The 57671-nt window shown below is 42.1% G+C and carries 59 protein-coding genes and 4 pseudogenes (2 of these 63 running past the window's edge); 48 read left to right on the plus strand and 15 right to left on the minus strand.

Going from position 1 to position 57671, the window contains the following annotated elements:
• Positions 1-198: the 5' portion of a hypothetical protein gene (locus tag O3620_RS08760; RefSeq protein WP_023916995.1), read on the minus strand. The gene continues 648 nt to the left of window position 1, outside the view; only the first 198 of its 846 coding nucleotides appear in the window; its start codon is at positions 196-198; its stop codon lies off the left edge, out of view.
• A gap of 167 nt (positions 199-365) precedes the next feature.
• Positions 366-2162 (minus strand): oligoendopeptidase F, encoded by a 1797-nt coding sequence (pepF, locus tag O3620_RS08765; protein ID WP_371601651.1) that lies wholly within the window; start codon positions 2160-2162, stop codon positions 366-368.
• A gap of 331 nt (positions 2163-2493) precedes the next feature.
• On the opposite strand from pepF, the gene O3620_RS08770 reads away from it, so the two are divergent.
• Positions 2494-2940, plus strand: coding sequence for a hypothetical protein (locus O3620_RS08770; protein WP_002920237.1), 447 nt, complete (start codon positions 2494-2496; stop codon positions 2938-2940).
• Positions 2941-3314: 374 nt separating this feature from the next.
• Here the strand turns inward: O3620_RS08770 and O3620_RS08775 are convergent, their stop codons facing one another.
• The 6 genes from O3620_RS08775 to O3620_RS08800 all read right to left on the minus strand — a co-directional run bounded on the left by O3620_RS08775 (position 3315) and on the right by O3620_RS08800 (position 7972).
• Positions 3315-3683, minus strand: coding sequence for a hypothetical protein (locus tag O3620_RS08775; protein WP_002920236.1), 369 nt, complete (start codon positions 3681-3683; stop codon positions 3315-3317).
• A gap of 34 nt (positions 3684-3717) precedes the next feature.
• A complete protein-coding gene (locus O3620_RS08780; protein ID WP_002920235.1) occupies positions 3718-3891 on the minus strand; it encodes a hypothetical protein in 174 nt (57 codons plus the stop codon).
• Complete coding sequence (locus O3620_RS08785) at positions 3852-3974, minus strand: helix-turn-helix domain-containing protein (protein WP_235787846.1); 123 nt, start codon at positions 3972-3974, stop codon at positions 3852-3854. Before O3620_RS08785 ends, O3620_RS08780 begins: the two co-directional genes overlap by 40 nt.
• Positions 3975-4108: 134 nt before the next feature.
• Positions 4109-5965, minus strand: a complete 1857-nt coding sequence (locus O3620_RS08790; protein WP_002920234.1) for an AAA family ATPase — start codon at positions 5963-5965, stop codon at positions 4109-4111.
• A 9-nt stretch (positions 5966-5974) separates the two neighbouring features.
• Positions 5975-6193 carry a helix-turn-helix domain-containing protein gene (locus O3620_RS08795; RefSeq protein WP_002920232.1) on the minus strand — a complete coding sequence of 73 codons (219 nt, stop codon included), beginning with the start codon at positions 6191-6193 and terminating at the stop codon, positions 5975-5977.
• A 417-nt stretch (positions 6194-6610) separates the two neighbouring features.
• On the minus strand, positions 6611-7972 hold the full coding sequence (locus O3620_RS08800) for an MFS transporter (protein WP_371601652.1): 1362 nt from the start codon (positions 7970-7972) through the stop codon (positions 6611-6613).
• A 426-nt stretch (positions 7973-8398) separates the two neighbouring features.
• Between O3620_RS08800 and pnp the strand changes: the two genes are divergently transcribed.
• The 9 genes from pnp (at position 8399) to O3620_RS08845 (ending at position 15779) form a co-directional block, all read left to right on the plus strand.
• Positions 8399-10600: a polyribonucleotide nucleotidyltransferase gene (gene pnp / locus O3620_RS08805; protein WP_371601653.1), complete on the plus strand. Its 2202-nt coding sequence runs from the start codon at positions 8399-8401 to the stop codon at positions 10598-10600.
• A 91-nt stretch (positions 10601-10691) separates the two neighbouring features.
• Positions 10692-11309, plus strand: a complete 618-nt coding sequence (gene cysE / locus O3620_RS08810) for a serine O-acetyltransferase (RefSeq protein ID WP_002899011.1) — start codon at positions 10692-10694, stop codon at positions 11307-11309.
• A gap of 30 nt (positions 11310-11339) precedes the next feature.
• A complete protein-coding gene (locus tag O3620_RS08815) occupies positions 11340-11558 on the plus strand; it encodes a YdeI/OmpD-associated family protein (RefSeq protein ID WP_002922398.1) in 219 nt (72 codons plus the stop codon).
• Positions 11559-11571: 13 nt separating this feature from the next.
• Positions 11572-12336: a nucleoside phosphorylase gene (locus O3620_RS08820; protein ID WP_371601654.1), complete on the plus strand. Its 765-nt coding sequence runs from the start codon at positions 11572-11574 to the stop codon at positions 12334-12336.
• Between the two features lie 8 nt (positions 12337-12344).
• Positions 12345-12866 carry a dihydrofolate reductase family protein gene (locus O3620_RS08825; protein ID WP_000301974.1) on the plus strand — a complete coding sequence of 174 codons (522 nt, stop codon included), beginning with the start codon at positions 12345-12347 and terminating at the stop codon, positions 12864-12866.
• A 17-nt stretch (positions 12867-12883) separates the two neighbouring features.
• Complete coding sequence (gene cysS, locus O3620_RS08830; protein WP_371601655.1) at positions 12884-14227, plus strand: cysteine--tRNA ligase; 1344 nt, start codon at positions 12884-12886, stop codon at positions 14225-14227.
• Positions 14220-14612, plus strand: a complete 393-nt coding sequence (locus O3620_RS08835; protein WP_002905373.1) for a Mini-ribonuclease 3 — start codon at positions 14220-14222, stop codon at positions 14610-14612. The genes cysS and O3620_RS08835 overlap by 8 nt, the downstream gene beginning before the upstream one ends.
• 19 nt (positions 14613-14631) lie before the next feature.
• Positions 14632-15063 (plus strand): hypothetical protein, encoded by a 432-nt coding sequence (locus O3620_RS08840; RefSeq protein WP_002920222.1) that lies wholly within the window; start codon positions 14632-14634, stop codon positions 15061-15063.
• 293 nt (positions 15064-15356) lie between these two features.
• Positions 15357-15779 (plus strand): hypothetical protein, encoded by a 423-nt coding sequence (locus O3620_RS08845; RefSeq protein WP_002907990.1) that lies wholly within the window; start codon positions 15357-15359, stop codon positions 15777-15779.
• A gap of 124 nt (positions 15780-15903) precedes the next feature.
• Here O3620_RS08845 and O3620_RS08850 read toward each other — a convergent pair whose 3' ends face one another.
• On the minus strand, positions 15904-16860 hold the full coding sequence (locus tag O3620_RS08850) for an aromatic acid exporter family protein (protein ID WP_002920221.1): 957 nt from the start codon (positions 16858-16860) through the stop codon (positions 15904-15906).
• Positions 16861-17012: 152 nt separating this feature from the next.
• On the opposite strand from O3620_RS08850, the gene rlmB reads away from it, so the two are divergent.
• The 5 genes from rlmB to rpsI all read left to right on the plus strand — a co-directional run bounded on the left by rlmB (position 17013) and on the right by rpsI (position 20150).
• Positions 17013-17741: a 23S rRNA (guanosine(2251)-2'-O)-methyltransferase RlmB gene (rlmB, locus tag O3620_RS08855; protein ID WP_002914047.1), complete on the plus strand. Its 729-nt coding sequence runs from the start codon at positions 17013-17015 to the stop codon at positions 17739-17741.
• Positions 17738-18259, plus strand: a complete 522-nt coding sequence (locus O3620_RS08860) for an NYN domain-containing protein (protein WP_125347298.1) — start codon at positions 17738-17740, stop codon at positions 18257-18259. The genes rlmB and O3620_RS08860 overlap by 4 nt, the downstream gene beginning before the upstream one ends.
• Complete coding sequence (locus O3620_RS08865) at positions 18249-19112, plus strand: DegV family protein (protein WP_268681408.1); 864 nt, start codon at positions 18249-18251, stop codon at positions 19110-19112. The genes O3620_RS08860 and O3620_RS08865 overlap by 11 nt, the downstream gene beginning before the upstream one ends.
• Before the next feature lie 180 nt (positions 19113-19292).
• On the plus strand, positions 19293-19739 hold the full coding sequence (gene rplM / locus O3620_RS08870; protein ID WP_002893769.1) for a 50S ribosomal protein L13: 447 nt from the start codon (positions 19293-19295) through the stop codon (positions 19737-19739).
• An 18-nt stretch (positions 19740-19757) separates the two neighbouring features.
• Positions 19758-20150, plus strand: a complete 393-nt coding sequence (rpsI, locus tag O3620_RS08875; RefSeq protein ID WP_002893764.1) for a 30S ribosomal protein S9 — start codon at positions 19758-19760, stop codon at positions 20148-20150.
• Between the two features lie 109 nt (positions 20151-20259).
• Here the strand turns inward: rpsI and O3620_RS08880 are convergent, their stop codons facing one another.
• The 3 genes from O3620_RS08880 to O3620_RS08890 form a co-directional block, all read right to left on the minus strand.
• A complete protein-coding gene (locus tag O3620_RS08880) occupies positions 20260-20481 on the minus strand; it encodes a tyrosine-type recombinase/integrase (protein WP_002893762.1) in 222 nt (73 codons plus the stop codon).
• A 243-nt stretch (positions 20482-20724) separates the two neighbouring features.
• A complete protein-coding gene (locus O3620_RS08885; RefSeq protein ID WP_002893760.1) occupies positions 20725-21333 on the minus strand; it encodes a DUF1269 domain-containing protein in 609 nt (202 codons plus the stop codon).
• Positions 21334-21399: 66 nt separating this feature from the next.
• Positions 21400-21690 (minus strand): hypothetical protein, encoded by a 291-nt coding sequence (locus O3620_RS08890; RefSeq protein WP_037614148.1) that lies wholly within the window; start codon positions 21688-21690, stop codon positions 21400-21402.
• On the opposite strand from O3620_RS08890, the pseudogene O3620_RS08895 reads away from it, so the two are divergent.
• From O3620_RS08895 to O3620_RS08955, 13 genes and pseudogenes are all read left to right on the plus strand, one after another.
• Positions 21684-21827, plus strand: a pseudogene (locus O3620_RS08895) (IS982 family transposase); the annotation flags it as partial. The gene O3620_RS08890 and the pseudogene O3620_RS08895 overlap by 7 nt on opposite strands.
• 3 nt (positions 21828-21830) lie before the next feature.
• Positions 21831-22164 (plus strand): annotated as a pseudogene (locus O3620_RS08900) (diacylglycerol kinase family lipid kinase); the annotation flags it as partial.
• A 148-nt stretch (positions 22165-22312) separates the two neighbouring features.
• Positions 22313-22903 (plus strand): annotated as a pseudogene (locus O3620_RS08905) (transposase); the annotation flags it as partial.
• Between the two features lie 180 nt (positions 22904-23083).
• Positions 23084-23362 carry a DUF6110 family protein gene (locus tag O3620_RS08910; protein WP_002893755.1) on the plus strand — a complete coding sequence of 93 codons (279 nt, stop codon included), beginning with the start codon at positions 23084-23086 and terminating at the stop codon, positions 23360-23362.
• A gap of 1 nt (position 23363) precedes the next feature.
• The gene (locus tag O3620_RS08915; protein ID WP_002893754.1) at positions 23364-25427 is read left to right on the plus strand and encodes a heavy metal translocating P-type ATPase; all 2064 of its coding nucleotides are present in this window, start codon (positions 23364-23366) and stop codon (positions 25425-25427) included.
• Between the two features lie 299 nt (positions 25428-25726).
• Positions 25727-26341, plus strand: a complete 615-nt coding sequence (locus O3620_RS08920; protein WP_371601656.1) for a CadD family cadmium resistance transporter — start codon at positions 25727-25729, stop codon at positions 26339-26341.
• A gap of 11 nt (positions 26342-26352) precedes the next feature.
• Positions 26353-26691 carry a Cd(II)/Zn(II)-sensing metalloregulatory transcriptional regulator CadX gene (cadX, locus tag O3620_RS08925; RefSeq protein ID WP_371601657.1) on the plus strand — a complete coding sequence of 113 codons (339 nt, stop codon included), beginning with the start codon at positions 26353-26355 and terminating at the stop codon, positions 26689-26691.
• A gap of 449 nt (positions 26692-27140) precedes the next feature.
• Positions 27141-27392 (plus strand): TMEM175 family protein, encoded by a 252-nt coding sequence (locus O3620_RS08930; protein ID WP_232191477.1) that lies wholly within the window; start codon positions 27141-27143, stop codon positions 27390-27392.
• On the plus strand, positions 27317-27676 hold the full coding sequence (locus O3620_RS08935; protein WP_000397555.1) for a hypothetical protein: 360 nt from the start codon (positions 27317-27319) through the stop codon (positions 27674-27676). The genes O3620_RS08930 and O3620_RS08935 overlap by 76 nt, the downstream gene beginning before the upstream one ends.
• Positions 27673-27996: a potassium channel family protein gene (locus O3620_RS08940; RefSeq protein ID WP_000825751.1), complete on the plus strand. Its 324-nt coding sequence runs from the start codon at positions 27673-27675 to the stop codon at positions 27994-27996. Before O3620_RS08935 ends, O3620_RS08940 begins: the two co-directional genes overlap by 4 nt.
• Entirely contained in the window at positions 27993-29042 is a 1050-nt protein-coding gene (locus O3620_RS08945; protein ID WP_000126416.1) for a DUF389 domain-containing protein, read from the plus strand. Before O3620_RS08940 ends, O3620_RS08945 begins: the two co-directional genes overlap by 4 nt.
• Before the next feature lie 622 nt (positions 29043-29664).
• The gene (locus O3620_RS08950; protein ID WP_004192340.1) at positions 29665-30177 is read left to right on the plus strand and encodes a GNAT family N-acetyltransferase; all 513 of its coding nucleotides are present in this window, start codon (positions 29665-29667) and stop codon (positions 30175-30177) included.
• A gap of 25 nt (positions 30178-30202) precedes the next feature.
• A pseudogene (locus O3620_RS08955) lies at positions 30203-30391 on the plus strand (IS3 family transposase); the annotation flags it as partial.
• A gap of 43 nt (positions 30392-30434) precedes the next feature.
• On the opposite strand, the gene O3620_RS08960 reads toward O3620_RS08955, so the two are convergent.
• Entirely contained in the window at positions 30435-30902 is a 468-nt protein-coding gene (locus tag O3620_RS08960; RefSeq protein WP_004192334.1) for a DUF1643 domain-containing protein, read from the minus strand.
• 419 nt (positions 30903-31321) lie between these two features.
• Between O3620_RS08960 and O3620_RS08965 the strand changes: the two genes are divergently transcribed.
• From O3620_RS08965 to O3620_RS08975, 3 genes are all read left to right on the plus strand, one after another.
• Positions 31322-32572 (plus strand): dicarboxylate/amino acid:cation symporter, encoded by a 1251-nt coding sequence (locus tag O3620_RS08965; RefSeq protein WP_004192332.1) that lies wholly within the window; start codon positions 31322-31324, stop codon positions 32570-32572.
• Between the two features lie 14 nt (positions 32573-32586).
• Positions 32587-33525 carry a RimK family alpha-L-glutamate ligase gene (locus O3620_RS08970; RefSeq protein ID WP_032912379.1) on the plus strand — a complete coding sequence of 313 codons (939 nt, stop codon included), beginning with the start codon at positions 32587-32589 and terminating at the stop codon, positions 33523-33525.
• Between the two features lie 281 nt (positions 33526-33806).
• Positions 33807-38033, plus strand: coding sequence for a GH32 C-terminal domain-containing protein (locus O3620_RS08975; RefSeq protein ID WP_371601658.1), 4227 nt, complete (start codon positions 33807-33809; stop codon positions 38031-38033).
• Between the two features lie 147 nt (positions 38034-38180).
• Here O3620_RS08975 and O3620_RS08980 read toward each other — a convergent pair whose 3' ends face one another.
• Positions 38181-39017, minus strand: a complete 837-nt coding sequence (locus tag O3620_RS08980; RefSeq protein WP_111675316.1) for a helix-turn-helix domain-containing protein — start codon at positions 39015-39017, stop codon at positions 38181-38183.
• Between the two features lie 86 nt (positions 39018-39103).
• Between O3620_RS08980 and O3620_RS08985 the strand changes: the two genes are divergently transcribed.
• Positions 39104-40138, plus strand: a complete 1035-nt coding sequence (locus O3620_RS08985; RefSeq protein WP_032915527.1) for a dihydrodipicolinate reductase — start codon at positions 39104-39106, stop codon at positions 40136-40138.
• A gap of 58 nt (positions 40139-40196) precedes the next feature.
• Here O3620_RS08985 and O3620_RS08990 read toward each other — a convergent pair whose 3' ends face one another.
• Positions 40197-43295, minus strand: a complete 3099-nt coding sequence (locus O3620_RS08990; protein WP_371601659.1) for an LPXTG-anchored zinc carboxypeptidase — start codon at positions 43293-43295, stop codon at positions 40197-40199.
• A 254-nt stretch (positions 43296-43549) separates the two neighbouring features.
• Here O3620_RS08990 and O3620_RS08995 point away from each other — a divergent pair, with 254 nt between their 5' ends.
• From O3620_RS08995 to O3620_RS09070, 16 genes are all read left to right on the plus strand, one after another.
• On the plus strand, positions 43550-43816 hold the full coding sequence (locus tag O3620_RS08995; protein WP_002893729.1) for an ACT domain-containing protein: 267 nt from the start codon (positions 43550-43552) through the stop codon (positions 43814-43816).
• A 10-nt stretch (positions 43817-43826) separates the two neighbouring features.
• Positions 43827-45164, plus strand: coding sequence for a PFL family protein (locus tag O3620_RS09000; protein WP_002925995.1), 1338 nt, complete (start codon positions 43827-43829; stop codon positions 45162-45164).
• A gap of 132 nt (positions 45165-45296) precedes the next feature.
• Positions 45297-46193: a hypothetical protein gene (locus O3620_RS09005; RefSeq protein WP_371601660.1), complete on the plus strand. Its 897-nt coding sequence runs from the start codon at positions 45297-45299 to the stop codon at positions 46191-46193.
• 141 nt (positions 46194-46334) lie between these two features.
• Positions 46335-47036: a histidine phosphatase family protein gene (locus tag O3620_RS09010; protein WP_371601661.1), complete on the plus strand. Its 702-nt coding sequence runs from the start codon at positions 46335-46337 to the stop codon at positions 47034-47036.
• A gap of 99 nt (positions 47037-47135) precedes the next feature.
• Positions 47136-47834, plus strand: a complete 699-nt coding sequence (locus O3620_RS09015; RefSeq protein WP_002914008.1) for a histidine phosphatase family protein — start codon at positions 47136-47138, stop codon at positions 47832-47834.
• A complete protein-coding gene (locus O3620_RS09020) occupies positions 47821-48609 on the plus strand; it encodes a D-alanyl-D-alanine carboxypeptidase family protein (protein WP_002902349.1) in 789 nt (262 codons plus the stop codon). Before O3620_RS09015 ends, O3620_RS09020 begins: the two co-directional genes overlap by 14 nt.
• Positions 48610-48828: 219 nt before the next feature.
• Positions 48829-49152 carry a PadR family transcriptional regulator gene (locus O3620_RS09025; RefSeq protein ID WP_002914007.1) on the plus strand — a complete coding sequence of 108 codons (324 nt, stop codon included), beginning with the start codon at positions 48829-48831 and terminating at the stop codon, positions 49150-49152.
• Positions 49152-49724: a DUF2812 domain-containing protein gene (locus O3620_RS09030; RefSeq protein ID WP_371601662.1), complete on the plus strand. Its 573-nt coding sequence runs from the start codon at positions 49152-49154 to the stop codon at positions 49722-49724. Before O3620_RS09025 ends, O3620_RS09030 begins: the two co-directional genes overlap by 1 nt.
• Before the next feature lie 41 nt (positions 49725-49765).
• Positions 49766-50605, plus strand: coding sequence for an ABC transporter ATP-binding protein (locus O3620_RS09035; RefSeq protein WP_032909071.1), 840 nt, complete (start codon positions 49766-49768; stop codon positions 50603-50605).
• Positions 50598-51326: an ABC transporter permease gene (locus O3620_RS09040; RefSeq protein WP_002902356.1), complete on the plus strand. Its 729-nt coding sequence runs from the start codon at positions 50598-50600 to the stop codon at positions 51324-51326. Before O3620_RS09035 ends, O3620_RS09040 begins: the two co-directional genes overlap by 8 nt.
• Before the next feature lie 163 nt (positions 51327-51489).
• Positions 51490-52524 (plus strand): heat-inducible transcriptional repressor HrcA, encoded by a 1035-nt coding sequence (gene hrcA, locus O3620_RS09045; RefSeq protein ID WP_032909614.1) that lies wholly within the window; start codon positions 51490-51492, stop codon positions 52522-52524.
• Positions 52525-52559: 35 nt separating this feature from the next.
• Positions 52560-53096, plus strand: coding sequence for a nucleotide exchange factor GrpE (gene grpE, locus O3620_RS09050; RefSeq protein WP_002905347.1), 537 nt, complete (start codon positions 52560-52562; stop codon positions 53094-53096).
• A 136-nt stretch (positions 53097-53232) separates the two neighbouring features.
• Positions 53233-55062 carry a molecular chaperone DnaK gene (dnaK, locus tag O3620_RS09055; RefSeq protein ID WP_004184222.1) on the plus strand — a complete coding sequence of 610 codons (1830 nt, stop codon included), beginning with the start codon at positions 53233-53235 and terminating at the stop codon, positions 55060-55062.
• Between the two features lie 227 nt (positions 55063-55289).
• Positions 55290-55922, plus strand: a complete 633-nt coding sequence (locus O3620_RS09060; protein ID WP_125379911.1) for a DJ-1/PfpI family protein — start codon at positions 55290-55292, stop codon at positions 55920-55922.
• Between the two features lie 198 nt (positions 55923-56120).
• Positions 56121-57254, plus strand: coding sequence for a molecular chaperone DnaJ (gene dnaJ, locus O3620_RS09065; protein WP_002905343.1), 1134 nt, complete (start codon positions 56121-56123; stop codon positions 57252-57254).
• Positions 57255-57574: 320 nt separating this feature from the next.
• Positions 57575-57671, plus strand: partial view of a ZmpA/ZmpB/ZmpC family metallo-endopeptidase gene (locus O3620_RS09070; RefSeq protein ID WP_371601663.1) — the beginning only. The gene runs 5636 nt beyond the window's last position; the window shows 97 of its 5733 coding nt (coding positions 1-97); its start codon is at positions 57575-57577; the stop codon falls past the right edge of the window.

A 57671-nucleotide genomic window follows, 5' to 3' on the forward strand; every position in this document is an offset into this window, starting at 1 on the left:
TAATATCCCGACAATAGTGACGGCAATGGCAATATTGCGTTTTTGAATATTCGGTTTTCGTTTAGTGAAGCGCCAGATACCAAAGCATCCTCCTATGAACATCAATGGCATGGTGATTGGTGCAAGAATGATGATGAAGAGAACTGCCAGAACAAGCAGTATTTTCTTCAAGGTCGGCTTTTCAAAAATTTTTTTCATATTAAAACTCCCTTCGGATATTTATCCAAGGACATCATATCACAAAAAGGAAACGTTTTCAACAAATGTTTTGTAGTAATTGAAAATATAGATTTGATTTTGTTCTTTAAAAGAACAAAAAATCAGACTCAGATGATTCATCTGAGTCTGATTCTAAAGATATGGGCTTACTCCCCCAACTCCTCGCTGTAGGAAATAATCTGTTCAACTGTATCTGACAAGAATTGGATGGTGTCGCGGAGCGGTTTGTCTGTCGAAATATCTGCTCCTATAATCATAGCTGACTCAAGCGGCGTTTTGCTGCCGCCAGATTTGAGCAGTTCAAGCCAGTCACGGGCACCATTTTCGTCATTTTTCAGGTGTAGATAGCCGGCAGTAGAGATGACCAGACCAGCAGAGTAAGTATAGCTGTAAAGCCCCATGTAGTAGTGGGCTTGGCGCATCCAAGTTAAGGCAGCATCGTCGTCGATTTCAACGGCATCGCCCCAGAATTCTGTCAAAACTTCTTTCATGATAGCGTTGAGTTTGCTTGCACCGAAGGTTCCGCCTTCTTCAATCAAAGTATAGACCTTGCGTTGGAAGGCAGCTTCCAGCAAGTGAGTAATGAAGTTATGGAAGTAGGTATCCGTCAGACGGTGAGCCAGGGCAAAGCGTTTCTGGCGTGGGTTATCAAACTGGCGTTCCAGATAATCACTGAGCAGGAGTTCATTAAAGGTAGACGGTGCTTCCACGTAGTAGGTGGACATGTGGGCGTTAAAGTAGCTTTGGTGATTGTCGGAGAAGATGAATTGACCAGAGTGGCCAATCTCGTGAATCAGAGTATAGACATCACTCATACGGCCAGTCCAGCTCATGAGGACATAAGGGTGAACTCGATAAGGATCCGCAGCATAGCCGCCAGAGTCCTTTCCGGCATTGGCCGCAAAGTCGACCCAACGTTCTTCCTTATAGCGGGCAACTTCTTGGCAGTATTCGTGTCCGAGTGGCTCGACTGACTTCATAACCAGGTCGTAGGCATCATCAATACTAACTTCGGGATTGAGCTCGCTGTCCAAGTCCAGCTTCCAGTCAGCAAAGGTCATTTTTTCAAGTCCGTTTACCTTAGCGACATGCTTGAGGTATTTCTGAGCTACTGGGGCAAATTCGCTCATAATCAAGTCAATCTGCCGATCAAACATAGAGCGATCAACTTCTTGCTCAGCTAGCAAATAGTCAAAGACAGAGTCATAGCCTTTCATGTCAGCCAGCAATTTTTCAGACTTGACCTGAGCCAGATAGGCAGCTGCAGCAGTATTTTGATGCTGACGAAGGCCTTCAGAAAAAGAGCGGAAAGCTTTTTCGCGGATTTCTGCATTTTCATGGTTTTGGTAGAAATTCTCATAGGTGACAAAGCTGTTTTTGTAAACTTTGCCGTCTACTTCAAAGTCAGCCATAGCAAAGTCGCCGGCCCGCATCTTGGTGTAAATATCCTGTGGACTGTAAAAGACTTCACCTAGATTGGTCAAGGCTTTTTCGACATCCGCTCCCAGATAGTGGGCTTTTTTGATTTTAGCCTGGCGGATAGCTGAAGTCAGATGGGGTTCTTGACCTAGTCTCTCCAAGACAGCCTCGTCTGCACCGACCAGGGCGTCGTCAAAGAAGCTGAGTGCGACATTGGCCTCGGTCTCAAACTCCATGGCTGCTTGGGCAATCTGCGCAAAGCTCTCGTCACCAAAGTCAGTGGTCTGTGGCATAAAACCGTAGTTACCGATGTGGCTGATTTGGATATAAATCTGCTCTAGTTCAGCAAAAGCCTGCTCAAAATCTTCGAAAGTGCTGAGCTTGCCTTGGTAGTCAAGGGCGAATTTTTGGATGTCTTCTCTGGCCTTTTCAATGGCCCGCAGGAAGTCCTCTTGGTCTTGGTAGAGGGCCGTTAGGTCCCAGAGTTCATTTTCCGGAAATTCAGAACGATGTTTTTGTTCCATAGTCTACTCCTTTTGTCGTATATAGAAATAGTATAGCAAAAAATCCCCCAAAATGTCTTTCCGAGAATACATTTGAAATAAAAAAGAATGCTGATAAATCAACATTCTTTATATATAGTTTTTGAGAGAAGTGATACATTTTGTCTGTTTAGCTACCATAAATCTATCAAAAATGCCTAGTCTTTATTTTTCCTAGCTTGTCAGCAATCGCTCAGAAACATTTTTTTAAAATCTATTGACAGAAGCGCAAAAACATGGTAGACTAATTGCAACTAGATTTCTTCTGAATATTAAGTAATTGGAACTAGAATAAACTATAGGAGCTTCTATCATGTTAAATATAGAACAATATGAAAATGGATTGGGACTTGTCTACAAATTTGGTGAGAGATTTGATGGGGAACTTAGCGCTAGAGAAGGAATAAATATTTATGCTCTTCACGCCAAGGAACACGATGGGAAAGTCCTTTTAACCATGGAAAGAGGACCAAGAAAAGAATATAGACACATGATTAAAAAAATCATTCTTACTGTAAAAGACGGTAGTTATGCAATAATTGCAGATGTAGAAGATACAAGCAAAGGAACAAAAAAACCAATCCCCAATGGCTATACCGTGCCGTCAATCTGGGAAAAAGAGCCGGAAAACATGCACTGGTTCGCACTCTGTAATGTAGAGCGCATTAAAATAGAGCCGGACACATATACTTCCGTGAATGGCAAAGATTTATTGCAAAGTATCGCTGGTAAAGCTTATATGGTATATGTTACACTCTAAGAATGAATAACACAGTTATTTCTAAGATAAGCTCATAATATTTTTGAAATTTTTAAAAGTTCTTCAATATTTCCGAACCACACCATCTATACTTATTAAAATTATCTGTCTAAACTAAATCATTGTTTTTTAATTATACCGATTTCATACGAACTGATGAATTTCTTTAATTCCTCTTTTGTATTTTTCATTTGGGCAAGAGATTTTTCTAGATCTTTTTTATCATTCTTGTCCATATCTAATTCAGCATCATAACCAAGATTTTTTAAATTTGAAATTGAATTACTGAATTCATTATAAATAGTTTTCGCTACTCCAATATCATTATTTTTATTTAATACAAAAACTTTTACTACTGTTAGTAACTTTGAACACTAGACCATATTTTGAGTGGGATTAACTAACACTTTTTTCAACAGTACAAAAGAGCTACTACTCATCATTCCAATATTTAATCCCAACAAGGCACCACCACCAGCTATTACCATTGTCCCGCCTGCAACTCCTAAACCACCAGCTGCAATAGCACCTCCTCCCAGATATGCTAAAACTGCATTTGTTAATGCAGCTCCAGAAAATCCTGCAAATTGACTTCCAAGTAATGCCACTGCAATTTGTGGTGCAAATACTGCTCCTATCCCAAGAAATACTAATGCCAAAGATACACTTCCCAAGACTATTTTGATAAAAGTGTTTTTCTTATTAGTTATTTTTCCAAAAGATTTTTTATAAGTTTTCTTCATTTTCGAATATACCCCTTTTTCATCAAAAATTGTTTTAAGATAACAATAATTTATTTTTTTCTTCTTCTGTCAGTTCATATTCCCTCAATAAATTAACAATTTCTTCTAATCCATCATCACGTCCTTTTAAAACGTCAAAAGAAGTACCAAAAATTTCAGCTAGTTTTTCTACTGTTTCATCTTTTGGTTTTTTTCTCCATTCTCCCATCTAGCATATTGAGCTTGATCCATTCCAAGTTTTTCAGCAACTTCTAATTGAGTATGTCTTGCATCTAGACGGGCTTTTTTAATATATTCCCACTATTTCTAATTCTGAGAATTGTTTTGAAATGAAAAAGAATGCTGGTAAATCAACATTCTTTTTTAGTATTGTTTTAAAGAAACTAGATATTTTGTCTGTTTAGCTACCAAAAAGCTACCAAATTTTATTGACCCCACTGGTTTATATAATCAATTATATCCTGTTCTATTTCGCTTTTCTGTTCTTTACTAAGTCCCTCTAACCTCTTTTTATAAATTAAATCTATCTTGCTATAGTCTAGTTCTGATGCTTCTCCCTCAAAGTATTGTGGTGGTACTTGATAAAATTTGGCCAATTTATTTAACCATTTTGTATTATTAATTTTACCCGAATTTTCTATTTCAATATATTTCCCACATGGTATACCTGTGGCTCTTGAAACATCTTCAATATCAAATGAATGTACTTCTCTGATTGCACGTATTCTCTTAGCAATTCGTTGTGTATCTCGAAATGCTTTCCAAGTTAATATCTCCTGTATTGTCTTGAATAACGCTTTATTTTTTATAACAACTAGTAGTAATTGTTTTTTTACTCTTGTAATCGCTTGAAACAATCCATTTTCAGCAAGATACCTGTATCCCCATTCAACAGATACGGCAATTTGACCGTCTGCATTATGAGTTATTCTATCAGTCAGAGGCAGTAAAACCTTATCATACTCTCTTCCTATAACTGTAAAACCATCTAAAGATTCTCTATAAAATTTGGGTAATTTTGTTTCCCCATTTACCAACCACGCTCTGTTTTCAGGCATCTCTATAGAAATATAGCCCTCATTATCTATACAAGACTGAATAAAATTCTTGGCAGCGTATTCATTTTCAAAATAAACTGCATTAACCATTGGAAAATCTAAAACACGCAGATTCTTTTCTTGCGTATTGAAAAATTTTCTAATAAAAGTAGAGAGTTCTATATCGGTTCTTACACGCTCTATAAGACAGTCAACATACTCAACTGCATCTTTATAATTTTCATTGCTCAAAATACCCTGAATGTCTAAATTTCTTTCCTCTGGACGTAGTGTTTGCGCATTGTCAACCGATAAAATCAATTTATTTATTTCTCCAGGATTGGCGATACTTGCTAATTTATTCCATTGGTACAGTTTTAGTCTTTGACTTTCATCAATAAAAACAATATCATAATTATTTAACAAAACACTATCGAATTGTCTAATGTCAATAAATTGAAAACTAGATTGCTCATTAATTTTCTGGATAATATCTGAATCATAAATTGCAGAGCAAAAAACAAACAAAACTTTTTTCCCACTATTAGAAAGTTCCTTAGCAACATCAAATAGTATTAACGACTTCCCTGTACCTGCAGCACCTTTAAGACCAACATATCTTTTTGATGATTCGATTAACTTTTTCTTTGCTTGTTCTTGTTCATTATTTAAAAAATATTGGTTTCTGAAAAATCTATCTGGTTCTGAATAAGGTGAGATAATGAATGAAGTGTCAACTAAGCTTTCTAAGTAATTATATTCAATGAAATCAAACGGTATATCGCTAAACAATTGCTCAAAAGAAATTGGAATAAGTTGCTCGGTAATTTCATCAAATTTATATAATATTTCTGTTTCTGATACAAATGTATAAAGTGATACTTCCATATCTGAAGAAATTGAACTTAATAAGTAAGAATGCCTTTTTAGTTGTCTAAGAATTCTATCTTCGGGAATCTGTGTACTCTTTAACTCAATATTGATGATCTTTTGATTAGAAAATCTCAAAATATCAAACTCTTCAGATACAACTCCTGTGTACTTAGTACCTAAAAAATATCCAGAAAATGGTCCATCCATACAACTAGGTTCTAGTTCTTTGAATTTTGTAAATATTTTATTTATCGCTTCGATTTCAGTATCATTAACTTCTTCAATATGATTTATTTGCTTGTAATACTGAAATATCTCATCGTCTATTTGGCTTTCCATAAAAGATACTAAATTTATAACACCTGATTCCATATAAGTACCTCACAGTTTTAAATACTTCTTTATCAAGAAATATATTTCTAACTTTTGTTTATCAGTTAATTCTACTTTTCTAAGTAAATCTACAATATCATCTAATCCATCATCCCTACCTTGAAGTTTATCAAAAGTAACTCCAAATATTTCAGCTAGTTTCTCTACTGTTTCATCTTTTGGGTTCCTCCCTCCGTTCTCCCACCTAGCATATTGAGCTTGAGCCACACCTAACTTTTCAGCAACTTCTATTTGAGTAAGTCCTGCATCTAGTCGGGCTTTTTTATATTGTCTTTTAACATTTTAAAATTCCTTTCACTTTTTTATTGACTTATAACCAAAATAGTTATATAAAAACAAAGCATACAAAATAGGTAATACTAGTTAACTTATGAATATGCAAAGACACCCCAGAAAGCTCTACAAAGCGTTCTGAGGCTTTCGTTTAAAACCAACACAATTATACCAAAATGGTAATGCAAAGTCTATAAGAGGCTAAATATGGCTAGATTGAGAATACTATGACAACTACACATTACACAATAAAAGACAATAATATTAGCAACACTCATTCATTCTATTCACCTAATTGGGGGAGAAGGATAAGTCAGTATTTTTTAGATGTCTATCACTTAAGGATAAAAGTCAAAGTTTCTTTGCGGCAATCTTTTTAAAAAGCAGTAGATAAGACAAGAATACGAAGATAACCAAGCCTAATAAAAGAGTGAAGACGTTTTGAGTTCCTTTTGTCATATTGGGAGCTTGATTGGCGATGACAGCCGTTACTGCGGTACCTATTGCGCCCGCAAAGGTCTGGGCCAGCTGAAAGAGCGCAGTCGTATCTGCAGTCTTTCCTTTATCAACTTGAGTCGTGGCTAGAGCTAGTGTGTTATTGAAGGCCATGTTTCTCCCCAAGGTAAAGCAAATATAAATCGCAATAACAGCTGTTAAGGTGAGTTCTTTTGTGAAGATAAGGAGCAAGAATACAGCAAGGAAAAGAAGTGAATTTCCTGTAAAAAGGGTTGGTTTCGGACCATTTCTATCATAGAGTTTGCCAAAGACAGGAGAGAGGAAGGCTCCAAGCATGGTTCCTGGAAGTAATGCAAAGCCTGCCTGAGCGGTTGAAATGTCTTTTTCTATGACCAGGAAGTTGGGAATCAGAAAATTAGCCGATAGGTTGATAAACTGAAAAATGAAGAAGGGTAAAATAGCCAATAAGACCGTCGGTTGCTTTAAAATCCGAATATCTAGGAATGGATGATCAATCTTTAAGCTCCGATAGATGAAGCAAGCTAGTGGTAGTAGACAGAGAATAAGATAGAGCCAATCGATATGTCCTTCTTCTAAGCTGGAGATGGCTACAATGGCAAAGACGAGTGAGCTTGCTAAGAGGAGAAATGAGAGAAGATCAAAGGCGCGTTTCCTCGACTGTTCGGAATTTCTTAAAAAGAAAAAACCAAGAATAAAGGAAATGATTGGGACAGGAAGAATAAAGGTATAAATCATATGCCAGTCAAAACGACTAATCATAAAACCACCGTAAGTCGGCCCAATTGCTGGTGCTAGGCTGACCACCATCCCAGATAAGCCCATGTAGGTTCCGATTTTTTGCTTAGGAACACGCTCAACAATCAAGTTAAAGAGCAAAGGAATGGCTAATCCAGTAGCTCCTCCTTGTAGGATTCTCCCTACCATCAAGATGGTAAAGCTTGGAGCCAACATGGCAATCAGAGTTCCCAAGCAAAAGTTAGCCAAAGCAGTAAAGAGGATGGTTCGCTCTTTCCAATTGTGGGCCAAGGTCGCTCCTAAAGTAATCGTAATGGCCACTGCTAATAGATACCCTGTCGTAATCCATTGCAGTGTTCCCAATCCTAACCCAAAGACCTTACTTAGATGAGGGAAGGTCACATTCATACTGGTTTCAGATAATATGCCTGCAAAGCAGACTAAGGCTGTCGCAAGGAGCGAGAAAAAATCTTTCTTTTCAACTGTTTGATGATTTGGCACGATTGTCTCCTTTACATGTTTGAAATGAGTCACTGTATTTATTATAAAGCAAGAAGTTCTCTTTGAAAAGTGAATAGTGGCTATACCGACATCTTATTTGATGAATCGAAAGGGAAAAAACGAACTCTGACAGCCAACTATAATCAGCTATAGAAAAGAAAAATAGATTTTCAGTGCTTTTATAGAAAAAAAGCCATTTTCAGTCTTTTTCTTTTGCCTGAAATTGTGGTAAAATAAGGTCTGTACGTGCTTGATACAAAGATGAGGATATAATAAGTTGCTAAGACCATGATATCAAAGCTAAAATTCTGAGAAGGTTAGTTGTCAGCTGTGATTATGCTATGAGCTTTTGACGGGCTTAATATCTTGATCTTTGTAGCCAAGGCGTATGAAAAAATTTGAGCATATGCTCGGCAAGGAGTCTTTATGACAAAACAAGTTTTTAAAACCGTTTTTGCAGGTCGTGAGCTGGTAGTTGAAACCGGTCAGGTTGCAAAGCAGGCAAATGGCAGCGCCGTTGTTCGATATGGAGAAAGTACCGTTTTAACCGCGGCAACCATGTCCAAAAAGATGGCTACGGGGGACTTTTTCCCATTGCAGGTCAACTATGAGGAAAAAATGTATGCAGCTGGGAAATATCCTGGTGGCTTTAACAAGCGCGAAGGCCGTCCGTCAACAGATGCGACTTTGACCGCCCGCTTGATTGACCGTCCGATTCGCCCTATGTTTGCGGAAGGTTTCCGCAATGAAGTTCAGGTTATCAATACCGTTCTTTCTTATGACGAAGATGCTTCACCTCAAATGGCTGCTATGTTCGGTAGCTCTCTGGCTCTTTCTATCTCAGATATTCCTTTTAATGGCCCTATCGCAGGAGTTCAGGTCGGCTATGTAGATGGTGAATTCATCATCAATCCTAGCAAGGAACAAAAGGAAGTTTCGCTTTTGGAACTGACAGTGGCTGGTACCAAAGAGGCTATCAACATGGTAGAGTCTGGAGCCAAGGAGCTGTCTGAAGATATCATGCTGGAAGCTCTTCTCAAAGGGCACGAAGCGGTCAAAGAATTGATTGCCTTCCAAGAAGAAATCGTAGCAGCAGTCGGCAAGGAAAAGGCTGAAGTGGAATTGCTGCATGTTGACGAAGAGCTGCAGGCAGAGATTGTCGCAGCCTACAACAGTGACTTGCAAAAGGCTGTTCAGGTAGAAGAAAAGCTGGCGCGTGAAGCCGCAACTCAGGCTGTCAAAGACCAAGTCACAGCAGTTTATGAAGAGAAATACGCGGACCATGAAGAATTCGACCGTATCATGCGTGATGTGGCTGAAATCTTGGAACAAATGGAGCATGCAGAAGTGCGTCGTTTGATTACCGAAGATAAGGTCCGTCCTGACGGTCGTAAGGTTGATGAAATCCGTCCGCTGGATGCGGAAGTGGATTATCTGCCGCGCGTTCATGGTTCTGGTCTCTTTACTCGCGGGCAAACTCAAGCCTTGTCGGTCCTGACCTTAGCACCAATGGGCGAAACGCAAATCGTTGACGGCTTGGATCCGGAATACAAAAAACGCTTCATGCACCACTATAATTTCCCGCAATATTCTGTCGGTGAGACAGGTCGTTATGGGGCTCCTGGCCGTCGTGAAATCGGACATGGTGCTCTTGGGGAACGTGCCTTGGAGCAAGTCTTGCCTAGCTTGGAAGAGTTTCCTTACGCTATCCGTCTGGTAGCAGAAGTCTTGGAGTCAAACGGTTCTTCCTCACAGGCCTCTATTTGTGCGGGCACTTTGGCTCTGATGGCTGGTGGTGTACCAATCAAGGCACCGGTTGCCGGAATTGCCATGGGATTGATTTCAGATGGCAGCAACTACACGGTTCTGACGGACATTCAAGGTTTGGAAGACCACTTTGGCGACATGGACTTTAAGGTAGCTGGTACTCGTGAAGGGATTACCGCTCTGCAGATGGATATCAAGATTGAAGGAATTACAGCAGAAATCTTAACAGAAGCTCTTGCTCAGGCTAAGAAAGCCCGCTTTGAAATTCTGGACTTGATTGAAGCGACGATTCCAGCTCCGCGTCCTGAGTTGGCTCCAACTGCTCCGAAAATCGACACCATCAAAATTGATGTGGACAAGATTAAGATTGTCATCGGAAAAGGCGGGGAAACCATCGACAAGATTATCGCTGAGACCGGCGTTAAGATTGACATTGATGAAGAGGGCAATGTATCCATCTACTCAAGCGACCAAGACGCGATCAATCGTGCTAAGGAAATCATTGCTGGCTTGGTCCGCGAAGCAAAAGTGGATGAAGTCTACCATGCAAGGGTTGTTCGGATTGAGAAATTCGGTGCCTTTGTCAATCTCTTTGACAAGACAGATGCCCTGGTTCACATCTCAGAGTTAGCTTGGACTCGGACTAACAATGTTGAGGATGTTGTACAAATCGGTGATGAAGTGGATGTCAAGGTTATCAAGATTGATGCCAAAGGCCGAGTAGATGCTTCCATGAAAGTATTGCTGCCGCGTCCACCAAAGTCTGATAAGCCAAAACATCATCATGACAAGGGACATCATCCGCATAAGGAGCACAAAGGTCATAAGGATCATCAAGAAAGCCCTAAAACAGAAGAATAAGAGGTCGCTCATCCCTGTGGACCTCATCAGAAATCGGCAGAGGCGAGCCTAGTTCTCGTCTCTCCTTGTTTAGAGAAGGAAGGAGGCCAGCATGGGTTGGTGGAAGGAATCCATTGATATTGTAAAAGAAAATGATCCGGCGGCACGAACGTCGTTAGAAGTCTTGCTAACCTATCCAGGCATCAAAGCTTTGGCGGCCCACCGCCTCTCGCATTTTTTGTGGCGGCACGGCTTCAAGCTGCTGGCGCGCATGCACAGTCAATTCTGGCGTTTCTGGACCCAGATTGAGATTCATCCCGGCGCTCAGATTGAGTCGGGTGTCTTCATCGACCATGGCAGTGGCCTAGTGATTGGTGAGACAGCCATTGTTGAGAAGGGGGCCATGCTTTACCACGGCGTGACCCTAGGCGGTACGGGCAAGGATACAGGCAAACGCCATCCGACCGTCCGTCGGGGTGCCCTGGTCTCTGCCCATGCCCAAGTTATCGGACCAATTGAGATTGGCGAGAAGGCCAAGGTCGGAGCTGGTGCAGTTGTTGTAGCTGATGTTCCAAGTGATGTGACGGTGGTTGGCGTACCAGCCAAGATTGTCCGTGTTCACGGTGAGAAAGACGAGCCAACCATTCACGAGGTAGAGGAAAAACGGGAATACTATCTAGACAAGCTAGAGCATGCCCGTGAAGCCAGCCATCATTCATCAAGTCTATAGAAAAGATTAGCAAAGTTATCTAAGTAAAATATGACGGGAGGAACCGACATGTCAGATTTATCAGATGCTATTTTAAAGCAGGTAGTCCTTGAACTGAAAGAAGGTTTGGACGGTCTTGCCAAGGAGCGCTTTACCAAACTACCGCCTAGCCACCAGCGCGAATGGGCTCGCTATATCAGTGAAGCCAAGAAAGATGAGACCAAGCTGCGCCGCATAGAAAAGATGAAGGCGGATTTGCTGAAGCCTTAAAGAAAGAGAACTTATGCTATTAGAGGAATTTGAAGATGTAGCTGCAGTCATTGAGCCAACTGAAAAGCCAGTCCATGACAAGGGTGAGGTGTGCGAAACCATCATCCTGTCCTTTAATGGAGAAATTCTGAAACGTTTGATTGAGTCAGAGGAAGTCTATCCAGGAGGCTATTTGAAAAGCATAAACGGCCAGCATCCATGGTATATTTATGGCCAAGGACCTAGCAAGCTGGCAGTTATGTTGGCTCCGATTGGGGCTCCCATGATAGTCGGCCAGCTGGAGGAGTTGGTGGCCAGAGGCTTCACGAATTTCATTATTCTAGGTTCCTGTGGCGTTTTGGATCGCTCAATTGAGGCGGACAAGATTATCCTGCCTGCAGCTGCATTGCGAGATGAAGGAACTAGCTATCACTATGCCCCACCGGGTGACGAAGTAGCCTATGACGAGTCTCTGCTGATCGAGCTGGAAGCCATCTTTGACAAGCACGATATTGAGCATATCCGCACCAAGTCTTGGACGACTGATGCCTTTTATCGAGAAACACCTGATAAGGTCAAGCGTCGCTTGGCTGCCGGTGCCCAAGTGGTGGACATGGAAGCTTCGGCTATCATGGCTTGGAGTCAATTTCGCAAGACCAAGGTCTATCAGTTCTTCTACACTGCTGACTATGTGGATCATCATAACCGAATCTGGGATGCCCGCCATGAAGAGCGGACAGCTGATGCCATGACTTTTTTCACTATCGCTTTGACAATAGCAAAGGAACTAGAAAGGTAACTACAAGAATGGCAGTATATTTTTACGGCTGTATCACCATGGATGGCTACTTGGCAGACAGCCAGCACAGGATAGACTGGCTGCATCAGCTTGGTTCTGTAGAGGATACAGGCTATGATGACTTTTACAGGCAAATGGATATCACCATCATGGGCAAGCGGACCTTTGAGGAAATCCAAGATTTGCAAGATGTAGAAAGTTTTTATCAAGCTACGGAAAACTATGTCTTTACGCATGATAGGCACCTGCCTGTCAGCAATTACCAGCCAGTAGCTGGGGATGTGGTGGACTTTGTTCACCAGATTGACAAAGGCAAAAATGTCTTTGTGATTGGTGGTAATTCCTTGGTAGGACCGCTCTTGGATGCGGATCTTTTCGACCACCTCATTATTCAGATAGCGCCCCTTATCCTAGGAAAGGGGGTTCCCCTCTTTACCCAAGAGGAAGGGCAGCGCTTTTACCAACTGGATAGCCTCAGACAATTTGGCCCTTTTGCAGAGCTGGTTTTCAGCCGAAAAAGTCAGAAATAGAGAAGGGAGTGGACCGCATGATTAAAATTTACGACACCATGACCCGCAGCCTACGTGAATTTGTGCCCATTGAAGAGGGCAAGGTTCGCATGTATGTCTGCGGTCCGACGGTTTATAACTATATCCATGTCGGCAATGCCCGCTCAACAGTAGCTTTTGACACGGTTTGTCGCTATTTTGAGTATCGGGGATTTGAGGTCAACTATATTTCCAATTTTACAGATGTAGATGATAAGATTATCCATCGCGCCAAGGAAGAAGTCATCACACCAAAAGAAGTGGCGGACAAGTATATCGCGGCTTTTCGTGAGGATGTATCAGCTTTGGGTGTTAAGCCGGCTACTCAGCATCCGCGCGTGATTGACTTTATGGAGGCAATCATTGACTTTGTGCGGACTTTGGTGGACAAGGGCTACGCCTATGAGTCAGAAGGCGATGTCTATTTCCGAGTGGAAAAATCTCACAATTATGCCAAACTAGCCAACAAAACCTTGGCAGACTTGGAGTTGGGTGCTTCTGGTCGGACAGATGAGGAGACTGCTCGTAAGGAAAATCCGGTGGATTTTGCTCTCTGGAAGGCAGCTAAGCCGGGCGAGATTTCTTGGGACAGCCCTTGGGGAGCAGGTCGTCCGGGCTGGCACATCGAGTGTTCGGTCATGTCGACGGAGATTTTGGGTGATACTATTGATATCCACGGTGGTGGGGCAGACCTAGAGTTTCCTCACCATACCAATGAAATCGCCCAGTCAGAGGCCAAGACTGGTCAGACTTTTGCCAATTACTGGATGCACAATGGCTTTGTCAACATCGACGACGTCAAGATGTCCAAATCTCTAGGCAATTTTATCACTGTTCACGATGCCCTCAAGACCATTGATGGCCAGGTGCTGCGTTTTTTCTTTGCTACCCAGCATTATCGCAAGCCGATTAATTTCACAGAAAAAGCTGTTCATGATGCAGCGACTAATCTCAAGTATTTGAAGAATACCTATGAGCAGCCTTTCACTGGTCAGGCTGACTCTGATCAGCTTCAGGCCTTTTTGGACAAGTTCACCGCTGCTATGGACGAAGATTTCAATGCGGCTAACGGTATCACGGTTGTCTTCGAGCTAGCCAAGTGGATCAACTCTGGCAATTACACCGCTGAAGTTAAGGTAGCCTTTGCCAAACTCTTAGAAGTTTTTGGTATCGTCTTCGTAGAAGAAGTTTTGGATGCGGACATTGAGCGCTTGATTGATGAACGCCAAGAAGCGCGTGCTAATCGAGACTTTGCGACTGCGGACCGTATTCGGGATGAATTGGCCGCTCAGGGCATCAAGCTTTTGGATACTAAGGACGGAGTGAGGTGGACACGTGACTGATGTCAACCTGATTAACGGTATTGCCCTCGCCTTTGAGGGAGATGCTGTCTACTCCATGTATATCCGGCGTCACCTGATTTTTCAGGGGCTCACTAAGCCCAATCAGCTGCACAGGGAAGCGACCAAGTATGTCTCTGCCAAGGCTCAGGCTAATCTCATCTCTCTCATGCTAGAAGAAGGGATTCTGACGGAAAAGGAAGAAGATATCTACAAGCGCGGCCGCAATGCCAACAGCCACACCAAGGCTAAGAATACGGACATCGTCACCTACCGGATGTCGACCGGCTTTGAGGCAGTCATGGGCTACCTGCATATGACTGAATCTATTGAGCGACTGGAAGAGCTGATTGACTGGTGTATTCGGAAGATAGAGGCTTCGTTCTGATTCTGAAAGGAACTAATTTATGAGTGATTTCTTACAATTTGATAATTTTAATTTCAAGTTGGCTATTATTCAGGAGTTAATGTATGAACAAAACGTGCTTAAGCCACGATTTGACGTTTACAGTTTTTGTGAATCTGAGAAATTATCTGTAGATCCAGAAGATTTCAATGAGACACCAATTCCTGAAGTAGAGGCTTATTTCGAACGGTTGGAAATACCTAAAGAGTATGCTCAGAATGTGGAAAGCCTCTTCTTTGATGGTGGTAATGATATCTATGCGCAATTAATCCCTTTATGGGATGGTGAAGATGATCAATTTGATTTGGAAAATGTGAGTGAAAAGGAACTATCGCAGTTTTCGAATTTAAAAATCATCGACGGAACAATCTTTCCATTTTCTAAAGAAGTACGTGATTTATTTGAATCCAAAGGAATTGATATTGAAGAGTAATATTTAATATTATTGAATAAAGGAATTTTATGAAAAAATTTATATTGTTTGCAGTCTGCTTGTTTAGTCTGATGACACTTAGCGCCTGCATGTTTGTCCCTCTTTTCAGACGAAGTGGTAATACTTCTTCCTCGTCTAGCTCTAGCTACTCTAGAAAACAGAGGTCATCTTCGAAAAAAGAATACTCTGATGATGACTATGACTATAGCTCATCTAGTTCGTCTTCTGCAATTGAAGATGATCCATACACTCTCTTTAATGACTTTGGTCAATCTTTGGATGCCCTTACTGATATGCAAGATATTGATAAATGGGAAGAATTTAAATCAATCAATCTCATTTATTTTGAAGAGGAGTCTGATCGGGTTGCTACTAAAAAGGATGAAGTACGTGCTAAGCTGGGTCAGCCAACTTCAGAGCTAAGTAGTGGAGGTGACCTGTGGAAGTCGGATAATTATACTATCCTTATTGCTTATGATGAAAATTCTGTTGTCATGAATAAGCTGATTACATTCACTTCTTCCAAGCAGGTGGAAAGTTTAAGCGGTATTTCCAAAGGGATGTCAGCCCAAGACGTTGTCAAAAAACTAGGTAAACCACGTGGACTGGATGTGACAGGTATGTTTACTCGCTTCGTTTGGGCAGACGAGGATGATAAGGACTATTACGTCTATTTTAAGGGCAACAAGGTTTATGACACTAAAGAACCTAATTAAAAAGACATCAGCTTTATAGCCGATGTCATGAAATGAAAACAAATTATTTTAATTCAGAGATAAAGATGATTAAAAGCCTTTATCTCTTTTTTAGTATTAGTACTTTATTTGCCAAACAAAACCTCTAATCTTCTTTATAATTCTCGTAAAATTCCACCTTAATTCTAATAAAGGTCTCCAAGTCTCGCAGGAGCTGCAGGAGTATGGCACGGGTTTCAAATTCCTGGCGGGTTTTAGGGAGTGGCCTCTCACGAAATACGGTCAAATAGTTGTCAATCTCGTCCAAAAGGTCTCGGGCGGGATTTTCTTGGCTCAGCTGCTTAGCGGTCTGGGAGAAGAGGCGGGCTAAAATCAAGCTTTCACTGGCTGCTAGATGGCAGTTATTGATATTGCTGGCCATGTCTTGCAGGATACGATTTTGGGCCTGGCGCATTTCAAAATAGTGGATATGGTAGTTGGTCTGGTAAAAGAGGTGGTTGGAGTGATCCAGATAGACTAGCTGCAAGGCTTGCTGCAAAATCTTGTCCAGCTCCTTGATCAGAGCTGCATCATTTCGGCCGTCTCCAGATTTTAAGAAATATTCAAAGCGTAGCAAAATCTTTTTCAGCTGTTCTTCCACTTGCTCGTGGTAGTTGTCAATCTCTTGCTGGCGAGAGGGCATATAGAGATTGGCTAGGAGTGCAAAGTCAGTTCCAATAAGAAATAGAGCTAGCTCATTGCCAAGGAGTGACCAGGAGGTAGATTTTTCTAAGAGCAGATGGGTGACTAGGACAGTGCTGGGTGTGATGCCGATTTCCCAGCCAAGCCGAAAGGCCAGTGGTACATAGACTGCGATATAGAGGGCCAATGCTCCGAGGTGAAAACCTAGAAAGTGAAAAGTCAGGCTTCCGATAGCCAGAGCCAGTAGGGTAGATAAAAAGCGATTGCCAGCCAGCTTTGCTGTGCTGCGGCGGGTATCGGTCACGCTGAGGATGGCAATAATTCCAGCTGAAGTTGAGTAGGCCAGACCTAAAAAGTCAGCCAGCCAAGCAGCTAAACAGGTAGCCAGTACCAGCTTAATGGTGCGTTGGAGGAGAGACATGAGTAAGAGTTTCCTTTTTTAGACTTCTTTTTATTATAGCACGACTAGTGGGGAATCTTGGGGACTGCTGATTGCTTTTTATCAGAGCAGAATTCTGTCTCGCCCGAGTAAATCCTGCCGCCATTTTTTCGCCTTTGTGTTATACTAGTCCTATGGAAAAAAACGATATTGTCTACGGTGTGCATGCGGTGACAGAGGCTCTCGCAGCTAACACTGGAAATAAACTCTACATTCAAGACGACCTGCGTGGTAAAAAGGTCGACAAAATCAAAGATTTAGCAGCGGAAAAGAAGGTTTCTATCTCATGGACGCCTAAGAAAACCTTGCAGGAAATGACTGACGGAGCTGTTCATCAGGGCTTTGTCCTGCGGGTGGCGGAGTTCGCCTATACTGACTTCGAGGTGCTGTTGAAAAAAGCAGAGCAGGAAGACAATCCTCTCTTGCTGATTTTGGACGGGCTGACTGACCCGCACAATCTGGGCTCTATCTTGCGGACGGCTGACGCGACCAATGTGGCTGGAGTCATCATTCCCAAGCACCGGGCCGTCGGTGTGACACCAGTCGTGGCCAAGACCTCAACGGGTGCCATTGAGCATATACCCATTGCCCGTGTGACCAATCTCAGCCAGACCTTGGATAAGCTCAAGGAAGCTGGTTTCTGGATTTTCGGTACAGATATGCAGGGGACGCCTTCTCATAAGTGGAATACAGCAGGCAAGCTGGCCCTCATCATTGGTAACGAAGGTAAGGGGATCTCCAGCAATATCAAAAAGCAGGTGGACGAGATGATTTCCATTCCCATGAATGGCCATGTCCAGAGCCTCAATGCCAGTGTCGCAGCGGCTATTCTCATGTATGAAGTATTTCGCAATCGCCTATGAAAAGAAAAATCTTACTGGTGGACGGCTACAATATGACGGCCTTTTGGCGGGAGACTCGTCCTTACTTTAACCGCGGAGAGTTAGATGCTGCACGAACGATTCTGCTCCAGAAGCTCAGCAATTATGCCAGCTTTGAAGGACTGGAAATTATCTGCGTCTTTGATGCCCAGTATATGCCGGGAGTTCGGCAGACATATGAGGAGTTTAATGTAACAGTCGTTTTCACCAAGGAGGAGGAAACGGCAGATGACTATATCGAGAGTTTGGCAGCTGAGCTCAATACACCCAAAAATCAGGTGTCGGTTGCAACCAGCGATCTCAATGAGCAGTGGACTGTCTTTGCCCAAGGGGCTTTGAGAGTGTCTGCTAGAGAGCTAGAGAAGCGAGTGGCTGTTACCAAATCAGACCTTAATAAACTGAGCGGACAAATCAACCTGCAAAGACCGCCCTTGCGACCGATGGATAGTCAATCTTTGCGCGATTTACAAAAAATGATGGAGAAAAAAGATGACCTTTAAAATTTTAACCGATTCAACAGCAGACCTGCTAGACAATTGGACTCAGGAAAATGATGTGCAGGTCCTAGGCCTGACCATTCAGCTGGATGGTCAAACTTATGAGACGGTTGGTGCAGGCAAGCTGACTAGCCAAGAACTTCTGGACAAGATGGAGTCCGGCAGTAAGCCGACTACCAGCCAAATCAATGTCGGCCAGTTTGAAGATGTCTTTCGCGGCTATGCTAAGGAAGGAATGCCAGTTCTCTATGTAGCCTTTGCTTCGGCCCTATCGGGTACTTATCAGAGTGCAGTTATGGCGCGAGAAATCGTCATGGAAGATTTTCCAGATGCACTGATTCGCATCATTGATACCAAGGCTGCTTCCATGGGTGAAGGACTTTTAGTCATGAAAGCGGCAGAAGCTAGAGCGGCAGGCCAAACCTTGGAGCAGACAGCAGACTTGATTGAGAGCCTGGTGCCTAAGGTCAAGACTTATTTTCTGGTTGATGACCTCAATCACCTCATGCGGGGCGGTCGGATTTCCAAAACTGCTGCGCTTATGGGGAGCTTGGTCAATATCAAGCCGATCATCGCTGTTAAGGGAGACGGGACTCTGGACTCGGTCGCTAAGGTTCGCGGCAAGAAGAAGGCGCAGGCCGAAGTAGTCCGCATGACTCTGGAGGGAGTTGCTGATCCGCGGGTGGTCATCGCCTATGCAGGTGCCAAAGAAGTTGCTGAGAGTTTAAAAGCCCAGCTGCTGGAAAGCGACCAAGTGGAGGAAATTCTCCTCATGCCTCTGGGACCTGTCATTTCTACCCATACCGGTCCTGGAACTTTGGGACTCTTCAGTATTGCCCAAGACATTCAAGACTAAGAAAACATGAAATCGCTATTTCATAAATAATTGCTTCAAATCTATTGCTTTTGCCTACTATTTTTGATATGATAGTAGGCGGTATTGTTTACCCCATTTGTAAGGCCCCGGAACCTTTCAAATAACTCGCGGACCGGAACATCCGCCCTGTAAACAAAAACGATATTCATAGGAGAAATCATGAACAAAACAACATACATGGCTAAGCCAGGTGAAGTTGAACGCAAATGGTATGTAGTGGATGCTACTGATGTCCCTCTTGGACGCCTTTCTGCTGTTGTAGCAAGCGTACTTCGCGGAAAAAACAAACCAACCTTTACACCACACACTGATACAGGTGACTTCGTAATCGTTATCAACGCTGAAAAAGTAAAATTGACTGGTAAAAAAGCGACTGATAAGATCTACTACACTCACTCTATGTACCCAGGTGGATTGAAACAAATCTCAGCAGGTGAGCTTCGCTCTAAGAATGCTGTTCGTTTGATCGAAAAATCTGTTAAAGGTATGCTTCCGCACAATACTCTTGGCCGCGCTCAAGGTATGAAGCTGAAAGTATTTGTAGGCGCTGAGCACACTCACGCTGCACAACAACCAGAAGTTCTTGATATTTCAGGACTTATCTAAGGAAAGGAACAATAAAGTATGTCACAAGCACAATATGCAGGTACTGGACGTCGTAAAAACGCTGTTGCACGCGTTCGCCTTGTTCCAGGAACTGGTAAAATCACTGTTAACAAAAAAGATGTTGAAGAGTACATCCCACACGCTGACCTTCGTTTGGTCATCAACCAACCATTCGCAGTTACTTCAACTGCAGGTTCATACGACGTTTTCGTTAACGTTGTAGGTGGTGGTTACGCTGGTCAAGCAGGAGCTATCCGTCACGGTATCGCTCGTGCTCTTCTTCAAGTAGACCCAGACTTCCGCGATTCATTGAAACGCGCAGGACTTCTTACACGTGACTCACGTAAAGTTGAGCGTAAGAAACCAGGTCTTAAGAAAGCTCGTAAAGCATCACAATTCTCAAAACGTTAATCAATACGATTATATCAACGTTTACAGACATTCAAGAATTATTTCTTGGATGTCTTTTTTGTTTCAAAAAATCAAAGTTCACCCCAAAATTCACCCCATATTCACCCCATCAATTTTTTAAACTACGAAAAGCAATATCACCTACAGTCTGATTGACTTTATCTTTGATATTAACGTAAGTTTTTGTAATCTCTTTATCACTATGAGTAAGAGCTTCTGAGAAGGCTTCAAGAGAAACACCTGCTTGTTTAGCAAGAGTAGCACCAGTATGTCTTAGTTTGTGTGGTGATGCTGGTGCTAATTCGGGATGTCTTCGTCTGACTGATTTCATCTTGATAAAACTTAAAATTTTTCTAATTATAACGAAGCATAGTCAAAAAGCTATGACCTCTATATTCACAAAAAAATCCAGACCAATACTAGTCCAGATTTCTTGTCTATTAAACATTCTTTTCAAAGAATGGAAGAACGGCTGTAACGGCTTTGTCAACGCAATTATCTAACTGTGAGAATCCGACGCACATAAATTTTAAATGGCGTCTCAGTCACATTTAAATTATGAGACGCTTAGACGTTAGGCTTTCAATTTGTCAAATTTTGCTTTGACATTTGCCTTGAATTCTTCAAGTTTAGCCTTGCGTTCGGCTTTACGTTCAGCCTTCATTTGTGCACGTGCCTGGTTGTAGAGGTCTTCTTGGACTTGCAGAGCTGCTTCGATTTCGGCTACGACGGTTGCTACATCCCAACGCACGATTTGGGTGTCGTACTTGGTGAAGTAAGCATCGATGACTGCTTCGTTGTTTTCTTGCACCAAGGCGACAACGGCTGTTTCGCCGTCGATCAATTTTTGAGACACAACGTCAATCAAGCCAGCTTCTGCCGTATCAACGGTATCACCAGCAGCCAAACCATAGAGGCTGCCAATACCATAACCAAACAAGACGCCGATAGGACCACCCAAAAGCCCGATAACTGCACCGAGCAAGCCACCTTCTAGGGTTGCATCCGTCGTTGAATCTTCAAAGTCATAGCGTTCTTTTTCAACGATGTGACCGTTTTCATTTTTGACCAAGGCGATTTGAGCAACCTTGGTCGTCTGAGTTTGGCGGAAAGCCTTCAAATCCGCAAAGGACTGATAAGCTTCGCTTTCAGTGTTAAAGACTGAAACTACTAGGTTTTCCATAGTTAGTACCTCTTTTCTAAATATACACCTTCATTATAATACAGTTTCAATCACTTTTCAATCATTTTAGTGCGACATTTTAATTGATATGTCGCGTTTATCAGCGTCAAAGAACAGTTTCAGGCAGCGGTATATCTTTGCCATATCCCAGCCCAGACACTCTGGCGACTCTGAGTGATTATCAAGAAAGGCGTCCAGCAACATCTTAAAGCCTCCCGTGCAAAAAGTAAATAAATAGTGTTTTTCCTGTATGCCTGTCACACGGCTAAAAGACCGCTTGACCAAATCTTCCAGAAAATTATAGCAGATATTATGTACCAGCTCTGTGTAGCGAGTCTGATGAGCGTGCCGAATCACATCGACACTTTTATAGAATCTGCCAACTGTTTCCTTATGGTCGAATCCTTGAAAGAAGTCGCTTTATTCGTCGGTCAAGACAATTAATTTGGCTGGTGCAACTGATTCGCCAAGCTATGAACAAGCAATTATTACCTTTTGAAAGCGAAAATGGCAATTATGAAGGTGAAGCTACTCAGGTCTTAGTTCTTCTATCCAATTACTATGCAGACAAAAAACTATTTGATGAAAATACAGATGAATATGGAAATATCTTGATTTTAAAGGATTCATCCATCATTTCTAAATTATCGGCTATCCCAGATTTATTAAAAAGGGGATCTAGTAGGTAACAATAATATCGAATATATCAAAGTACGCAATATTAGGATTTCTTCAGAGGTTGAGTTAGAGTCAGATGTTGATGGGGATAAGTCGGATAATCTGCCAATAGATATAAAAATACTAGAAAACAGGCTTGAAAAAGGCTCGTAAAGCTAGCCAGTTCTCTAAACGTTAATTCGTTGCTGGACAGCAGAATACAAACGAAAACACTTTGCATCTTGCAAGGTGTTTTTTTCTATGAGAACTGGCGGTGCGCAATTAGGATAGCTCTAGCGACTTTAGTCGCATAGAGATATGCTATGCACAGTTGCCTCAAGAAAACAATGCTTCTTGGTCCACCCTGTTAGACAAGCTTCAAAACCAAGGAATCCAACAGATTTCTCTTGTAGTTACAGATGGCTTTAAGGGGCTTGAGCAGATTATCAGTCAGGCTCACCCATTAGCTAAACAACAATGTTGCTTAATTCATATTAGTCGAAATCTAGCTAGTAAAGTGAAACGAGCAGATAGAGCGGTTATTCTGGGGCAATTTATAATGATTTATCGTGCTGAAAATTTAGAAATGGCAGGACAAGCTTTAGAGGACTTTCTCGCCGAATGGAAACCAAAGTATAGGAAAGTCATGGAAAGTCTGGAGAAGACGGATAATCTTTTAACTTTTTATCAGTTTCCCTACCAGATTTGGCACAGCATGTATTCGACAAACCTCATTGAGTCTCTTAACAAAGAAATCAAACATCAAACGAAAAAGAAGGTTCTTTTTCCTAATGAGGAGGCTCTGGAACGTTACTTAGTTACGTTGTTTGAAGATTATAATTTCAAGCAAAGTCAACGAATCCATAAAGGGTTTGGTCAATGTTCTGATACACTTGAAAGCTTATTTAATTAACACTCCGTAACTCTACTTAAGTGTTTACACATAATTATTTACAGTATCAAAAAATAAAGTATATTGTTTTCATCATAATATAATTAAATATCAGTATAGAGAATTTTATCTATATATCAGATATCAGCAATTGCTTTTGCTGTCATTTTTCGCTACAATAGTTACAAGGAGGAAATAAACATGTTAAAAGAAGTATTAAACGTCGCAAAAGTTGCGAAAAAATCATCTCTCTTCTTAGGAGGGGTAGCATTTGGGACGCTTGGCTTGAAAGTCTTAGCAAGTAAAGAAGCTAAGAAAGGCTATTCTAAGGCCTTGGCTAAAGCTTACAAATTGAAAGATGGACTGGATGCATCTGTTTCTGTTGTAAAACAACACGGTGATGATGTTTTACAAGACGCTAAATATTTATACGAACAGGAAAAGAAAGAAGAACAATTAGATAGCCTGACAGGTGAATAATATGTCTTTTAAAGTGCTACACAGAGGATATCAACATATCCGATTATCGTCCTCGTTTTCACTGACCTTGGATATTCAAGATTATCTTCGTTCCTTGGCTAAAGATGAAAAAGGGATCGACTCTATTCAGTTTTATATGGATCAGCAGCACTTTACTCTACGTATGAAAGAAGGCTTCTCTGTATTAGAAAATGCAGAGGCCTTTTTAAAAAAAATTGACAAGGGGAAAGTTTCGGACTTGATGACTCTTCCCATTCGTAGAGAAGAGAGTGCTTATTCAATTGTATCGGGTGCAGCGATTAAGCGTTTGCTGTTTCGAAGTTTTGTACCCTACCCTATTCGTTATATTTGGACTTGTTATCAGGCTTTGGGTTATGTCAAAGAAGCCTATCAAACTTTAGCGCGCAAGGAACTAACCATGGAGGTCTTGGACTGTTCGGCCATTTTGTTGTCCTTGTTTATGAACCAATCCAAGACAGCTAGCAACATCATGTTTATGCTTGATTTGGGTAATCATCTGGATCAGTGGTCTTTAAAAAAAACAGCAACAGATTTGGAACAAAGCCTTCTTGCTAAAGAAAGTGATGTTTTCTTAGTGCGGGGAGACATGGTCATCAGCATCAAGAGTTCTGATGTTCAAGTAGGTGATGTATTAGTTGTCTCCCAAGGTAATGAAATCTTGTTTGACGGCCAAGTGGTTTCAGGATTAGGCATGGTCAATGAGAGTTCCTTGACTGGAGAGAGCTTCCCTGTTGAAAAGAAAGAGGGAGATTCTGTATGTGCGAATACTGTTTTGGAAACAGGAGAGTTAAGAATTCGTGTGACTGATAATCAGATAAACAGTCGTATTTTGCAACTCATCAATCTGATGAAAAAATCTGAAGAGAGTAAGAAGACAAAACAACGTCATTTTATTAGGATGGCAGACAAGGTTGTAAAATATAACTTCTTAGGTGCTGGTTTGACTTATCTGTTAACAGGTTCGTTTTCAAAAGCCATTTCCTTTTTATTGGTGGATTTTTCATGTGCTCTAAAAATATCCACACCTGTAGCCTACCTTACGGCCATAAAGGAAGGTCTAAATCGAGAAATGGTTATTAAAGATGGTGATGTATTAGAAAAATATCTGGAAGTGGATACTTTCTTGTTTGATAAAACGGGTACCATCACGACGAGTTATCCTTTGGTTGAAAAGGTTCTTCCTTTCGGAGATTATACTGAGAAAGATATTTTAAGAATAAGTGCATGTTTGGAGGAACATATCTATCATCCTATTGCCAATGCAATTGTTAAACAAGCTGAAATTGAAGGCATTGAACACGAAGAAATGCATGGCAAGCTTCAGTATGTTGCAAGCAAAGGGATTAAATCGCAAATTGATGGTCAATCGGTTGTCATTGGAAATTATGTACTAATGCAAGACGAACAGGTAAGAATTAGTTCTGAGCAGCTGGCCTTGATTGAGCAATATAAGACTCATTACAATTTATTGTTTTTGGCTTATAAGAAAGAATTAATTGGGATGTTTTGTATCCACACTCCCTTGAGAAGCGAGGCGAAAGTTGCATTGAAAAAGCTAAAGCGCCAAGGGAAAAAACTGATTCTGGCAACTGGTGATACGTTGGCTAGAACAGAAGAGTTGGTTAAAGATCTGCCATTTGACAACGTTTATACTGATTTAAAACCAGATGGTAAGTTTCAGTTGGTTCAGGAATTACAGAAAGCTGGCCGAACTATTTTGATGGTTGGAGACGGGTTAAACGACTCTGCTGCCTTGACGCTTGCAGATATTGGGGTTGTGATGAATGAAAGTGCTGATATTTCTAAGCAGATGAGTGATATTTTATTATTAGATAATCGTTTAGATTTCTTCGAGGAATTGAATTCTTTATCTGAATCGTTGCAGAAATTAATTCAAAGAAATATTCAAGAAACAGTTGTAATAAATGGAAGTTTAATTGGATTTGGGTTGTTAAATTGGTTAAGCCCATCTAATCTTTCGATATTGCACAATCTGACTACTTTAAGAATCGTCCTTCGTAGTCTTTCTATTAAAAGTAGGTAAGAGACCGAGAAGCTGAGGTTATAAAAACTAAAAGGAGTTGTCTCATTTGAGAATAACGGCTCTTTGTCAACTGTAGTGGGTTGGTGGAAAATTATACCCTGGAGAGGACCAAATTGGTTCTCTCCTTTTAAATATTGAAAAAACCATTGGCAGTGGACATACTTTAAGACTATATATTTCTGAAACTAGTTTCACAATACAAATATTGACATGCAATTATTAATTGGTGGATTTTAAGTTGACATCTACAAAGGTTAATGTTAAAATACATTCAAAAATATATTTGAATGAGGTGCTTTATGGTTCAAAATGTTGTTACTTCAATAATCCTGTATTCTGGGACAGCCGTAGACTTACTTATTATCCTAATGTTATTTTTTGCCAAAAGAAAAAGCAGAAAAGACATCATTAACATCTATTTAGGACAATTTCTAGGCTCTGTTAGTCTAATATTGCTAAGTTTACTTTTTGCATTTGTCTTAAATTATATTCCTAGTAAAGAGATTTTAGGTTTGCTCGGTTTGATTCCAATTTTCCTAGGACTCAAAGTTTTGCTTTTAGGAGATTCTGATGGAGAAGCTATTGCAAAAGATGGTTTGCGAAAAGACAATAAAAACCTGATTTTTCTAGTCGCTATGATTACTTTTGCAAGTTGTGGCGCTGACAATATTGGTGTCTTTGTCCCATATTTTACCACCTTAAATTTAGCGAATATGATAGTGACTTTACTTACTTTTCTAGTCATGATTTATCTCTTGGTTTTTTCTGCCCAAAAATTAGCACAAGTCCCTTCTGTTGGAGAAACTTTGGAAAAATATAGCAGATGGTTTATTGCCGTTGTCTATTTAGGATTGGGGATGTATATCCTGATTGAAAACAACAGCTTTGACATGCTATGGGCTGTGTTAGGCTAGGAGAAAAAATTATGAAAAAAGATAGTATCTGTCAAGTGGATGTTATTAATCAACAAAATGTTACAACCGCAACGAACTACCTTGGAAAGGAAAAAGTCCAAAAATCACTTCGCATTTTATCAAAATTTACCGATAATAAACAGATAAATATCATCTTTTATCTCCTTGCTGTTGAAGAACTCTGTGTCTGTGATATAGCCTGTTTACTAAATCTCAGTATGGCATCTGCCTCCCACCATCTTCGTAAACTAGCCAATCAAAACATCTTGGACACTAGAAGAGAGGGGAAAATTATATATTATTTTATAAAAGATGAGGAAATCAAAGACTTTTTTAATCAACTAGGATAACAACTATTTTTACTACTTTATCATGATTATATATAGGACTTATCTATGAAATTTTTTGATGAAAATTACTCACAAAAAAGACTACTCGTAGCAAATGTTTAAGAAAAAAGTATAATTTAAAGCAAAGCGACCTAGGTAATGCAGGTCAAGTTAGCCAAGTTGAAAAGGGAGAAATCTGAAAGAAAATGTATCTTTGATAGTAGTCATTTATTGTGAAATATGATATATTTATTGATTAGATGGATGAATATTTCTAAAGTTAAATAAAATATGACAGATACATGCTTTTTAGTGTATCTTGTTTGTACTCAAAATATGAAGTGACTATCCAATATTTAAGATTAATAAATATTATACGATGAGATAGAATACTACAAAATGAAAGGCAATGTAATCCGATGAAGAAAGACAGATTAATTGTATTGACAGATGCTGTTCTAGCAATTATTATGACCATCTTGGTTTTAGAGTTAGAAAAACCAACAACACCAAGTCTTGAAGCTTTTTGGGATTTACGGCAAAATTTCTTTGCTTGTTTTCTTTCCTTTTTCTGGTTGGGATCGTTATGGATGGCACTAAACACATTATGGGAAAAGGTTGAGAAAATTTCCTCAGAAATTATTTGGTGGAATTTGTTTCTACTCTTGGAGCGGCAGGAGTTCTCTTTGGAGAATTTCATGCCATCCAAGATACCAGTCTGAATGATGTGGTGGACCGGATCTATATAAATGTCAAGGATTTACCGTTTCAGTCCTTGGGAGCTTTAGCTAATATCCTGTCTGATATTAAGAAGGGACTGATTCAAGACAGTCATATCTGGTCTTTCTTCCAGTCATTTTTCAAACAATATCAGTTGATAATCAGCTTAAATCAGATCTATCAGTTTGTCTATCTTTCTCTGATGGAGATCATGTCCTATCTTCACTTTGATTATTGGAAAAAAACGGCTCGGTCAGGAGCTAGTATGAATAAGGAGAACAAATGAAACGTTTAAAAATGTTATGGCATATTATGCAGGTTACGGGTTTTACTCGGTTTGCTCTGAGTTTTGTGACCTTTGTTTTTGGGTCAGGAGGCGTGCTTTTCCTAGTTGAACCTGCTATCACAAATTACGGAGACGGTCTTTGGTATGCTTTTGTGACTTCGACGACTGTCGGCTACGGGGATCTCCTAGCTGTGACCTTGATTGGAAGGATTACCAGTGTCTTCTTGACGATTTATGGGCTCATATTTTTTGGCTGTTTATCAGCTGTTATTTTTAATTATTATACCAATTTAAATAAGGAAAGAGGAGAGGACAAATGACTGCCAATTATTCAACACGGGAATACCGTGAGAAATTATACGATGACCTTCATGTTCGATTGAGAGATACAGCGATTTTGATGTGTGCAATTTTTATTGCCTCTATCGGACTAAATATGAATTCAACAGCTGTCATTATAGGAGCCATGTTGATTTCACCTCTCATGACACCGATTGTTGGACTGGGATTCGGTTTAGCTATTTTTGATACGCGTTTAATCAAGCAATCTCTAGAGGTTTTATTGACTCAAGTGTTGGTCAGTTTGCTTGTCTCGACTCTGTATTTCTGGATTTCTCCCTTGTCTTATGCAAGTAGCGAGTTGATTGCACGAACCTCTCCAACCATTTGGGATGTCCTCATTGCTATTGCTGGTGGGATTGCTGGTGTGATCGGTTCAAGGAAAAAAGAAGCAAACAATATCGTGCCAGGAGTAGCCATTGCTACAGCTCTGATGCCGCCTATCTGTACTGCTGGCTATGGTTTAGCTAATGGGAATGTACGATTTTTATTGGGGGCTCTCTATCTTTTCTTGATCAACTGTGTCTTTATCATGCTAGCCAACATTGTTGGAACAAGAATTTTGATGAGAAAATCTCCTTTAACTTCATTTAAAGAGCTGAGCATTAAAATGAGAATTGGCTTGATATCTTTGATTGTATTGTTGATTCTTCCAGCTAGCTATTCGGCAGTTACTCTGACAATAGAACAAGCGCGCAAAGAAGGGATCAAACAGTTTGTAGGAAAAGAGTTCGCCAATTATACGGTTATTAATCAAGTCTACAAGTCAAGTAACAATGAATTGGTCTTGACGGTTGTTGGAGATCCGATTTCAGAAGAAGAATTAGAAACACTCCACCAAAAACAAGCCTCTTACGGTATTCAATCTGTTCAATTGAAAGTGAATCAAGTTCAGAACTCGCCAACATTAGATAGTGAAGCGACCAAGGAATTTTATGAAAACATTGACAAGTATATTGATCAAAAACTCTCTGAAAAAGATTCACAAAACGATCTCGTAAAAGAAAATGAAGCAGACAAGGATTGAGGACAATGAACTGAATCGGTTTTTACGCCGTGTTTTTCTTGTATCTTCCTCTTTCTTACTTATAGCAGGTTGTTTTTGCTTGAATAAGAAATAAATTAGAAGTTCTATCATCTAAGAAAAATGATGAACAAAAAATCATTTAACTAATGGTGTGAACGTTTAGTGTTTATCAGCTCCATTCTCTGTAATTTTGGGGGTAAAATCCACACCATTCGGATAAAATTAGTTGAATTTGATTGGAAAAAAGCTTTTATAAAAGCGGAGAAAAGTCTTGATATTACGCTGTTTTTAGTCCAACTGAAATTCATACTTTCCAAACCAGGTCTTAAGAAAGCTCGTAAAGCGTCACAATTCTCAAAACGTTAATCAATACGATTATATCAATATTTCAAAGCACTCAAGAGTTTACCTCATGGGTGCTTTTTCGTGTTTTTTGAAAAAGTTCACCTCAAAATTCACCTTAATTTTACCTTAACCTTGAATATTCTTTTGTTAATATTATTTTGTGTTATAATGTAGAAACGATATGACAAAACAAAAGGATTTCTTTAAATTCTGTAAACGTCACTTTGCGTAAAGATAAGAAAATTTGAATGTAGATAATGATGGGAGATGTTTTACAATGATAAGTTTAGAGCTGATGTCTGAAGAAAATAGTATAGATGTATATACTTTTGAAAAAGAAAATCAAGAGTATTTTGAGCGAAATTTACCTCCTAGACCAGGTAACTATTTTGATCCAGAAGGTTTTAAGGAAATTACAAGGGAATTGTTAATGGAACAAGATAATCATGACGCCTACATGCATATTATTAGAGATGTGCAAGGCGTTATGGTCGGAAGGATCAATTTAAGTGTTTTAGGGAGTGATAGAAAAACAGCAGAACTTGGATATAGGATTGGAGAAAATGTTACTAATTTAGGCTATGCAAGCGAAGCGGTTAGACTCGTTCTAGACAAGGCGTTTAATAATTATGGTTTAAATAGAATCATTGCGGGAACGGCAATGGATAATCTGGCCTCTAAGAGAGTGCTTTTGAAAAATGGTTTCACTTTTATTAGGATCATAGAAAATGATTTACAAATTAATAATGAGTGGGTGCATACAGCAGTATTTGAGATAACGAATCGATAACATCATCATTCCCAGTTTACTGGTAGGCTCAATGGAGTCCTTCTTTGGCATTCTTAAGTCTGAGATGTTTTATGGATATGAGAAGAATTTTAGGTCTTTAGAAGAACTTGAACAAGCTATTGTAGACTACATCAATTACTACAACAACAAACGAATTAAAGTCAAACTAAAAGGACTTAGTCCTGTTCAATACAGAACTAAATCCTTGCAATAATTAGTTGTCTAACTTTCTGGAGAATATGTCTTTTTCGGAAAGTTTATCTTTTGTATGGTTTAGGTTTTGCATCATTCCGAATGTATAAAGGATGCTTTGGCTCGCCACTTTTATTGGTATCTAAACAATGCAATGAATCTACTAGCCCATAAACTTCGTGTGAACGGTTATTGAAACTACCATGATTTCCCCAACAAGCGATAATCATCTCTGATTTATCTGCATATTCTTTGATATAAAAATCATTATCACTTCCGATGGGATCTTGCTCTGAATATAATACCCGAGGATTGGTTGCTCTATATGCGAAAAGATTTGCCATAAGAATACCGCCATAACCCCAGCTCTTTGCGAAATTGATACATTTCCTTATTGTTGGATCGTCTTCGTTTTCATCAGCAGTTGATGGATTTAATCCAATAAATAGGACAGTTGGTTTTGCTTCATCCCATACTCGTGATAAAATGTACCGAAATTTTCTATCTTCTGATAAAATAGCATCTTTTTTCATATTTAATCTCCTTTTCTTTCTATTATACACTATAATTCAAAGAATACTATTAGTAACTTATAGTTGTTAAGTAAATATTCAAAGAAAATACCCTGTTTCAAACAAACTTATTGTAATCTTTTGATAAAAAGCAATTAGCGCCTGTTAAAGATTGATATAAAGCCATTTTAAAATTTGTTAAAACAAAGCCTTGTCAAACCCGACCTCAAGAAACCTCGTAAATCATCGTGATTCTCAAGCTATTAATACTTAGTGATACATCAAACTTCTAAGCATTCAAGGGCGTTACTCGTGAGTGCTTTTTTACGTTATTTAGCTCACCTATAAAATTCTTCTATTACTTTCATAGAAATTATATATTAGCCAGATAGGGGCAATCATAGTAAAATAGCTAACAAAATAGACTAAAGGAGTTTGGAATGAAGTTAGTTTCTTTATGGTCAAAGGTTTCTCTGGGCTTGCAACTCTTGATTGCTTTGATTTTGGGTGTTCTTGTTGCTCTTATCTGGCCGCAGTTTTCGGCTTTTTACCAGTTTTTGGGTCAAGCTTTTATCAGTTTGATTAATATGGTGATTATTCCACTGGTCTTTCCGGTTGTGGTCGTAGCTGTGGCTGGTGTGATTGGTAAGAAATCTTTTGGGAAGCTCTTGTCAAAGAGTCTGCTCTATTTCTTTGGGTTCACGACGGCGATTACCTTTATTTTTGTCTTTGCAGCTTATTATCTAGGCTTTGGTCAGGGAGTCAATATCGGTCAGGCGGGAGCCAGCATTGACGGGATTGCCAAAAGTATTCAGTTGGATGAGTTTTTGCTTAGCTTCATTCCCTCTAATATTATCAAGTCGCTTTCGGAAGGAGCTCTGCTTCCTATTATTGTTTTTGCTATATTTTTAGGATTTGGGTTTGGAAGTCTCAAGGAAGAAAAGACTCAGAAAGCTGTTGAGCTGCTGCAGATTTGGATTGAGGCTATTTATAAAATTGTCGGTGTGATTGTGAAACTGTCTCCGATTGGTATTTTGGGTTTTATTGCTAAGGATGTGGCTACGACAGGAGTTGACAAGTTGGTCGGTTTGGGGCAATTTGTAGCAGGGACTTATCTGGCTTATGCGGTGCTAGCTTTAGTGATTTTTCCTTTGATTGCTTTTGCTTTTAGAGTTCCTTATCTGACAAGCTTGCAACGGATTTGGAGCCTTCTGACTTTGGCTTTTGTATCTGGCAGTTCCAGTGTTGTCCTGCCGCCGCTGTTGAAAGATTTAAAGAAGCAGGGCTATGATGAGCATGTCATAGATTTGGTTGTGCCTTTGGGTTACACTTTTAATCTTGAGGGGGCTGCTGTGTATTTCTCTGTAGCAACTATTTTTATTGCGCATGCTTATGGGATTGCTTTTTCTGTGTCAGGACTCTTCTTCACTGTTTTGCTTTTGACTTTGATTGGTAAAACGGCTGCGACTGTGCCTTCAGGAGCGATTGTTGTCTTGCTGGCAGCTGCGCCTCAGCTAGGCTTGCCGGTAGAAGGCGTTGCCCTGATTTTTGCGGTTGATTTCTTTGTCAATGCTGGTCGCACTGCCCTCAATGTTCTAGGTCAGGTCTTGGCCGTCAGTGTTATTGAAAAGACGGAAGGCAATGTAGTAGAAGAATCAAAAAGCAGCAAGCTGGCTGTTCGGTATTCCTAAAGGAGAGAAGACTTATGAGTCAAGCAAAAGTATACGTTATTCATGAAAATTTGGAGTGGACGCAGCACTTGGTCAAGTGGCTGGAGGAAAAAGATGTGCCTTATGAACTGTGGGATTTGTCAAGTGGGATTCTAGATTTGCAGAGTCCGCCCCCAACAGGAATTTTCTACAATCGGATGTCAGCCTCTTCTCATACGCGTGGACACCGCTATGCACCGGAATTTACAGAGCAAGTTCTAACTTGGCTGGAAGCTCACGGTCGCAAGGTCATCAACGGCAGCGGGGCTATTAATCTGGAAATCAGCAAAATTAAACAATATTTGAAGCTTTCTGAGGCTGGAATTGCTTATCCAGAGACAGTAGCCATTTTGGGACAGGAGAATATTCTTGAGGCAGCTAGAAAGCTTAATATTTATCCCCTGATTACCAAGCATAATCGGGCGGGGAAAGGTTTGGGAGTGCAGCTCTTCAATAGTGAGGAAGAGTTGGAATCCTATGTAGAGAGTCCTGCTTTTGAGCCTTCTGTGGATGGGATTACCCTGCTTCAGGCCTATATCAAGCCTGCGGATGGTCGGATTCGTCGTTCGGAGTTTATCAACCAGAAGTTTCTTTATACTGTGTCCATTGATTCATCAGATGGCTTTCAGCTTTGTCCGGCAGATGGGTGTCAGATTGGGCAAAAGCCTGCTCAGTTGGAAACATCGGATAAGTTTCAAATCACGGAGCCGCTGCATGCTAGTCAAAGACAGGCTTATGAAACCTTTCTAGCTCAGGCTGGTATTGATGTAGCAGCTATTGAGTGGGTAGAGTCGGAGTCGGGTCAGATTTATGTCTATGATGTGAATACCAATACCAACTATAATCCGACAGCAGAAGAAAAAGCAGGAATTTTTGCTCATCAGCACTTGGCAGAATATCTAAAGAACGAGCTGGCAGCATCCTATCCAGAATAAATTTAAAACAAACAAAAGCTTTCCGTTTTGGAGGCTTTTTGTTTTTTCTTCATTATTTCTAAAATATGACATCTGTCATTTTGTTTTTATGACAAACGTTAGATGAAGCGCTTACAAAAATTTGTTATATTTAAATTATTGAGATTGCTTCTTTTTTATAAGGGAGTTAGGTGTTAAACCAGGTGTTCATTTTGAACAAGAAAAGTTGAAAGGAGTGTGTTATGTAGAAGCAATTTGGTTGTGAGAAGTCTGATTTTATTTTTAGAATATTGAGGTGTGTCATGAAAAATCATCAGGAAAAAGTGTGTAAAAATTGGTTTATGAGAAAAAGCGGCAAGCGTTGGGTTTTTGGGTGTGCCCTGCTGACTTTTGGAGCATTCTTGTTAGATGGGGGTGGAGTGGTTTATGCGGATGAGGCTAAGGCTAATCCAGCTCCTGCGCAGGTCTTGCAGGCTGATTCATCAGCTGTCTCAGAGCCTGAGAGCGGACAAACAGCTGCTCCTACAATGAATGCTGATAAGACAGAAAACCTTGTAGCTGGGGAGACTGCTGCAACTGTAGCGACGGAAGCGGGTGGTCAGGATGCAGTAGTAGAGTCAGCCAACCAAAAGGCTGATAAGGAAGATCAAGTCACAGCAAATGCTAAAGAGACCAAACAGGAAGAAGACGAACAGCCAGCGGCGAAGGAAGTTGCTTCGGAAAAAATCCCTGCCGTAGAGACTGTAGATAAGCAGTCAGGCTTCAATACTAATTTGGCAGAAGCCAAGGGAGACAAAAATGGAGTTTGGGAAGTCCGGGAACAAGGTCTTTATAGTGATGCCAGAGGCAAAGGTGATAGTTTCTTTTACTCTCAAAGTCAGGGCAAGGATTTTGTTTACTCAACGGATGTAACTTTCCTCAGTAAGGAAGGGGCGGCAGCCCTCATTTTCCGCAGTAATAATAATCCGGATGACAAGAGCAGCTATGCAGTTAATATTGATGGTGGTAGCAACAATGTAAAGTTTTGGCGTTGGCAAGGCGGTCGTGACTATCAGTTTATCAATGAAAAAAATATCGAGCCAACGGATGATAATAAATATCGACTCAAGGTCGTTTCAATTGGCTCTTGGGTATCCTACTATGTCAATGATATCCTAGTGGCCAGCTCAGGAGATTACACGCTTCAGAGAGATGATAAGGGGCAGAATACTTACTTGTCAGAAGGCTATTTTGGCTTACTTAACTGGAATAGCGAGCTGCTTTTTCAAAATACCTTTTATAAAGAAATCACTCCTCAGTCTAATCCCGAGTTGGAGGATATAAGGGTGACTTCTTCGGTTGGGAAAGTGGAGCAGAAAGGTCAGTTTAGTGCTCCTATTACCATCCAGTATGTCAAACATGATGCTGAGACTGTAGACTTGACCGTCGTAGCAAAAAATCCCGCTGCCAAGGTAAGCGTGACCGATGCTGCAGGTAGGGTTTATAGTGATTTGAAGAATATTCCGCTGGCAGTGGGGGCAAACTATCTGACTGTAACCAGCACTGTGACCGATGCGGATGGGCAGGAGGTCAGCCTGACTTACCGGCTCAATGTCCATCGTCGGCAGGCAGATGAGGTATACTACAATGAGCTTTATCGCGGTCAGTATCATTATTCGGTCAAGGACGGATGGGCCAATGATCCCAACGGGCTTGTTTATTACAAGGGAGTCTATCATTTCTTCTATCAGTTTTACGACGATACCAAGTGGGGGCCTATGCACTGGGGTCATGCGACCAGCAAGGATTTGATTCATTGGGAAGAACAGCCGATTGCCTTTTATCCGGATGCTAATGGGGCTATGTTCTCAGGCTCTATCGTAGCAGATACCACCAATTCCTCTGGTTTGTTTGACAATGACCAGGGCGGTTTAGTCGCGCTGATTACTGCCGATGGAAACGGTCAGCGCATTAAGTTAGCCTACAGTAAAGATGAGGGCCGGACTTGGACGAAGCTTGATCAAATTGCAGCTGACTGGACGGATGATCCACTGCAATCTCAGGATTTTCGTGACCCCAAGGTCTTCCGTTGGGAGGGTAAATGGTTTATGGTCGTTGCAGGCGGACCGCTGAGAATTTATTCCTCTGATAATCTGCGTAATTGGAAGGTGGAGTCAACTTATGTGGATCTCCACACGGAGTGCCCAGATCTCTATCCTCTACTGGCAGACGATGGTAGTCTTAAGTGGGTCCTGTCTCGTGGCGGGCGCTCCTATAAGGTCGGTGATTTTAGACAGGTGGAGGGCAAGTGGACCTTCGTCCCAGATGCTGAGTTTGCTCAGGCTGATCAGATTATGAACTTTGGTAAAGACTCTTATGCGGCCATGACTTACTACGTTCAGGACTTTGGCAGCAAGGCTAATCCAACCCTACCTGACATTATCGAGTCTAACTGGATGAATACATGGGAAGACTACTGCAATCTGGTAGCCGATACCGTCGGTCAGAAGTTCAACGGCACCTTCAATCTTAACCTCAAACTAGGCCTTATCAAGCAAGACGGCAGCTATCGGCTGACTCAGACGCCAATAGCAGCCTATCAGTCTTTGCGTCAGGAAGACAAGGCTGTGTTGTATAAAGACGTGGAAGTTAGCGAGAAGAATGGGCTGTTGAAAGATTTTTCCGGTGATCAGTATGAAATTGTCTCTACTTTCCGGCCGAGTGAAACGACCAAGAAAATCGGTTTTAACCTGCGAGTTGGAGATGGAGAAGTGACTAGAGTTACCTATGATTTAGAAAAGGAAACTCTCTCTATTGACCGCAGCCGGTCCGGCATTCTTCTCAGTAATAAATTTGCTCAGGTGGATAGTCAGTCTGTCAAGCGCAATGCGGATGGCAGCATAGATCTGCATCTCTACGTAGATCGCTCCAGCCTAGAAGTCTTTGCCAAAGGATATACTGTAGCGGGTGCCAATCAGATTTTCCCTGCGCCAAATAGCCTTGCGGCTAGTGTTTTTGTAGAAGGTGGTGCTGCTAAGGCTGACATTGCTCTTTATCCGCTGAAGGGCATCTGGGAAGACAAGCAGGCAGTGACCAAACCACTGGAACTAGTGCAGGCTTCTCCTGTGACAAATAATATTTATGTCGGCGATACTTTGGATTTGAAAGCATATGTCATGCCAGCAAGTGTCTCTCAAGCGGTAAGCTGGAGTGTGGATCAGCCAGACCTGGTCTCTGTCACGGAAGATGGCAATAAGCTGCGAGTGACTGCTCTGCAAAGGGGTGTGGTCAAGGTAACGGCAACCTCTAAGGAAAATCCAAGTCTTTCCAAGGTCTTCACCATCAATATCAGTCGTAATGACTTTAAGACCAATGTTCCAGACTTAAAAGCTGTTTCCGGTAAGTGGTATGTCGACGGTGAAAGTCTCTATAATCAGAATACCAGCGCCAATGATTATTATATGGGAGGTCAGAAGATTCCTTTCTCTGAGTATAACTTGGATGTGGATCTCAAGTATCAAAAAGGCTTGATTAATATTTTCTATGCGTCTGAAAATGTTGACCCTCGCAATGCTTATTCTATTCAATTTGGCGATAATGATAAGATTCGACTTTACCGCTTTATGGGAGAGACGATTGCAGAAAGTAGCATGAATGGCAAGCATCTTAATGACGGCCAGTTCCATCATGTTAAGCTAGTGAAAACTAAAAATGGTGTCAGTGTATCTGTGGACGGTGTAGAATACCTGAACCACCAATTTGATACGGTTGAGCCTTATTATAATGATGCCTACGTCGGTCTGGGACTCTGGGATGGAGATTTGGAAGCGCGCAATTTCTTTGTGACCAATCTTCATGCCCCAGCAATTAATAAGTCTTCTCTGCAGAAAGTGGTAGATAGTACGGCTAGTCTAGATCCAAGCCTCTACACAGATGAGACAGTTCAGACTTACCAGTCAGCCTTGGCTCGAGCTCAATCTCTTTTGGCAAATGAAAAAGCGGAGCAGGCAGATTTAGATAGAGCAGAACAGGATCTGAAGGCAGCTCTTGCTGCTCTGGCTGTGAAACCAAGTCATCAGGTCACTCCAGAAGAAGGGATAAAGGACCTAGTGGAAGAAAAGCCTTTCTTAGAAATCGTAATGGAAGAAATTGCATATCAGACTCGAGAACAGGAAAATCCAGAACTGGAAAGAGGTGAGCGGCGGATACTTGTAGCCGGCCAAAAAGGTCAAAAGCGAGTCTTTGTAGAAGTCTTGAACGGTCAGAGAAGCGTTCTCGGTCAGGAAGTGCTCTCTCTAGCAGTTGACGAACTAGTAGAAGTTGGCAGCAAGGTGGTGGCTGAAAGTGCTAAACAGCCTTTGACAAGGACCCAGCCTCAAGCTCTGAAGCAAGGTGAGGAAGGGAAAGTTATTCCGTCGCCAAGATTGCAGCCAAATTCAGATTCAGCTCTGCCTAAGACTGGCACTCAAGAAGATAAGTTTCTGCCTCTGGCTGGTTTAGCTTTTCTGGGAATGGGGCTTCTAGCTGGAAGAAAGAAGCAAGAAGACTAAGGTGCTAAGCAATGGTTATTTGCACATAAAAAGGATGGGGTTTTCCCATCCTTTTTTGATATAATTATGGCTTGCGAATTGATTAGTTTTTGGCTGAGCATGCTCCGGTATCTGTCAAGAATTCCGATACATCCATCTGCTTGCTTTTTAATTCTCTATCTGAACTTGCATCCGGATGAACATATCGCGGTGCTGTTCCTGGATTTGTGGTTGTTCATGAATGACCTCGCAGATATAATCGCCCACAGGAGTATATCCAGCTTGGGTCAGAGCTTGGTGAAAATGCGGCAGAGCTTTAAGTTCATTTGCAAAGGAAGAGCAGTAAGCAACAGCATAATTTCCTGCCGGCAGCAACATTCGATTTAAGTGAGGGAGTTCATTGGGAGTATGATGGAAGAGACATAGTTGTTTGGAAATCCATCTTTCTTTTTGGAAATCTTCTTGTTTCATAATGGAGCCAACACGGCTGAAATGAGTGAAAAAAGGACTGTAACGCAGGATTTCTTGCTTGAAGTAGCGGAGAGCAAGTTCGTATTCCTCACTTTTCATTTGATAAATATTTTGATCGATTTCAAAAGTAAGCAGCTGCCGTTCAGGAAAAGTTAGGATTTCCAGTTCTTGCTCGCTCTGTTTTTCGCCATAGATACGGGCACCAGACCGAAAGATTTCGATTTCTTGGATTTGTTTTTCTAAATTCTCTTTTTCCTCTAGAAGGCGCTGATAGCGTTCCTCGATAAGCTGGTGCAGTTGAAAATGGTCTTTGTCAGATAGGATTTCTTTGATGCCTTCTAGAGAAAAATTCAGTTGACGCAGGTACTGAATGGAGTCAACCAGAGAAGATTGATTGATGTGGTAGTAGCGATAGTTGGTTTCTGGATCGACTTTATAGGGTTTTAAAAGACCGATTTGGTCATAGAATCTTAGAGTTTGGATGGAAATCTGATTTATTTGGGAAAACTCTCCGATACGCAAAATTTTTTTCATTTTTTAAAACCCTCTATTGACTCTCTAGTTACTAGAGATATTATACTACAATTGTGAAAATAATAACAATTAGTGGAGGGTTTGCCATGAGAAATACAAAAATTCGTGCTGTTCAGTATGGCTGCGGCAAGATGTCTAAAGTGATTTTCAAGTATCTGCTGGATCACGGTGTAGAAATTGTCGGAGCTATTGATAACAATCCTGCTGTAGTAGGACAGGATGTTGGTGATTTTGCAGAGCTAGGCTATAAGACTGGTGTCCTGATTTCTGATAATGCTGAACGTGTCTTTGAAGAGTGTGACGCAGACATTGCTATTGTCACCATTGCTTCCTATATGCCGGAAATGTATGATTTTTTTGAAACAGCCATCAAACATGGAGTTAATATCATCACAACCTGTGAGGAAGCCATCTACCCTTGGACGACATCGCCATCTGAAACAAACCGCTTGGACAAGCTGGCCAAAGAATATGGTGTCACTGTAATGGGCTCAGGCATGCAGGATATTTACTGGATTAATATGCCTTGCTTGGCTATGTCTGGCCTTAATCGCATTCAAAAGGTGAAAGGGATTGTCAGCTATAATGTGGAAGATTATGGTCTGGCTTTGGCAGAAGCGCATGGTGCTGGTTACGATTCAGAGAGATTTGAAAAGGAAATTGCCAGTGCTGAGAGTCTGCCGTCCTATATGTGGAATGCTGCTGAGGCTATTTGCTCTAAGATGAACTGGACCATTCAGGATATTTCACAAAAGAGCGTTCCTTATATTTTGGATGAAGATGTTTATTCTGAAACGCTGGGTCGCACAGTTCCGGCGGGGCAAGTAACGGGTATGTCAGCTGTGACAACCATTCATACCCATCAGGGAATTGAGTTGGAAGTAGAGTGTATTGGCAAGGTCTATCGTGAAAATGACGGAGATATGTGTGATTGGGAAATTACTGGCGAGCCAAATCTAGTCTTCTCAGTCAGCAAGCCTGATACTGTAGCCTTGACCTGTGCCACTATCGTCAATCGAATCCCTTCTGTGTTAGACGCACCTGCAGGTTATGTGACTTCAGAGTTGGCGCGTGAGTTGGCCTATCCGACCTATCCGCTTCATACCTATGTGGAAAAATAGCAGAGCTTATAACTAAAAATACACCTCCTGCATCAATTGGGAGGTGTGTTTTTAAGTATTAGTCTTCCTTTTTCTTTAAAAGTAAGAGTCCAGCTGCCCCTGCGATTAGGAGTCCAGCTAGAGCAAAGCTAGTAGGTTTTTCTTGACTGCCGGTCTGCGGAAGGGTCTGACTCTTGTAGGTCAGGACTACTGTTTGAGCCGGTGGATTCACTGTAGCAGGCTTCCAGTCAAGGACAGTCTGACTTGGTACTTGATAGGTTGGGTCAGGTGCCGCAGGACTTGGAAGATCTGTCAGCTCGGCCAACTGGCTGCCAAAGATAGCATTGGAGATCCAGCGGTAGAAGTGAACAGGGTGAAGCCGGTTGGTCGGATTACCAGCATAGACAAAGAGAGGCTGCTCTTTATAAGTACCGGCAATGGCTACGACTTTGTTTGCCAGTTGTTCATTGCCAGGCCACCAGCCAGCGATGTAGAAGTCACTGCCAGCAATGCTGGCAAGAGTCCTAAAGTTGGCAGGAATCTTAGCAATCCAGTTACCAGAGTTGGAGTAAAAGAGTCCATCCTTCTTGTAGCCGCTGGTCAGCGGGTCTTGGTCTTGTATAATGGCTTTCATCAGTCCTTCATAGTCACTGCCGTTCTTGAAGCGCTCAGCGTTAAATCCATCTAAGATTCCTAGTTTTTCCAAGCGCTGCATAGCAGAGCCTCCGACGACGATGGTTGGCTTAAGTCCGACAAGAGACTTGTCATAGTTGTTGCTTTCAAGAACGATGACATCCGCATCTTCTGGACGATCGACGATTTCAAAGCCCATATTCTTCAGAGCTAAGGCAGTATGTGCTGGAGCGTCCACGCCTGCCCATGAGAATTGATGCGGTGGTGCGTAGACCTTGAGAGGCTTCAGAGTTGGTCCCTGTGGAATCTTATAGAGGGCATCACCGTAAATGGCATAGCGATCCAGAAGGCTGGTAAAAGTCGGAGTATCAACAATATAGCCGTCATCTGTCAGATAAACCTTTTTTCCTTCTGCAAGAGCTTGATTGACGGCCTTAACGGCACTTTCAGACGTATTGGCAATGACATAATAAGGCGCTTTCTGATCAACCTGACTGGTACGTGCAGCACGGAGGGCTGTCACGTCGCCTAGCTTGCCTTCAAAGAGCTTGTCGCCAAAGACTGGTTGGGCTTTGAAGCCTTTCATATCAGGAAAATTGACGACCAATTCCGCATACATGGCAGCCCACTTGGATTCATTTGAGCCTTTGTAGAGGACATGATTGGCATAGCCACGCTTGGCCTGTGCCATATCGACAACCAAATCACCTTTTTTATAGTTGCCGCTGTTTTCCTTGAGTTCTTTGACAAGGACACCGTTGCGCTTGAAATAGTCAATCATATTAAAGGCTTCTTGGGTATCATTGTCCTTGTCCACTCCCATTGGGATGACATAGTAGTCTGGGAAGAATTTTTCCTGGCCTTTTTTAATCCGGCCTACGACCTGACCATCTGGTCCGACGAGTTCATTTTCTGCCTTAGGATCTTCGACTTTATTGATGCCGCGCAGGTAGAAGTTGAGACGCATCTCCATGAGCTTGTCGGGGTTCTGAGCTAGATAGTCAAGACCTCCTAAAACTGCATAATATCCAGCCTTGTAGGACTCTTGATTACCCTCGGGAATTTCGATGGTATGTCCCAGGATGCCATGATACATAGAATAAACCGCTGTGTAGCCGGAGAAGGAATCGTCCCATCCGTCTCCCCAGTCCAGTTTTGGAATGATGTATTTTTCGTAGCCAGAGTTGGCAACGCCGGCCCGTCCCATATGATGGGCATTGTCCAGCATGAGGTCAGCTAAAAGGTCATATTCAAAGTTAGGATCGTGAGGCGGGGTTGCCGGCTCAATCAGGAATTCCTTGACAAAGCCGTGGATATCATAGAGGGCAATCGGGTTCCATTTGTTAATCAATCCAGCAACGGTACGGGTTTCAGGATTGGCTTGGTAGCCAGTATCACGGTTAGGGTCAAGGCCATTGGCCAGTGCCCGGGTGTTGAGGACATCGCCGTCAGGGTTCTCTGTAAAGTCAAAGAGGAAGATAAACTTCTTCAGTAAATCTTGGATTTTGAGAGTGACAAGTTTTTCAGAACCATCGGCAGCGGTTGTTTTGAAGCTGACTTGGTCTTTGGTGGCAAAGGTCTTAAAGAGACCTGTGATAATATCAATCCCAGGCTGTTCATCAGCGTGAGTGTTGTTAATGAGCACAGGCAGTTTATAGTCTAGATTGCCATTTTTGAGAGCTGCTAGCATTTCTGCTGGTTTGGTCAAGGCCTGTGGATTCGTTGTGCTGAGGTAGTCGTTGATGCTCTTTTGGTCAGAACTGATGATACCCAGCTTGATATCACGACCCTGAGCGCTCTTTCCGATATCCTCAATCTGTACCAAGCGATCGGTCTTGGCATCCTGTCTGCTCTTTTCGATAGATGCCAGCATCTCCTCATGGCTGTGGAAGTCTTCGTAAGGGCGCAAGATGATATTTTTACGAATGGTCAGTCCTAGGTCCTGACTCCTACCAACCAGTTCATGGCTGCCAATGAAGTTTCGATAGGTCCGGCGGATATTGTTGGGAGAGCGCAGGCTGAGATCGTCTCCGAAAAGTTCCTTAAACTGCAGATTCAGATGAAGGTCATTTCCGTCAGCCTTTTCCTCAATTGTGACAAAGGGTTGGCCGGTAAAGGTGCCGCTGTCCATGTTCCAGGTTTTCCAGTCAGCAATCGGTTTATTGTCCAGAGTCCAGGTCAGTTTGCCCGCCTGAGAAGCCTGTCCTTGGACGGTTTCCTTGAGCTCTGCAGGCTCGGACATATAGACAGTGCTGTCAGCTAGCTGTGTCTTGGCTTCTTCAGAAGCAGCTGCTCTTGTTTGAGCTGCTGCAGAGACAGCTGGATTGTCCGCTGCAGGAGCAGGAGCCTGCTCTTTTTCTCCTGTCTGATTTGGAGCAGCTTCTGTCGCAGGAGTTACAGCCTCTATCTGATTGGCGGCTGGCTGTGACTCAGTGCTGTTCTGCTGGTCAGCTGCGGCCTTGCCCTGAGCTAAGACAGCCATCAATACAGCGGCTGATAAACTCAAGACCTGAGTATAGAGACGCTTCTTGTATGAATCGTTCATTAGGAAATCTCCTTTGTGTAAAATATTCTATATTTAGTATAACAAATATCGAAAGCGCTTTCAAACAAAAATAGAAAAACATACAAAGATGTTCAAAATAGTTTCTCAGGTGAATTGCTGCGCATAGGGGGATCTTCCTTGTTTCAAGTGCTATTTGTAATATCCGAACCTTCTGCCTTTATTTTCTGAAATAGTATACAAAATCCTTGAATTTATGCTACAATGAGACAAACTAAAAATGATTGGAGCCAAGCATGAAAGCAATTATTACCGTTGTCGGAAAAGATAAAACAGGGATTGTAGCCGGAGTTTCCACTAAAATTGCGGAGTTGGGGCTGAATATTGACGATATTTCCCAAACCGTTTTGGAGGAATATTTTACCATGATGGCCTTGGTGTCCAGTGATGAAAAGCAAGATTTTACGGCCCTTCGCAATGAGTTTGAAGCTTTCGGTCAAGAGCTCAACGTTAAAATCAACATTCAAAGCGCAGCCATTTTTGATGCCATGTACAATATCTAAGGAGTGAAGGATGGATATTAGACAAGTAACAGAAACCATTGCCATGATTGAGGAGCAGAATTTTGATATTCGGACCATCACCATGGGCATTTCACTCTTGGACTGCATCGACACAGATATTAATCGGGCGGCGGAGAAAATTTACCAAAAAATCACGACCAAAGCGAAAGACCTGGTGACAGTTGGGGACGAAATTGCAGCAGAGCTTGGGATTCCTATCGTCAATAAGCGGGTCTCCGTGACTCCGATTTCTCTGATTGGGGCAGCGACAGACAGTAGTGACTATGTGCCGTTGGCCAAGGCTTTAGACAAGGCAGCCAAGGAAATCGGTGTTGACTTTATCGGTGGTTTCTCTGCCTTGGTTCAAAAGGGCTATCAAAAAGGGGATGAAATCCTCATTAATTCTATTCCACGTGCTTTGGCTGAGACGGATAAGGTCTGCTCCTCTGTCAATATCGGCTCAACTAAGACTGGCATCAATATGACGGCAGTTGCGGATATGGGGCGGATTATCAAGGAAACGGCCCAGCTTTCTGACATGGGGGCGGCCAAGCTGGTCGTCTTTGCCAATGCGGTAGAGGATAATCCTTTCATGGCAGGCGCCTTCCATGGTGTCGGTGAAGCAGATGTGGTCATCAACGTTGGTGTTTCTGGGCCAGGTGTTGTCAAGCGGGCCTTGGAAAAGGTCCGTGGTGAGAGCTTTGACGTGGTCGCTGAAACGGTCAAGAAAACGGCCTTCAAAATCACTCGTATCGGTCAGTTGGTCGGTCAGATGGCCAGCGAGCGTCTGGGCGTCAAGTTCGGGATTGTTGACTTGAGTCTGGCTCCAACACCAGCGGTTGGGGATTCAGTGGCTCGTGTCTTGGAAGAAATGGGCTTGGAAACAGTCGGCACTCATGGCACGACAGCTGCACTTGCCCTGCTCAATGACCAAGTCAAAAAAGGCGGTGTCATGGCCTGTAATCAAGTTGGTGGTTTGTCTGGTGCTTTCATCCCTGTGTCAGAAGACGAGGGCATGATTGCGGCTGTGCAAAACGGCTCGCTCAATCTAGAAAAGCTAGAAGCTATGACAGCTATCTGCTCGGTAGGTTTGGATATGATTGCCATTCCAGAAGCGACACCGGCTGAAACCATCGCAGCCATGATTGCGGATGAAGCGGCGATTGGAGTTATCAATCAGAAGACAACAGCTGTGCGGATTATTCCGAAAGGCAAGGAAGGCGATATGATTGAATTTGGCGGGCTCTTGGGAACAGCTCCGGTCATGAAGGTCAATCAAGCTTCGTCTGCTGCCTTTATCGCGCGGGGCGGTCAGATTCCAGCTCCTATTCACAGCTTTAAAAACTAAAAAGCTAGATTTGAAACAGTTTTTAAGAAAGCAGCGTAAAGGACAGTTATTCAGTTTCCGAGTAGGAGTTTGCGGGATTGAATCTAGCTGGATGCTTGAAATGTAGGGGATTATAAGGAGATTGTTTAGGTTATGAATAAAAGAGAGCTAGTTGAGCTGGCCCTTGATTTAGGTTTGGATTTTGATAAGGAGAGCGGCATTATATATGGCCGTAGAAGGGATTATGCTTTTTATCTAGAGACCATAACAGATGGCGACGAATTTGCGATTTTTTTCTCGGTCAGATGTGAGCAAGGTTATATCGGTCGAGATACCTTGGAAGCTCTGATTAACGATTCCGAGGTTTTGATTGATTTTGAGAGAGCTGGCTACAGCCTAGCCTGTCAGATTTTGGCTGATCAGGATCGGGATTTGCTGCCGGATATTTTGGAGGAGGCTATCGAGGACTGCACCCGCTACTTTGAGGAGCAAGGGCTGGTTAGCGCCTGTGAGAAAACCGGTGAAACCGGAGATGTGGCCCTGTATCAGTTCAAAGGAGATTGGCTCTTTCTCACGCCATCTAGCTATGAGCGGATGGTTTCCATCTCGCTGGATAAGGCGACAAAGCGCTCCCTTCCTCATCAAAATCCGCAGAAAATACATTATTTTCTGGGTGTTCTCGGAGCATTCTTGACGAGCTTACTTGGTGCATGTCTTGTCTTCTTTTTGACAGGTGCATCCTTGGCCATGGGCTTCATATCAGGTTTTACACTGCTATTTAGCATTGCTTGCTATGAAAAAATTGTCAAAGGTATTTCTGTTTTGGGAATTGTAGTGAGTTTCTTTTTTACTTTAGCGATGAGCTTTTTAGCTGTTCAAATCGGTTATGCCAATTCTTTTTACCAAGGGGAAGGCAATATTTTGCAAGCCATTATTGCTATCAATGAAGCCGCTTTATCCGGACAGTTTGGTCTTAATTATTGGCTCCATTATCTGTACATTATTCTTGGGTGTGTCAGTGCCGTAAAAGTTCATATTAAGTCTCTATAGTTGATTAGATGCTGACTCCATAGTGAGCCACTGTCTATCATAGTGGGAAACCGAGTTCTCCCTCTTCTCAATCTAAAAGAGGCCAAAGGCATTTTTCAAAATATACCATAATAAACAAAGGAAAAATAAAAGAGGTGAAGTATGTCAAAAACAAGACTCTATGTTATCCGTCATGGCAAGACCATGTTCAATACTATCGGCCGAGCTCAGGGCTGGTCTGATACCCCGCTGACTGCCAAAGGTGAGTGCGGTATTCGTGAGCTGGGTATCGGATTGCGAGAGTCGGGTTTGCCTTTTGTCAGGGCTTTTTCCAGTGATAGCGGCCGGACTATTCAGACTATGGGGATTATCCTAGAGGAGCTGGGCCTGACTGGCCAGATTCCCTATCGCTATGACAAGCGCATCCGGGAGTGGTGTTTCGGCAGTTTTGATGGTGCTTATGGGGGTGAGCTCTTTCATGGTGTTATCCCACGAGTTCTTAAGACGGATAATTACAAAGAACTCAGTTGGCCCGATTTGGCGAATGGCCTGGTAGAAGTGGATTCGGCTGGCTGGGCTGAGCCTTGGGACAAGCTTAGCGGTCGGATTTTAGAAGGATTTGAAGCCATTGCTAGAGAGGTGGAGTCCTCTGGCGGTGGCAATGCTCTGGTCGTCAGCCACAGCATGACCATTGGTACTTTGGCTTATCTGGTTGATGAGAATATCACGAAAAATCCTAATGTCGACAATGGCAGTGTCACAGTGTTGGAGTATGAAAATGGTCGCTTCAGCATTCAAGCTCTGGGCGATGTGTCTTACCGTCAGATCGGCGCAGCTATATTGGACCGAGAAAATCAAGAATGAGCGGGAGTTTTGAGACTCCTGCTTTTTGCTTTGAAAGCCAGATGGCGCCAATTTCTTCATAAAATGGTATAATGTGAAAAGAACAACGGAGGAAATGAAATGGCAAAAACAAGATTATACTTGGTTCGTCATGGCAAAACCATGTTTAATACTATCGGTCGAGCTCAAGGCTGGTCTGATACCCCTTTGACTGAAGTTGGGGAACGTGGCATTCATGAGTTGGGCATTGGCTTGAGAGAAGCTGGACTTGATTTCAAATTGGCCCGCTCCAGCGACAGCGGCCGGACTATTCAGACCATGGGCATTATTCTAGAGGAACTGGGCCTGACAGATCAGATTCCTTATACCTTTGACAAACGGATTCGCGAATGGTGCTTTGGCAGTTTTGATGGTGGTTATGATGGAGAGCTCTTTATGGGTGTGATGCCCCGGGTTTTCAATATTGAGCATGTTCATCAGCTTAGCTATGCTGAGTTGGCAGAAGGCCTTGTAGAAGTCGATACAGCAGGCTGGGCAGAAAATTGGGAAAAGCTTAGCGGCCGAATTTGGGAAGGCTTTTCAGCCATAGCTGAGGAGTTGGAAGCTACTGGTGGTGGCAATGCTCTTGTAGTCAGCCACGGCATGACCATCGGAACCTTTGTCTATCTAATCAATCGAACTCGGCCTCATGGTTTGGACAATGGCAGTGTGACGGTTGTAGACTATGAAGACGGTAAATTCACAGTAGCTTGCGTCGGAGACATGTCTTATCGAGAGGCCGGTGCCAAAGTAATGGAGGAAGAAGTTGAAGCGCGCTAAACATCGCAAAGAAAAGAGAAAATCGAAGTCTAAGAAGATTGGGTTAACGTTTTTATTGTTAATCGTCTTGTGTCTAGTAGCTGGAGGGACGGTGATTTATTTCCGTCCGTCCTTGTTACAAGATCTGCTTGCAAAGATTCAGTTTTCGGGTTCATCTAGCAGTTCTGCTACGAAAGGCTCTTCTGGCTCAGAGAGCTCGCAGTCTGATTTGCCCAAGGTTTCTTCTACTGATTGGAATTTGATATTGGTCAATCGAGACAACCAGCAAGAAGAAAAGACACCTGAACTGACTCAGATTGGAGAGGTGCAGGTGGACAGCCGCATTGCTGAAAATACTCGGCAATTCCTAGCAGCAGCCCAGGCGATAGCTCCTGAAGAAACTCTAATCTCTGGCTATCGCAGCCGAGCGGAGCAGGAGGAGCTCTATAACGAAAAAGTTGCTGGGGAAGTCGCCAAAGGCTTGTCAAATGAAGAAGCAGTCAGCATCGTGCTGAAGCAGGTGCAGCTTCCAGGAGCCAGCGAGCATCAAACGGGCTTGGCTATTGATATGAGCGCACCAGAAGGTCAGGAGGATGAATTGGCTGCCAAGATTGCGGAGCTAGCTCCCCAGTATGGTTTTGTCCTTCGCTATCCGGATGGCAAGAGTGATATTACCGGAGTTGACTTTGAGAATTGGCATTACCGCTATGTCGGTGTGGAGAATGCCCAGTATATGCAGAAGCACAATCTGGTTCTGGAAGAATACATCGCCCTGCTCAAGGAAGCAGGAAAATAAATAAGTAAGTCAGGTGTTCCTGGCTTTTTTTATGCTGATTTATCAGGATGCAGGTCTCTAATCCTTTTAGCTTCTGATCAAATCAGCTGCAAGTATTGATAGATAAAAATGAATTACTTTTTGTAAAAAAATATTTATAAATCCTTGACAACTATATCGAACTGCGATATAATTTTTATATCAAGGTTCGATATATCGAGGTGAAAGTGAGATAAAAAGATGAGTGGACTGACAGAAAAGCTTAGGAGAGTCTATGTGCCAATGACAGAGACAGGTTTTTATATCCTCTTCTGTCTTCAGAAAGAAAGGCATGGCTACAGTATTACTCAAAAAGTCAAGGATCTGACAGAAGGACAGCTATCTATCAGCCCTGGAACCATGTACGGAACCTTGGCAAAGATGGGAAAAGATGGTCTGATTGCCTTTGTTCGTGAGGAAGAAAAGAGAAAGCTCTATTCTATCACGGAGCTTGGGAAGCAGATTTTAGAGTTGGAAATCCAGCGGATTGAGCGCCTTTACCGCAATAGTAAGGAGGAAGTTTGATGGAAAAGAAAATTGTCTATAAAATCTTTACCATTGCAGACTATGACAGAGAAGCAGCTTATTTTAAACAAATGCACAGCCAAGGCTGGAAATTGAAAAAAGTAAGTTATTCTCCCTTTCTTGTTGCGGTTCGTTATACATTTGAATCCTGTCCGCCTCAGGACGTGGCCTATCAATTAGATTTTCGCCCCATAAAGAAGGCGGAGCAAGAATCCTATTATCAACTGTTTGAGGATTGTGGCTGGGAGCATATTGCAAACTTTAATCAATTTTCTTATTTCCGCAAGCCGGTTTCTCAGATTGATGCAGACAGCGATCTTGAAATCTATAATGACGCATGGTCTAAGCTAGAAATGGTCAAGCGTTTACTTGTATGGCGATTTTTGCCGGCCATCATGGTTTTGTGTGTCACTACCTATCTCATTCTAGATATTTCCCAGAAAAGTTTGAAAGCAAGTCTATTATTCAAATCAATCTTAGCAATAGACTGTGTCATATTGCTCATTCTGTTCTGTCAACTGGTCCATATTGCCTTGCGTTTTTGGAAAATGAGGCAGGAACTGAAAGATTGATTGCAGTTTTGTTAAATACTGTTGTGAAAGCGAGGAAAACAATGAAAAAGACCATTATTGAAGTGCAAGGCTTGAAAAAGAAATTCAAGGAACAAGAAGCCTTGGCAGGAATCGATTTTTCCATCCAAGAGGGAGAGATTTTTGGCTTCCTAGGACCATCTGGATCTGGTAAAACCACGACTATCAATATTTTGACTGGTCAGTTGTCTGCAGATGCTGGGACAGCTCATGTGCTGTCTGCACCGGTTGAGGATTTAAAGGTAGAAGTCCTGGAGCAGATTGGGATTGTCAGCGATGGCAGTGGTTTTTATGAAAAGATGTCACTTTATAAGAATCTCAAGGCCTATGCTATGCTCTTTGGTGTTAAGATGACAGAAGTCGATGAACTTCTCCGGAAAGTGGGACTCTATGATAGCCGCAACAAGGTGGCTGAAAAACTATCTACCGGTATGAAGCAGCGCATGTTACTGGTTCGCGCCTTGATTAATCGACCTAAATTGCTCTTCTTGGATGAGCCAACCAGTGGTTTGGATCCGTCAACCTCTCGCACCATTCATGAACTACTGCTAGAACTAAAAGCTCAGGGGACAACTATTTTTTTGACGACTCATGATATGCAAGAAGCTACCCTCTTGTGTGATCGCTTGGCCTTGCTAAGTAAAGGAAAATTAGTCGAAGTGGGCAGTCCGCATGAGATAATCCAAAAGTATAATACAGATAAGAAGGTTCGTTTAGAATATGAAGATTTGACGACGAAGACAGTTACCTTTGATGAACTGCAAGGTGGTTTGGATTTGTCCAACGTTATCAGTATTCATTCCTGCGAACCAACTTTGGAAGATGTTTTTATCACGTTGACAGGAGGTACCTTAAATGTCTAATAAATTCAAAGGTATGATTTGGCTGAGAGGTCAAGTGACACTAGCTAATAAAAGTATTCTATTGCAGGTTTTTATGCCGATTTTCCTTGTTTTTCTCTATAAATTTATTTTTTCTCTGAATGGAGTAGGTAAGGAAATTGGAGTGGATAAACTAGCTATTATGTTGCTTACGATCTCTCTGCCTTTCTCTCTAGCCATGTCAGTTGGGACACCTATCATCATCATCCTAGCTGAGGAAAGAGAAAAACATAATTTGCAAAGTTTGCGCTTGGCTGGTGTGACAGCGGGTCAATACATTCTCTCCGCCTTAATCTGGCCAGCGATTATTGGGAGCTTTTATATCGTCATTACCCCACTTTTGGTAGGAGCTAAGCTTTCTAATCATGTATTTAGCTATAGTTTGGTACTCTTATTGACCATGCTGGTCTTAATTTTCTTCTTTTTAATGGTTGGTCTGTTTTGTAAAAATCAGGTCATGGCACAATCCCTTAGTGTTCCAGCCATGCTCTTGGCGGCATTTATTCCTATGTTTTCAAATATGAGCGAGGATTTATTTAAGGTGCTGCGTTATAGCTTTATGGGCCTCTTTACTAGTTATATGAAAGATTGGTCTCATTTCCATTTATGGAGCGGAGAATTTTTGGCTCTGCTACTTTGGCTGCTTCTTTTTACAGGAATTTCTTTCTATTTGATGCGCCGTTTGCAAATCTTGGACGACTAATCTAGGTCGCTAGACTGATTTTTAGCACTCTTGTAAAAAGAGTGCTAATTTTTTGAGTTTTTGTCTTGACTTTGGAGTAGAAGAGTGTATAATAGAATCATGAGTTAGCACTCGAGGTGATTGAGTGCTAATTGACAGCAGAATCTTGATTGGAGGTGATGCCGTGGTCACGGAGCGTCAAAATGAGATTTTGAATTTGATTATTGATATCTTTACTAAGACTCACGAGCCGGTCGGCTCCAAAGCCCTGCAGGATTCCATCAATTCCAGTAGTGCTACTATCCGAAACGATATGGCAGCTTTGGAAAAGCAGGGGCTTCTGGAAAAGGCGCATACGTCCAGCGGCCGTAAGCCTAGCGTGGCTGGTTTTCAGTACTTTGTCAAGCATTCTCTGTCCTTTGATCGTCTCGCTGAGAATGAACTTTATGAGGTTATCAAAGCCTTTGACCATGAGTTTTTCAACTTGGAGGACATTCTTCAACAGGCAGCAGACCTTTTGACCAAGCTCAGTGGATGCACGGTTGTTGCACTGGATGTAGAACCCAGTCGGCAGCGTTTGACAGCTTTTGACATCGTTGTGCTCAGTCAGCACACGGCTCTGGCGGTCTTCACCTTGGATGAGTCCAATACCATTACCAGTCAGTTTATGATTCCGCGCAACTTCCTAAGAGAAGATCTGGACAGGCTTAAAGGCCTAGTAAGGGAGCGGTTCTTGGGACAGACAGTGCTGGACATCCATTACAAGATTCGAACGGAAATTCCGCAGATTATCCAACGCTATTTCACTACGACGGACAATGTCATTCAGCTTTTTGAGCATATCTTTGGTGATATTTTCAAGGAAAATGTGATTCTGTCTGGCAAGGTTCAGCTCTTGGAATTCTCAGACCTGACGGCCTATCAGTTTTTTGATGACCCGCAGAAAGTAGCTTTTGAGATTCGCGACAGTTTGGCCGAAGATCAGATGCAAAGCGTGCGCGTGGCAGACAGTAGAGAAAGCTGTTTGGTTGATTTGACACTAATTTCCAGCAAATTCCTGATTCCTTATCGAGGCTTTGGGGTGCTGGCAGTTGTCGGTCCGGTCAATCTTGATTACCAACGGCTGGTCAGTCAGATGAATGTCGTCAACCGCGTGCTGACCATGAAACTGACCGACTTCTATCGATACCTTAGCAGTAATCACTACGAAGTCCACTAAATATAGTATAAATATTCCTAAAAAGGAGGTGCCTTGTGGCAAAACATAAACAAGAAGAACATCCAGAAGATGTAGAAGTAAAAGAGGAAGCTGTAGAAACAGCTGAGCAAGCTGAATCAGCAAGCCCTGAAAAATCAGAATTAGAACTAGCTAATGAGCGGGCAGAAGATTTTGAAAACAAATATCTCCGTGCTCATGCAGAAATGCAGAACATCCAGCGCCGAGCAAATGAAGAACGCCAGCAGCTGCAAAGGTACCGCAGCCAGGACTTGGCAAAAGCTATTTTGCCTTCGATAGATAATCTGGAGCGCGCACTTGCCGTTGAAGGTCTGACAGATGATGTCAAAAAAGGACTGGAAATGGTGCAGGAAAGCTTGATTCATGCTCTCAAAGAAGAGGGTATCGAAGAAATCCCAGCTGACGGAGCTTTTGACCATAACTATCACATGGCCATTCAAACCGTTCCAGCTGACGATGAGCACCCAGCTGACACTATCGCACAGGTCTTCCAAAAAGGCTACAAACTTCATGATCGTATTTTGCGCCCAGCAATGGTAGTGGTCTATAACTAGGCTAGAAAACTTGAAAAATCTTGTCCGAAACGACAATAAACTATGAAGAAAGAAAACATTCGTTTAGCTTTGCTTTTAATGAGCGAACGAACCAAAGAGTATTGAAAATAAAATTAAAGTAAAAAGAGGTAAAAATATGTCTAAAATTATCGGTATTGACTTAGGTACAACAAACTCAGCAGTTGCAGTTCTTGAAGGAACTGAAAGCAAAATCATTGCAAACCCAGAAGGAAATCGTACAACACCATCTGTAGTGTCATTCAAAAATGGTGAAATCATCGTTGGTGATGCGGCAAAACGTCAAGCAGTAACAAATCCAGATACAATCATTTCCATCAAATCAAAAATGGGAACATCTGAAAAAGTAGCTGCTAACGGCAAAGAATACACTCCGCAAGAAATCTCAGCTATGATTCTGCAATACTTGAAAGGCTATGCAGAAGAATACCTTGGTGAAAAAGTCAGCAAAGCGGTTATCACAGTGCCAGCTTACTTTAACGACGCACAACGTCAAGCGACTAAAGACGCTGGTAAAATTGCTGGTCTTGAAGTAGAACGTATCGTTAACGAACCAACTGCAGCAGCCCTTGCTTACGGTCTTGACAAACAAGATAAAGAAGAGAAGATCTTGGTCTTTGACTTGGGTGGTGGTACCTTCGACGTTTCAATCCTTGAGTTGGGTGATGGTGTTTTTGATGTATTGGCAACTGCTGGTGACAACAAACTCGGTGGTGATGACTTTGACCAAAAGATTATCGACCACATGGTAGCTGAGTTCAAGAAAGAGAACGGCATCGACTTGTCAAATGATAAGATGGCGCTTCAACGTTTGAAAGATGCAGCTGAAAAAGCTAAGAAAGATCTTTCTGGCGTGACTTCAACTCAAATCAGCTTGCCGTTTATCACAGCTGGTGACGCTGGACCTCTCCACTTGGAAATGACTCTGACTCGTGCTAAATTCGACGATTTAACTCGTGACTTGGTAGAGCGCACTAAAGAACCAGTTCGTCGTGCTCTTTCTGACGCAGGCTTGAGCTTGTCAGAAATTGACGAAGTAATCTTGGTTGGTGGTTCAACTCGTATTCCGGCAGTTGTGGAAGCTGTTAAGGCTGAAACTGGTAAAGAACCAAACAAATCAGTAAACCCTGACGAAGTAGTTGCTATGGGTGCTGCTATCCAAGGAGGTGTTATCACTGGTGATGTCAAAGACGTTGTCCTTCTTGACGTAACACCATTGTCACTTGGTATCGAAACAATGGGTGGCGTCTTCACTAAGCTGATTGACCGCAACACAACGATTCCAACTTCTAAATCACAAGTCTTCTCAACTGCGGCAGACAATCAACCAGCCGTTGATATCCATGTTCTTCAAGGTGAACGTCCAATGGCAGCAGATAACAAGACTCTGGGGCGCTTCCAATTGACAGATATCCCAGCTGCTCCTCGTGGAATTCCTCAAATCGAAGTAACCTTTGACATCGATAAGAATGGTATCGTATCTGTTAAAGCTAAAGACCTTGGAACTCAAAAAGAACAACACATTGTCATCCAATCTAACAGCGGCTTGACTGATGAAGAAATCGACCGTATGATGAAGGATGCAGAAGCGAACGCTGAAGCAGATAAGAAACGTAAAGAAGAAGTTGACCTTCGTAACGAAGTCGACCAAGCTATCTTTGCGACTGAAAAGACAATCAAGGAAACTGAAGGCAAAGGCTTTGACGCAGAGCGTGACGCTGCCCAAGCTGCTCTTGATGAACTTAAGAAAGCGCAAGAAGATAATAACTTGGACGATATGAAAGCGAAATTGGAAGCTCTTAACGAAAAAGCTCAAGCGTTGGCAGTGAAACTCTATGAGCAAGCTGCTGCGGCTCAACAAGCCCAAGCGGGAGCAGAAGGAGCTGAAAACACAGGCTCAACTAAAGCAGACGACGATGTCGTAGACGGAGAGTTTACGGAGAAATAGGCGGTGAGACAGAACTAAAAATTGAAAGTTTTTAGTTCGTAGTCGAACCCCCGCGAGGATGATTAGGATTTTTGGGAGTCTGAAAGACGAACCTAAAATCCAATCAGCTACCGCGTCAAAAATTTTTCGAAAAATATTGTTTTGAAAATTTCACGTCGTAATGATAGGAAGAAATCCAGAGGTTGCAACCCAGCCTCTGTTTTTCGCTAAACTAGAGGGTGACGCTTATGAAGAAAGTGCTCTGTTTAATTTATCCTAATTTTTCACTTTATGAAGTAGTTAGTCTGACCAGTGCTTTAGCTCTATCTTTTGGTATTGAGGTTGATTATGCTGGTTCAGATATAAATGTTATAAGATCAGAAGATGGACTTCCCTGTCAACCTACTAGGACACTGGATGAAGTAGTTATCGAAGACTATTCTTGTGTCATTTTGCCAGGAATGATAAATATTATCCCTGCTTTGCATGATGAAAAATTGATTTCTTTCCTAAGAAGTTTGAAGCAGCAAGAGATTTTGATTGCAGCTATTTCATCAGCTCCCATTTTATTGGCGAAAGCAGGTTTATTGAAGGATAATAAATTTACTGGTGGGATTTGGCAAAACTTCTTTGACTATTTTGAATTTCTTCCACGTGAGAATTTCAAAGCTCAAGCTGTTCTACAAGATAAAAACATCATTACAGCTGTTGGCTTTGCACATCAAGCGTTTGCAAGAAAAGTGCTTCTTAGTCTAGATTTGGTAGATAATGCTGACAACTATTTTAAAGAACAGAATCAGTATTCGGAAGAGGACTTGATATTCACTTTATCCGATGAAGAGTTTGCTGAGATGAAGCATGAATTTGAAAATACCCTCTAATCAATATTTTCTAAAATTTAAAGAAAGGAACATGGGTGTTCGCAACTGAACACGGGTTCCAAAAATTCTGACTCAATATAAAAGAAAGGAACTGAACCCGACCTAAATTCTCGGAAAAAAGAGAAATCTGTCTAGGAGCATCGCTCCGTCGCCTGATTTCCTATTTTTCAGTCGAATTTTACGGTCTTGGTATCTTATATGAACAATACAGAATATTATGACCGTCTAGGTGTCTCTAAGAATGCTTCTCAGGATGAGATCAAGAGAGCCTATCGGAAATTATCTAAAAAGTACCACCCCGATATTAATAAGGAAGCTGGGGCGGAGGACAAATATAAAGAAGTCCAAGAGGCTTATGAGACTCTGAGCGACGAGCAAAAGCGGGCGGCCTATGATCAATACGGCGCGGCGGGAGCTAATGGTGGCTTTGGCGGCGGTGCAGGCGGCTTCGGTGGCTTTGATGGCTCCGGCTTTGGCGGCTTTGAAGACATTTTCTCTAGCTTCTTTGGTGGCGGTGCTTCGCGTAATCCTAATGCTCCGCGCCAAGGGGACGATCTGCAGTATCGTGTGAATCTCCGCTTTGAAGAAGCCATTTTCGGGGCTGAGAAGGAAATCAAGTATAACCGCGAAGCGACTTGTCGTACCTGTGACGGGTCTGGTGCTAAGCCAGGAACTAGCCCTGTTACCTGTGGTCGCTGCCATGGATCAGGTGTTATCAACGTTGATACCCAGACACCGCTTGGCATGATGCGTCGCCAAGTAACCTGTGATGTCTGTCACGGCCGAGGAAAAGAAATCAAAAGTCCTTGTGAAACCTGTCATGGAACGGGGCATGAAAAACAGGCTCACAGCGTCAAGGTGAAAATCCCTGCTGGTGTAGAAACTGGTCAGCAGGTCCGTCTGTCTGGTCAAGGTGAAGCAGGCTTTAATGGCGGCCCTTATGGTGATCTTTATGTTGTGGTCCAAGTTGAGCCGAGCGATAAGTTTGAGCGAGATGGCTCTACCATTTACTACAAGCTCAATCTCAACTTTGTCCAAGCAGCTCTTGGTGACAGTGTAGATATTCCAACTGTTCACGGGGATGTTGAGCTGAATATCCCAGAAGGAACACAGACTGGCAAGCGTTTCCGTCTGCGTGGTAAGGGAGCACCGAGTCTGCGTGGTGGAAGCATGGGTGACCAGTATGTTACTGTCAATGTTGTGACACCGACTGGCCTCAACGACCGTCAAAAAGCAGCCCTCAAAGAATTTGCGGAAGCTGGCAACATCTCGGTCAATCCTAAGAAAAAAGGTTTCTTCGACAAAATGAAAGATGCCTTGGAAGATTTGTAATCAGATAAAAAGGAGCAGCCTAAAGCTGTTCTTTTTGTGTTTTCTAGAAAGCTATTGGGCAAATGTAGTCAAGAACGAGATCCGCTCTAATCAGCCCTTTAATCAAAAGAAATTCACAATAAAAAGCGTAAAGAGATTTTCTCTATTTACTTTTACAAAAATTAATTGTTTTTTTAAGTAAAATCTATTGTAAAAATTTCCTAAAAGATATATGATAATACTATATGTATAAAACGCATCTTTTTAGCCTGCTGGGGAGTTGGCTAGGGAGATATTGGGAGATTAGCTTTATACATTTTAGGAAAAAGGGGATTTATAAAGTGAAACGTTTTGAAAAAGTGCAGGAGCGAATTCAGAAATATTCGATTCGCAAATTGTCTGTCGGTGTGGGCTCAGTTGCCATTGCAGCTCTGATTT

It is taken from the genome of Streptococcus sp. 27098_8_134 (assembly GCF_041431675.1).
Classification (GTDB): Bacteria; Bacillota; Bacilli; order Lactobacillales; family Streptococcaceae; genus Streptococcus; species Streptococcus sanguinis_R.

Coding starts and splice junctions, on each gene's coding strand:
- cysS (WP_371601655.1), top strand. CDS start 12,884: ATGATTAAAATTTACGACACCATGACCCGCAGCCTACGTGAATTTGTG.
- O3620_RS09010 (WP_371601661.1), top strand. CDS start 46,335: ATGTCAAAAACAAGACTCTATGTTATCCGTCATGGCAAGACCATGTTC.
- O3620_RS08990 (WP_371601659.1), bottom strand. CDS start 43,295: ATGAACGATTCATACAAGAAGCGTCTCTATACTCAGGTCTTGAGTTTA.
- pepF (WP_371601651.1), bottom strand. CDS start 2,162: ATGGAACAAAAACATCGTTCTGAATTTCCGGAAAATGAACTCTGGGAC.
- O3620_RS08980 (WP_111675316.1), bottom strand. CDS start 39,017: ATGAAAAAAATTTTGCGTATCGGAGAGTTTTCCCAAATAAATCAGATT.
- O3620_RS08945 (WP_000126416.1), top strand. CDS start 27,993: ATGACTGCCAATTATTCAACACGGGAATACCGTGAGAAATTATACGAT.
- O3620_RS09005 (WP_371601660.1), top strand. CDS start 45,297: ATGAATAAAAGAGAGCTAGTTGAGCTGGCCCTTGATTTAGGTTTGGAT.
- O3620_RS08815 (WP_002922398.1), top strand. CDS start 11,340: ATGACGGGAGGAACCGACATGTCAGATTTATCAGATGCTATTTTAAAG.
- O3620_RS08790 (WP_002920234.1), bottom strand. CDS start 5,965: ATGGAATCAGGTGTTATAAATTTAGTATCTTTTATGGAAAGCCAAATA.
- O3620_RS08970 (WP_032912379.1), top strand. CDS start 32,587: ATGAGTCAAGCAAAAGTATACGTTATTCATGAAAATTTGGAGTGGACG.
- O3620_RS08965 (WP_004192332.1), top strand. CDS start 31,322: ATGAAGTTAGTTTCTTTATGGTCAAAGGTTTCTCTGGGCTTGCAACTC.
- rpsI (WP_002893764.1), top strand. CDS start 19,758: ATGTCACAAGCACAATATGCAGGTACTGGACGTCGTAAAAACGCTGTT.
- O3620_RS09035 (WP_032909071.1), top strand. CDS start 49,766: ATGAAAAAGACCATTATTGAAGTGCAAGGCTTGAAAAAGAAATTCAAG.
- O3620_RS08770 (WP_002920237.1), top strand. CDS start 2,494: ATGTTAAATATAGAACAATATGAAAATGGATTGGGACTTGTCTACAAA.
- O3620_RS08915 (WP_002893754.1), top strand. CDS start 23,364: ATGTCTTTTAAAGTGCTACACAGAGGATATCAACATATCCGATTATCG.
- O3620_RS08780 (WP_002920235.1), bottom strand. CDS start 3,891: ATGGGAGAATGGAGAAAAAAACCAAAAGATGAAACAGTAGAAAAACTA.
- O3620_RS08950 (WP_004192340.1), top strand. CDS start 29,665: ATGATAAGTTTAGAGCTGATGTCTGAAGAAAATAGTATAGATGTATAT.
- O3620_RS08825 (WP_000301974.1), top strand. CDS start 12,345: ATGGCAGTATATTTTTACGGCTGTATCACCATGGATGGCTACTTGGCA.
- dnaK (WP_004184222.1), top strand. CDS start 53,233: ATGTCTAAAATTATCGGTATTGACTTAGGTACAACAAACTCAGCAGTT.
- O3620_RS08840 (WP_002920222.1), top strand. CDS start 14,632: ATGAGTGATTTCTTACAATTTGATAATTTTAATTTCAAGTTGGCTATT.
- O3620_RS08820 (WP_371601654.1), top strand. CDS start 11,572: ATGCTATTAGAGGAATTTGAAGATGTAGCTGCAGTCATTGAGCCAACT.
- O3620_RS09025 (WP_002914007.1), top strand. CDS start 48,829: ATGAGTGGACTGACAGAAAAGCTTAGGAGAGTCTATGTGCCAATGACA.
- O3620_RS08910 (WP_002893755.1), top strand. CDS start 23,084: ATGTTAAAAGAAGTATTAAACGTCGCAAAAGTTGCGAAAAAATCATCT.
- O3620_RS09000 (WP_002925995.1), top strand. CDS start 43,827: ATGGATATTAGACAAGTAACAGAAACCATTGCCATGATTGAGGAGCAG.
- O3620_RS08885 (WP_002893760.1), bottom strand. CDS start 21,333: ATGGAAAACCTAGTAGTTTCAGTCTTTAACACTGAAAGCGAAGCTTAT.
- O3620_RS08920 (WP_371601656.1), top strand. CDS start 25,727: ATGGTTCAAAATGTTGTTACTTCAATAATCCTGTATTCTGGGACAGCC.
- cadX (WP_371601657.1), top strand. CDS start 26,353: ATGAAAAAAGATAGTATCTGTCAAGTGGATGTTATTAATCAACAAAAT.
- O3620_RS08985 (WP_032915527.1), top strand. CDS start 39,104: ATGAGAAATACAAAAATTCGTGCTGTTCAGTATGGCTGCGGCAAGATG.
- O3620_RS09015 (WP_002914008.1), top strand. CDS start 47,136: ATGGCAAAAACAAGATTATACTTGGTTCGTCATGGCAAAACCATGTTT.
- O3620_RS08930 (WP_232191477.1), top strand. CDS start 27,141: ATGACCATCTTGGTTTTAGAGTTAGAAAAACCAACAACACCAAGTCTT.
- O3620_RS09030 (WP_371601662.1), top strand. CDS start 49,152: ATGGAAAAGAAAATTGTCTATAAAATCTTTACCATTGCAGACTATGAC.
- O3620_RS08775 (WP_002920236.1), bottom strand. CDS start 3,683: ATGAAGAAAACTTATAAAAAATCTTTTGGAAAAATAACTAATAAGAAA.
- O3620_RS09040 (WP_002902356.1), top strand. CDS start 50,598: ATGTCTAATAAATTCAAAGGTATGATTTGGCTGAGAGGTCAAGTGACA.
- O3620_RS08880 (WP_002893762.1), bottom strand. CDS start 20,481: ATGAAATCAGTCAGACGAAGACATCCCGAATTAGCACCAGCATCACCA.
- O3620_RS08975 (WP_371601658.1), top strand. CDS start 33,807: ATGAAAAATCATCAGGAAAAAGTGTGTAAAAATTGGTTTATGAGAAAA.
- O3620_RS08995 (WP_002893729.1), top strand. CDS start 43,550: ATGAAAGCAATTATTACCGTTGTCGGAAAAGATAAAACAGGGATTGTA.
- dnaJ (WP_002905343.1), top strand. CDS start 56,121: ATGAACAATACAGAATATTATGACCGTCTAGGTGTCTCTAAGAATGCT.
- rlmB (WP_002914047.1), top strand. CDS start 17,013: ATGGAAAAAAACGATATTGTCTACGGTGTGCATGCGGTGACAGAGGCT.
- pnp (WP_371601653.1), top strand. CDS start 8,399: ATGACAAAACAAGTTTTTAAAACCGTTTTTGCAGGTCGTGAGCTGGTA.
- rplM (WP_002893769.1), top strand. CDS start 19,293: ATGAACAAAACAACATACATGGCTAAGCCAGGTGAAGTTGAACGCAAA.
- O3620_RS08860 (WP_125347298.1), top strand. CDS start 17,738: ATGAAAAGAAAAATCTTACTGGTGGACGGCTACAATATGACGGCCTTT.
- O3620_RS08850 (WP_002920221.1), bottom strand. CDS start 16,860: ATGTCTCTCCTCCAACGCACCATTAAGCTGGTACTGGCTACCTGTTTA.
- cysE (WP_002899011.1), top strand. CDS start 10,692: ATGGGTTGGTGGAAGGAATCCATTGATATTGTAAAAGAAAATGATCCG.
- O3620_RS08960 (WP_004192334.1), bottom strand. CDS start 30,902: ATGAAAAAAGATGCTATTTTATCAGAAGATAGAAAATTTCGGTACATT.
- O3620_RS08865 (WP_268681408.1), top strand. CDS start 18,249: ATGACCTTTAAAATTTTAACCGATTCAACAGCAGACCTGCTAGACAAT.
- O3620_RS09060 (WP_125379911.1), top strand. CDS start 55,290: ATGAAGAAAGTGCTCTGTTTAATTTATCCTAATTTTTCACTTTATGAA.
- O3620_RS08845 (WP_002907990.1), top strand. CDS start 15,357: ATGCAAGATATTGATAAATGGGAAGAATTTAAATCAATCAATCTCATT.
- O3620_RS08940 (WP_000825751.1), top strand. CDS start 27,673: ATGAAACGTTTAAAAATGTTATGGCATATTATGCAGGTTACGGGTTTT.